The organism is Hydrogenophaga sp., assembly GCF_051860785.1.
In the GTDB taxonomy this organism is placed as follows: domain Bacteria; phylum Pseudomonadota; class Gammaproteobacteria; order Burkholderiales; family Burkholderiaceae_C; genus Hydrogenophaga.
In genome coordinates this window covers 1-50,419 of record NZ_JBIMLB010000029.1, presented here as the reverse complement: position 1 = coordinate 50,419, position 50,419 = coordinate 1, and the positions used below count along the sequence as shown (strand labels likewise).

The 50,419-nt window shown below is 63.3% G+C and carries 63 protein-coding genes, 1 tRNA gene and 1 pseudogene; 48 read left to right on the top strand and 17 right to left on the bottom strand.

Annotation, left to right across the window (positions count from 1 at the left end):
* From ACTIF6_RS24955 to ACTIF6_RS24895, 13 genes and pseudogenes are all read left to right on the top strand, one after another.
* Positions 1 to 79 (top strand): annotated as a pseudogene (locus tag ACTIF6_RS24955) (EF-Tu/IF-2/RF-3 family GTPase); the annotation flags it as partial.
* A 9-nt stretch (positions 80 to 88) separates the two neighbouring features.
* On the top strand, positions 89 to 403 hold the full coding sequence (gene rpsJ, locus ACTIF6_RS24950) for a 30S ribosomal protein S10 (protein WP_056266806.1): 315 nt from the start codon (positions 89 to 91) through the stop codon (positions 401 to 403).
* A 168-nt stretch (positions 404 to 571) separates the two neighbouring features.
* Entirely contained in the window at positions 572 to 1,246 is a 675-nt protein-coding gene (gene rplC, locus ACTIF6_RS24945; protein ID WP_439590443.1) for a 50S ribosomal protein L3, read from the top strand.
* Complete coding sequence (rplD, locus tag ACTIF6_RS24940) at positions 1,246 to 1,866, top strand: 50S ribosomal protein L4 (protein WP_439520993.1); 621 nt, start codon at positions 1,246 to 1,248, stop codon at positions 1,864 to 1,866. The genes rplC and rplD overlap by 1 nt, the downstream gene beginning before the upstream one ends.
* A complete protein-coding gene (rplW, locus tag ACTIF6_RS24935) occupies positions 1,863 to 2,177 on the top strand; it encodes a 50S ribosomal protein L23 (protein ID WP_439520992.1) in 315 nt (104 codons plus the stop codon). Before rplD ends, rplW begins: the two co-directional genes overlap by 4 nt.
* A 2-nt stretch (positions 2,178 to 2,179) precedes the next feature.
* Positions 2,180 to 3,004 carry a 50S ribosomal protein L2 gene (gene rplB / locus ACTIF6_RS24930; RefSeq protein ID WP_066272349.1) on the top strand — a complete coding sequence of 275 codons (825 nt, stop codon included), beginning with the start codon at positions 2,180 to 2,182 and terminating at the stop codon, positions 3,002 to 3,004.
* Positions 3,005 to 3,016: 12 nt separating this feature from the next.
* Entirely contained in the window at positions 3,017 to 3,292 is a 276-nt protein-coding gene (gene rpsS / locus ACTIF6_RS24925) for a 30S ribosomal protein S19 (protein ID WP_428291311.1), read from the top strand.
* A gap of 9 nt (positions 3,293 to 3,301) precedes the next feature.
* Positions 3,302 to 3,631, top strand: coding sequence for a 50S ribosomal protein L22 (gene rplV / locus ACTIF6_RS24920; protein ID WP_137918325.1), 330 nt, complete (start codon positions 3,302 to 3,304; stop codon positions 3,629 to 3,631).
* A 15-nt stretch (positions 3,632 to 3,646) separates the two neighbouring features.
* Positions 3,647 to 4,525 carry a 30S ribosomal protein S3 gene (gene rpsC / locus ACTIF6_RS24915; protein ID WP_159608379.1) on the top strand — a complete coding sequence of 293 codons (879 nt, stop codon included), beginning with the start codon at positions 3,647 to 3,649 and terminating at the stop codon, positions 4,523 to 4,525.
* A gap of 2 nt (positions 4,526 to 4,527) precedes the next feature.
* The gene (rplP, locus tag ACTIF6_RS24910; RefSeq protein WP_086126960.1) at positions 4,528 to 4,944 is read left to right on the top strand and encodes a 50S ribosomal protein L16; all 417 of its coding nucleotides are present in this window, start codon (positions 4,528 to 4,530) and stop codon (positions 4,942 to 4,944) included.
* A gap of 16 nt (positions 4,945 to 4,960) precedes the next feature.
* The gene (gene rpmC, locus ACTIF6_RS24905) at positions 4,961 to 5,167 is read left to right on the top strand and encodes a 50S ribosomal protein L29 (RefSeq protein ID WP_159589033.1); all 207 of its coding nucleotides are present in this window, start codon (positions 4,961 to 4,963) and stop codon (positions 5,165 to 5,167) included.
* 9 nt (positions 5,168 to 5,176) lie between these two features.
* Positions 5,177 to 5,446, top strand: a complete 270-nt coding sequence (rpsQ, locus tag ACTIF6_RS24900; RefSeq protein WP_439590442.1) for a 30S ribosomal protein S17 — start codon at positions 5,177 to 5,179, stop codon at positions 5,444 to 5,446.
* Positions 5,447 to 5,576: 130 nt separating this feature from the next.
* A complete protein-coding gene (locus ACTIF6_RS24895) occupies positions 5,577 to 6,089 on the top strand; it encodes a peroxiredoxin (RefSeq protein ID WP_086126968.1) in 513 nt (170 codons plus the stop codon).
* On the opposite strand, the gene ACTIF6_RS24890 is transcribed toward ACTIF6_RS24895, so the two are convergent.
* Entirely contained in the window at positions 6,090 to 6,587 is a 498-nt protein-coding gene (locus tag ACTIF6_RS24890) for a GNAT family N-acetyltransferase (RefSeq protein WP_439590441.1), read from the bottom strand.
* Positions 6,588 to 6,659: 72 nt separating this feature from the next.
* Positions 6,660 to 7,328, bottom strand: coding sequence for a cytochrome b/b6 domain-containing protein (locus tag ACTIF6_RS24885; RefSeq protein WP_439590440.1), 669 nt, complete (start codon positions 7,326 to 7,328; stop codon positions 6,660 to 6,662).
* A 143-nt stretch (positions 7,329 to 7,471) separates the two neighbouring features.
* Between ACTIF6_RS24885 and ACTIF6_RS24880 the strand changes: the two genes are divergently transcribed.
* On the top strand, positions 7,472 to 7,924 hold the full coding sequence (locus tag ACTIF6_RS24880) for a c-type cytochrome (protein WP_439590439.1): 453 nt from the start codon (positions 7,472 to 7,474) through the stop codon (positions 7,922 to 7,924).
* 10 nt (positions 7,925 to 7,934) lie between these two features.
* On the opposite strand, the gene ACTIF6_RS24875 is transcribed toward ACTIF6_RS24880, so the two are convergent.
* On the bottom strand, positions 7,935 to 8,459 hold the full coding sequence (locus tag ACTIF6_RS24875) for a TlpA family protein disulfide reductase (RefSeq protein ID WP_439590438.1): 525 nt from the start codon (positions 8,457 to 8,459) through the stop codon (positions 7,935 to 7,937).
* 70 nt (positions 8,460 to 8,529) lie between these two features.
* On the opposite strand from ACTIF6_RS24875, the gene ACTIF6_RS24870 reads away from it, so the two are divergent.
* Positions 8,530 to 9,234, top strand: coding sequence for a DUF4197 domain-containing protein (locus ACTIF6_RS24870; protein WP_439590437.1), 705 nt, complete (start codon positions 8,530 to 8,532; stop codon positions 9,232 to 9,234).
* Between the two features lie 27 nt (positions 9,235 to 9,261).
* Here the strand turns inward: ACTIF6_RS24870 and ACTIF6_RS24865 are convergent, their stop codons facing one another.
* Positions 9,262 to 9,660, bottom strand: coding sequence for a thioredoxin fold domain-containing protein (locus ACTIF6_RS24865; RefSeq protein WP_439590436.1), 399 nt, complete (start codon positions 9,658 to 9,660; stop codon positions 9,262 to 9,264).
* A gap of 16 nt (positions 9,661 to 9,676) precedes the next feature.
* Positions 9,677 to 10,942 carry a CaiB/BaiF CoA transferase family protein gene (locus ACTIF6_RS24860; protein WP_439590435.1) on the bottom strand — a complete coding sequence of 422 codons (1,266 nt, stop codon included), beginning with the start codon at positions 10,940 to 10,942 and terminating at the stop codon, positions 9,677 to 9,679.
* Between the two features lie 64 nt (positions 10,943 to 11,006).
* Between ACTIF6_RS24860 and ACTIF6_RS24855 the strand changes: the two genes are divergently transcribed.
* From ACTIF6_RS24855 to ptsP, 5 genes are all read left to right on the top strand, one after another.
* A complete protein-coding gene (locus tag ACTIF6_RS24855) occupies positions 11,007 to 11,570 on the top strand; it encodes a hypothetical protein (protein ID WP_439590434.1) in 564 nt (187 codons plus the stop codon).
* Complete coding sequence (locus ACTIF6_RS24850; RefSeq protein ID WP_439590433.1) at positions 11,567 to 12,820, top strand: MFS transporter; 1,254 nt, start codon at positions 11,567 to 11,569, stop codon at positions 12,818 to 12,820. Before ACTIF6_RS24855 ends, ACTIF6_RS24850 begins: the two co-directional genes overlap by 4 nt.
* 9 nt (positions 12,821 to 12,829) lie before the next feature.
* The gene (locus ACTIF6_RS24845; protein ID WP_439590432.1) at positions 12,830 to 13,276 is read left to right on the top strand and encodes a PTS sugar transporter subunit IIA; all 447 of its coding nucleotides are present in this window, start codon (positions 12,830 to 12,832) and stop codon (positions 13,274 to 13,276) included.
* Complete coding sequence (locus ACTIF6_RS24840) at positions 13,245 to 13,514, top strand: HPr family phosphocarrier protein (RefSeq protein ID WP_439590431.1); 270 nt, start codon at positions 13,245 to 13,247, stop codon at positions 13,512 to 13,514. Before ACTIF6_RS24845 ends, ACTIF6_RS24840 begins: the two co-directional genes overlap by 32 nt.
* 100 nt (positions 13,515 to 13,614) lie before the next feature.
* Positions 13,615 to 15,363, top strand: coding sequence for a phosphoenolpyruvate--protein phosphotransferase (ptsP, locus tag ACTIF6_RS24835; protein ID WP_439590430.1), 1,749 nt, complete (start codon positions 13,615 to 13,617; stop codon positions 15,361 to 15,363).
* On the opposite strand, the gene ACTIF6_RS24830 is transcribed toward ptsP, so the two are convergent.
* The 6 genes from ACTIF6_RS24830 to ACTIF6_RS24805 all read right to left on the bottom strand — a co-directional run bounded on the left by ACTIF6_RS24830 (position 15,360) and on the right by ACTIF6_RS24805 (position 19,891).
* The gene (locus tag ACTIF6_RS24830) at positions 15,360 to 16,208 is read right to left on the bottom strand and encodes a DMT family transporter (RefSeq protein WP_439590429.1); all 849 of its coding nucleotides are present in this window, start codon (positions 16,206 to 16,208) and stop codon (positions 15,360 to 15,362) included. The genes ptsP and ACTIF6_RS24830 overlap by 4 nt on opposite strands.
* Positions 16,209 to 16,269: 61 nt before the next feature.
* Complete coding sequence (locus ACTIF6_RS24825; protein WP_439590428.1) at positions 16,270 to 16,956, bottom strand: AraC family transcriptional regulator; 687 nt, start codon at positions 16,954 to 16,956, stop codon at positions 16,270 to 16,272.
* 1 nt (position 16,957) lies between these two features.
* Positions 16,958 to 17,974, bottom strand: a complete 1,017-nt coding sequence (gene lipA, locus ACTIF6_RS24820) for a lipoyl synthase (RefSeq protein WP_439590427.1) — start codon at positions 17,972 to 17,974, stop codon at positions 16,958 to 16,960.
* 28 nt (positions 17,975 to 18,002) lie between these two features.
* Positions 18,003 to 18,695, bottom strand: coding sequence for a lipoyl(octanoyl) transferase LipB (gene lipB / locus ACTIF6_RS24815; RefSeq protein WP_439590426.1), 693 nt, complete (start codon positions 18,693 to 18,695; stop codon positions 18,003 to 18,005).
* Positions 18,692 to 18,976, bottom strand: a complete 285-nt coding sequence (locus ACTIF6_RS24810; protein WP_439590425.1) for a DUF493 family protein — start codon at positions 18,974 to 18,976, stop codon at positions 18,692 to 18,694. Before ACTIF6_RS24810 ends, lipB begins: the two co-directional genes overlap by 4 nt.
* Positions 18,977 to 18,991: 15 nt before the next feature.
* The gene (locus ACTIF6_RS24805; RefSeq protein WP_439590424.1) at positions 18,992 to 19,891 is read right to left on the bottom strand and encodes a D-amino acid aminotransferase; all 900 of its coding nucleotides are present in this window, start codon (positions 19,889 to 19,891) and stop codon (positions 18,992 to 18,994) included.
* A 150-nt stretch (positions 19,892 to 20,041) separates the two neighbouring features.
* Between ACTIF6_RS24805 and ACTIF6_RS24800 the strand changes: the two genes are divergently transcribed.
* The 10 genes from ACTIF6_RS24800 (at position 20,042) to ACTIF6_RS24755 (ending at position 28,027) form a co-directional block, all read left to right on the top strand.
* Entirely contained in the window at positions 20,042 to 20,530 is a 489-nt protein-coding gene (locus ACTIF6_RS24800; RefSeq protein ID WP_439590423.1) for an ATP synthase subunit I, read from the top strand.
* Positions 20,531 to 20,554: 24 nt separating this feature from the next.
* Complete coding sequence (atpB, locus tag ACTIF6_RS24795) at positions 20,555 to 21,424, top strand: F0F1 ATP synthase subunit A (protein WP_439590422.1); 870 nt, start codon at positions 20,555 to 20,557, stop codon at positions 21,422 to 21,424.
* Between the two features lie 78 nt (positions 21,425 to 21,502).
* A complete protein-coding gene (gene atpE / locus ACTIF6_RS24790) occupies positions 21,503 to 21,751 on the top strand; it encodes a F0F1 ATP synthase subunit C (protein ID WP_077334647.1) in 249 nt (82 codons plus the stop codon).
* Between the two features lie 124 nt (positions 21,752 to 21,875).
* On the top strand, positions 21,876 to 22,346 hold the full coding sequence (locus ACTIF6_RS24785) for a F0F1 ATP synthase subunit B (RefSeq protein WP_439590421.1): 471 nt from the start codon (positions 21,876 to 21,878) through the stop codon (positions 22,344 to 22,346).
* 41 nt (positions 22,347 to 22,387) lie between these two features.
* Positions 22,388 to 22,918, top strand: a complete 531-nt coding sequence (locus ACTIF6_RS24780) for a F0F1 ATP synthase subunit delta (protein ID WP_439590420.1) — start codon at positions 22,388 to 22,390, stop codon at positions 22,916 to 22,918.
* A 54-nt stretch (positions 22,919 to 22,972) separates the two neighbouring features.
* Positions 22,973 to 24,535, top strand: coding sequence for a F0F1 ATP synthase subunit alpha (gene atpA / locus ACTIF6_RS24775; protein ID WP_439590419.1), 1,563 nt, complete (start codon positions 22,973 to 22,975; stop codon positions 24,533 to 24,535).
* 29 nt (positions 24,536 to 24,564) lie between these two features.
* Positions 24,565 to 25,431, top strand: a complete 867-nt coding sequence (gene atpG / locus ACTIF6_RS24770; protein ID WP_439590418.1) for a F0F1 ATP synthase subunit gamma — start codon at positions 24,565 to 24,567, stop codon at positions 25,429 to 25,431.
* 38 nt (positions 25,432 to 25,469) lie between these two features.
* Positions 25,470 to 26,876, top strand: a complete 1,407-nt coding sequence (gene atpD, locus ACTIF6_RS24765; RefSeq protein WP_439590417.1) for a F0F1 ATP synthase subunit beta — start codon at positions 25,470 to 25,472, stop codon at positions 26,874 to 26,876.
* 40 nt (positions 26,877 to 26,916) lie between these two features.
* Entirely contained in the window at positions 26,917 to 27,333 is a 417-nt protein-coding gene (locus ACTIF6_RS24760) for a F0F1 ATP synthase subunit epsilon (protein WP_439590416.1), read from the top strand.
* Positions 27,334 to 27,451: 118 nt separating this feature from the next.
* Positions 27,452 to 28,027, top strand: a complete 576-nt coding sequence (locus ACTIF6_RS24755; protein WP_439590415.1) for a cyclic nucleotide-binding domain-containing protein — start codon at positions 27,452 to 27,454, stop codon at positions 28,025 to 28,027.
* Positions 28,028 to 28,036: 9 nt separating this feature from the next.
* On the opposite strand, the gene ACTIF6_RS24750 is transcribed toward ACTIF6_RS24755, so the two are convergent.
* The 3 genes from ACTIF6_RS24750 to ACTIF6_RS24740 are packed head-to-tail and all read right to left on the bottom strand — an operon-like array spanning position 28,037 to position 30,086.
* The gene (locus tag ACTIF6_RS24750; protein WP_439590414.1) at positions 28,037 to 28,564 is read right to left on the bottom strand and encodes a TPM domain-containing protein; all 528 of its coding nucleotides are present in this window, start codon (positions 28,562 to 28,564) and stop codon (positions 28,037 to 28,039) included.
* 5 nt (positions 28,565 to 28,569) lie between these two features.
* Positions 28,570 to 29,493 carry a TPM domain-containing protein gene (locus ACTIF6_RS24745; protein WP_439590413.1) on the bottom strand — a complete coding sequence of 308 codons (924 nt, stop codon included), beginning with the start codon at positions 29,491 to 29,493 and terminating at the stop codon, positions 28,570 to 28,572.
* The gene (locus tag ACTIF6_RS24740; protein ID WP_439590412.1) at positions 29,490 to 30,086 is read right to left on the bottom strand and encodes a LemA family protein; all 597 of its coding nucleotides are present in this window, start codon (positions 30,084 to 30,086) and stop codon (positions 29,490 to 29,492) included. The genes ACTIF6_RS24745 and ACTIF6_RS24740 overlap by 4 nt, the downstream gene beginning before the upstream one ends.
* Positions 30,087 to 30,136: 50 nt before the next feature.
* On the opposite strand from ACTIF6_RS24740, the gene ACTIF6_RS24735 reads away from it, so the two are divergent.
* The 4 genes from ACTIF6_RS24735 to ACTIF6_RS24720 are packed head-to-tail and all read left to right on the top strand — an operon-like array spanning position 30,137 to position 32,921.
* Complete coding sequence (locus tag ACTIF6_RS24735; RefSeq protein WP_439590411.1) at positions 30,137 to 30,922, top strand: hypothetical protein; 786 nt, start codon at positions 30,137 to 30,139, stop codon at positions 30,920 to 30,922.
* Positions 30,923 to 30,945: 23 nt separating this feature from the next.
* The gene (locus ACTIF6_RS24730; protein ID WP_439590410.1) at positions 30,946 to 31,383 is read left to right on the top strand and encodes a YybH family protein; all 438 of its coding nucleotides are present in this window, start codon (positions 30,946 to 30,948) and stop codon (positions 31,381 to 31,383) included.
* Positions 31,380 to 32,378 carry a YheT family hydrolase gene (locus ACTIF6_RS24725; protein ID WP_439590409.1) on the top strand — a complete coding sequence of 333 codons (999 nt, stop codon included), beginning with the start codon at positions 31,380 to 31,382 and terminating at the stop codon, positions 32,376 to 32,378. The genes ACTIF6_RS24730 and ACTIF6_RS24725 overlap by 4 nt, the downstream gene beginning before the upstream one ends.
* Before the next feature lie 12 nt (positions 32,379 to 32,390).
* Entirely contained in the window at positions 32,391 to 32,921 is a 531-nt protein-coding gene (locus ACTIF6_RS24720) for a DUF2946 family protein (protein ID WP_439590408.1), read from the top strand.
* 46 nt (positions 32,922 to 32,967) lie between these two features.
* On the opposite strand, the gene ACTIF6_RS24715 is transcribed toward ACTIF6_RS24720, so the two are convergent.
* The gene (locus tag ACTIF6_RS24715; RefSeq protein ID WP_439590407.1) at positions 32,968 to 33,819 is read right to left on the bottom strand and encodes a c-type cytochrome; all 852 of its coding nucleotides are present in this window, start codon (positions 33,817 to 33,819) and stop codon (positions 32,968 to 32,970) included.
* A 136-nt stretch (positions 33,820 to 33,955) separates the two neighbouring features.
* On the opposite strand from ACTIF6_RS24715, the gene ACTIF6_RS24710 reads away from it, so the two are divergent.
* The 14 genes from ACTIF6_RS24710 (at position 33,956) to ACTIF6_RS24645 (ending at position 48,075) form a co-directional block, all read left to right on the top strand.
* Positions 33,956 to 34,031: transfer RNA gene (locus ACTIF6_RS24710), tRNA-Arg, on the top strand.
* A 232-nt stretch (positions 34,032 to 34,263) separates the two neighbouring features.
* Positions 34,264 to 35,031 (top strand): type II secretion system protein, encoded by a 768-nt coding sequence (locus ACTIF6_RS24705; RefSeq protein ID WP_439590406.1) that lies wholly within the window; start codon positions 34,264 to 34,266, stop codon positions 35,029 to 35,031.
* A 35-nt stretch (positions 35,032 to 35,066) separates the two neighbouring features.
* Positions 35,067 to 35,567, top strand: coding sequence for a hypothetical protein (locus ACTIF6_RS24700; protein ID WP_439590405.1), 501 nt, complete (start codon positions 35,067 to 35,069; stop codon positions 35,565 to 35,567).
* Entirely contained in the window at positions 35,564 to 36,943 is a 1,380-nt protein-coding gene (locus ACTIF6_RS24695; RefSeq protein WP_439590404.1) for a hypothetical protein, read from the top strand. Before ACTIF6_RS24700 ends, ACTIF6_RS24695 begins: the two co-directional genes overlap by 4 nt.
* Positions 36,940 to 37,476, top strand: a complete 537-nt coding sequence (locus ACTIF6_RS24690) for a hypothetical protein (protein ID WP_439590403.1) — start codon at positions 36,940 to 36,942, stop codon at positions 37,474 to 37,476. The genes ACTIF6_RS24695 and ACTIF6_RS24690 overlap by 4 nt, the downstream gene beginning before the upstream one ends.
* A 20-nt stretch (positions 37,477 to 37,496) precedes the next feature.
* Positions 37,497 to 38,126, top strand: coding sequence for a hypothetical protein (locus ACTIF6_RS24685; protein ID WP_439590402.1), 630 nt, complete (start codon positions 37,497 to 37,499; stop codon positions 38,124 to 38,126).
* The gene (locus ACTIF6_RS24680; protein WP_439590401.1) at positions 38,126 to 38,800 is read left to right on the top strand and encodes a type II secretion system protein; all 675 of its coding nucleotides are present in this window, start codon (positions 38,126 to 38,128) and stop codon (positions 38,798 to 38,800) included. The genes ACTIF6_RS24685 and ACTIF6_RS24680 overlap by 1 nt, the downstream gene beginning before the upstream one ends.
* Before the next feature lie 83 nt (positions 38,801 to 38,883).
* Positions 38,884 to 40,551 (top strand): pilus (MSHA type) biogenesis protein MshL, encoded by a 1,668-nt coding sequence (locus ACTIF6_RS24675; protein ID WP_439590446.1) that lies wholly within the window; start codon positions 38,884 to 38,886, stop codon positions 40,549 to 40,551.
* Positions 40,552 to 40,568: 17 nt separating this feature from the next.
* The gene (locus ACTIF6_RS24670; RefSeq protein ID WP_439590400.1) at positions 40,569 to 42,251 is read left to right on the top strand and encodes a GspE/PulE family protein; all 1,683 of its coding nucleotides are present in this window, start codon (positions 40,569 to 40,571) and stop codon (positions 42,249 to 42,251) included.
* Positions 42,248 to 43,504 (top strand): type II secretion system F family protein, encoded by a 1,257-nt coding sequence (locus ACTIF6_RS24665; protein ID WP_439590399.1) that lies wholly within the window; start codon positions 42,248 to 42,250, stop codon positions 43,502 to 43,504. Before ACTIF6_RS24670 ends, ACTIF6_RS24665 begins: the two co-directional genes overlap by 4 nt.
* A 35-nt stretch (positions 43,505 to 43,539) precedes the next feature.
* Complete coding sequence (locus tag ACTIF6_RS24660) at positions 43,540 to 44,856, top strand: hypothetical protein (protein WP_439590398.1); 1,317 nt, start codon at positions 43,540 to 43,542, stop codon at positions 44,854 to 44,856.
* 2 nt (positions 44,857 to 44,858) lie between these two features.
* Positions 44,859 to 45,956 (top strand): type II secretion system protein, encoded by a 1,098-nt coding sequence (locus ACTIF6_RS24655; RefSeq protein WP_439590397.1) that lies wholly within the window; start codon positions 44,859 to 44,861, stop codon positions 45,954 to 45,956.
* A complete protein-coding gene (locus ACTIF6_RS24650; protein WP_439590396.1) occupies positions 45,953 to 47,398 on the top strand; it encodes a type II secretion system protein in 1,446 nt (481 codons plus the stop codon). The genes ACTIF6_RS24655 and ACTIF6_RS24650 overlap by 4 nt, the downstream gene beginning before the upstream one ends.
* The gene (locus ACTIF6_RS24645; protein WP_439590445.1) at positions 47,398 to 48,075 is read left to right on the top strand and encodes a type II secretion system protein; all 678 of its coding nucleotides are present in this window, start codon (positions 47,398 to 47,400) and stop codon (positions 48,073 to 48,075) included. The genes ACTIF6_RS24650 and ACTIF6_RS24645 overlap by 1 nt, the downstream gene beginning before the upstream one ends.
* Before the next feature lie 292 nt (positions 48,076 to 48,367).
* Here the strand turns inward: ACTIF6_RS24645 and ACTIF6_RS24640 are convergent, their stop codons facing one another.
* Positions 48,368 to 48,940 (bottom strand): toxin-activating lysine-acyltransferase, encoded by a 573-nt coding sequence (locus ACTIF6_RS24640; RefSeq protein ID WP_439590395.1) that lies wholly within the window; start codon positions 48,938 to 48,940, stop codon positions 48,368 to 48,370.
* Complete coding sequence (locus ACTIF6_RS24635; protein ID WP_439590444.1) at positions 48,937 to 50,169, bottom strand: ATP-binding protein; 1,233 nt, start codon at positions 50,167 to 50,169, stop codon at positions 48,937 to 48,939. The genes ACTIF6_RS24640 and ACTIF6_RS24635 overlap by 4 nt, the downstream gene beginning before the upstream one ends.
* Positions 50,170 to 50,419: the final 250 nt, after the last annotated feature.

Sequence of the window (50,419 nt, the reverse complement as noted above, 5' to 3'; positions counted from 1 at the left end):
GGAAGAAGGCCTGCGCTTTGCCATCCGCGAAGGCGGCCGCACCGTCGGCGCCGGCGTGGTCGCCAAGATCATCGCTTAAGGAGCGGACATGTCCACCAAGCAGAAAATCCGCATTCGCCTCAAGGCGTTCGATTACAAGCTCATCGACAGTTCGGCCGCAGAGATCGTGGATACCGCCAAGCGTACCGGTGCGATCGTCAAGGGCCCCGTGCCCCTGCCGACCCGCATGAAGCGTTTTGACATCCTGCGTTCCCCGCACGTCAACAAGACCAGCCGTGATCAGCTGGAGATCCGCACCCACCAGCGTCTGATGGACATCGTGGACCCGACCGACAAGACGGTCGATGCTCTGATGAAGCTCGACCTGCCGGCTGGCGTGGACGTCGAGATCAAGCTGCAGTAAGTCACCGGCTTGCATAAACAAAGCCCGCCAGTTATACTGGCGGGCTTTCCTGCCTCTGGCCGGAAATTTCGTGGTGCCGGTTGATCTTGAATCTGACCGGCCCTTAGCGCGAAACCTCGGTTTTGCAACATCAGCCCCGGCCAATTGAAGTCGGGAACGGAGAAAACAATGAGTCTTAGCAACTCCCTCGGGTTGTTGGGTCGCAAGGTGGGCATGATGCGCCTGTTCACCGATGATGGGGACGCAGTTCCTGTCACGGTGGTCGACGTGTCCAACAACCGTGTGACACAGGTCAAAACCCTGGCCCATGATGGCTACGACGCACTGCAGGTCACCTTCGGTGCTCGCCGTGCCTCCCGCGTGACCAAGCCCGAAGCGGGCCACCTGGCCAAGGCCGGCGTCGAAGCGGGCGAGATCATCCAGGAATTCCGCGTCGCCTCCGACGTTGCTGCGCAGTACCAGCCCGGTGCCGTGGTCGCCCCCAACGCGATCTTCGCAGCGGGTCAGAAAGTGGACGTGCAAGGCACCTCGATCGGTAAAGGCTTCGCCGGCACCATCAAGCGCCACAACTTCAGCTCGCAGCGCGCGTCGCACGGCAACAGCCGTTCGCACAACGTGCCGGGCTCCATCTCCATGGCTCAGGATCCGGGCCGCGTGTTTCCGGGCAAGAAGATGACCGGTCACATGGGCGATGACACCAAGACCATCCAGAACCTCGACATCGTGCGCGTGGACGAAGCCCGTCAACTGCTCATGATCCGTGGTGCAGTGCCCGGCTCGAACGGCGGTTTCGTGACCGTGCGTCCTGCCATCAAGGCCAAATCCGGCAAGGGAGCAAACTGATGCAAGTTGAACTCCTGAACGACCAGGGCCAGGCATCGTCCAATGTGGACGTGCCGGAGACCGTGTTTGGTCGCGACTACAACGAAGCCTTGATCCACCAGTTGGTGGTGGCTTATCAGGCGAACGCCCGTCAAGGCACGCGTGCTCAAAAAGACCGTCAGATGGTCAAGCACTCGACCAAGAAGCCGTTCAAGCAAAAAGGCACCGGCCGCGCTCGCGCCGGTATGACGTCTTCCCCGCTGTGGCGCGGAGGCGGCCGCATTTTCCCGAACAGCCCGGACGAGAACTTCACCCAGAAGCTCAACAAGAAGATGTACCGCGCCGGCATGGCGTCCATCTTCTCGCAGTTGGTGCGTGAAGGTCGCCTGGCTGTGATCGATTCCATGAAAGTGGATTCGCCCAAGACCAAGCAACTGGCCGACAAGTTCAAGGCCATGAACCTGCAATCGGTTCTGGTGATCGCCGAGGAAGTCGACGAAAACCTGTACTTGGCCTCGCGCAACCTGCCCAACGTGCTGGTCGTCGAGCCCCGTTACGCCGATCCGCTGTCGCTGGTGCATTACAAGAAGGTGATCGTCACCAAGGCGGCGATCGACCAGCTCAAGGAGATGTTCGCATGAGCGCCGCACAATTCGACGAAGGCCGCCTGATGCAGGTCCTCGTGGCACCCATCGTGTCCGAGAAAGCCACTCAGGTCGCTGAACAAACCAACGCCGTGCTGTTCAAGGTGCTGCGCGACGCTTCCAAGCCCGAAATCAAGGCCGCCGTTGAACTGATGTTCAAGGTGCAGGTCAAGGGTGTTTCCGTGCTCAACCAGAAGGGCAAGTCCAAGCGCTTTGGCAAAACCGTGGGTCGTCGTGACCACGTGCGCAAAGCCTATGTGACGCTGATGCCGGGTGAAGAGCTGAACTTCGGCGGAGAGGGCGTTTAATCATGGCAGTCATCAAGATGAAACCCACTTCACCAGGCCGTCGCGGCATGGTGAAGGTCACGCGTGACCACCTGCACAAGGGTGAAGGTTTTGCGCCGCTGCTGGAACCCCAGTTCCAGAAGGCCGGCCGCAACAACAACGGTCACATCACCACCCGCCACAAGGGCGGTGGTCACAAGCACCACTACCGCGTGGTCGATTTCCGTCGCAACAAGGATGGCATCCCGGCCAAGGTCGAGCGCATCGAGTACGACCCGAACCGCACGGCGCACATCGCGCTGCTGTGCTACGCCGACGGCGAGCGCCGCTACATCATCGCCCCCCGTGGCGTTGAAGTGGGCGCGACCCTGCTGTCTGGCTCGGAATCGCCGATCCGCGTGGGCAACACCCTGCCGATCCGCAACATCCCGGTCGGTTCGACGATCCACTGCATCGAGCTGCAGGTCGGCAAGGGCGCGCAGATCGCCCGCTCCGCCGGCGCCTCGGCCGTGCTGCTGGCCCGCGAAGGCATCTACGCCCAGGTGCGCATGCGCTCCGGCGAAGTGCGCAAGGTCCACGTGGACTGCCGCGCCACCATCGGCGAAGTGTCCAACCAGGAACACAGCCTGCGCCAGTTGGGCAAGGCCGGTGTGAAGCGCCACATGGGCATCCGTCCGACCGTTCGCGGTACCGCGATGAACCCGATCGACCACCCGCACGGTGGTGGTGAAGGGAAGACCGGCGAAGGCCGCGCTCCGGTGGATCCGTGGGGCAACCTGACCAAGGGCTATCGCACCCGCAACAACCGCCGCACGCAGTCGATGATCGTCTCGCGTCGCAAGAAGTAAAGGGTTGACAACATGACTCGCTCACTCAAAAAAGGTCCGTTTGTCGACCACCACCTGATGGCCAAGGTTGAAAAAGCCCAAGCCACCAAGGACAAGAAGCCCGTCAAGACCTGGTCGCGCCGCTCGATGATCCTGCCCGATTTCATCGGCCTGACCATCGCCGTGCACAACGGCAAGCAGCACGTGCCTGTGTACATCACCGACCAGATGGTGGGACACAAGCTCGGCGAGTTCTCGCTGACGCGCACGTTCAAAGGCCACCCGGCCGATAAAAAAGCGAAGAAGTAAGGACTAACCATGGAAACCCGTTCAATCGTTCGAGGCGTTCGCCTCTCGGTCGACAAAGGCCGACTGGTTGCCGACCTGATTCGCGGCAAGAAGGTCGACCAGGCGCTCAACATCCTGGCGTTCACGCAGAAAAAAGCTGCCGGTATCGTCAAGAAGGCTCTCGAGTCCGCGATCGCCAACGCCGAGCACAACGACGGTGCCGACATTGACGAACTGAAGGTCAAGACCATCTACGTCGAGCAAGGCACTACGCTCAAGCGCTTCTCGGCCCGCGCCAAAGGTCGCGGCAACCGCATCAGCAAACCCACGTGTCACATCTACGTGACGGTTGGCAACTGAAGAGGTCACAGGAATATGGGACAGAAAATCAACCCTACCGGGTTCCGCCTCGCAGTTTCCCGCAACTGGGCCAGCCGCTGGTACGCGAGCAACCGTGACTTCGCCGGCATGCTGGCCGAAGACATCAAGGTACGTGAGTACCTCAAGGGCAAGCTGAAGAACGCCGCCGTTTCGCGCGTCGTGATCGAGCGCCCCGCCAAGAACGCGCGCATCACCATTTACTCGGCGCGTCCGGGCGTGGTGATCGGCAAGAAAGGCGAAGACATCGAGAAGCTGAAGAAAGAACTGGCTGCCAAGCTGGGCGTGCCGGTTGCGGTCAACATCGAAGAAGTGCGCAAGCCCGAAATCGATGCCAAGCTGATCGCCGACAGCATCACGCAGCAGCTCGAGAAGCGCATCATGTTCCGCCGCGCCATGAAACGCGCGATGCAGAACGCGATGCGCCTGGGCGCACAGGGCATCAAGATCATGTCGTCGGGTCGTCTCAACGGCATCGAAATCGCCCGCTGCGAGTGGTACCGCGAAGGTCGCGTGCCGCTTCACACCCTGCGCGCCGACATCGACTACGGCACGTCCGAAGCCAAGACCACTTACGGCATCATCGGTGTCAAGGTCTGGGTCTACAAGGGCGATACCCTGGGCCGCAATGATGCGCCTGTGGCTGCCGAGCCGCGAGTCGAAGAAGAGCGTCGCCCGCGTGGTCCGCGCCGTGAGCGTCCGGCTGGTCCTCCTGCCCGCGCTGCGGTTCGCCGCCCTGGCGCCAATGCCGCACCGGCCGATGGCAGTGACAAACCTGCCGAAGCCACCACCGGCACCGAAACCAAACCCGCCGTTAAGCGCGTTCGCAAAGACGCCGCGCCCGCATCTGCAGCTGCGGACGGCAAAGGAGAATAAATATGTTGCAACCTGCTCGCCGCAAGTTTCGTAAGGAACAAAAAGGCCGCAATACCGGCGTCGCCACGAGCGGCGCCACCGTCGCGTTCGGCGACTTCGGCCTGAAGTCGACCGACCGCGGTCGTCTGACGGCGCGCCAGATCGAGGCCGCACGCCGTGCGATCTCCCGTCACGTCAAGCGTGGCGGCCGCATCTGGATCCGCGTGTTCCCGGACAAGCCGATCTCCCAGAAGCCTGCCGAAGTCCGCATGGGCAACGGCAAGGGTTCGGTGGAGTACTACGTGGCCGAGATCCAGCCTGGCAAGGTGCTCTACGAGATCGTGGGTGTGCCCGAACAGCTGGCTCGCGAAGCTTTCCAGCTGGCTGCCGCCAAACTTCCCCTGCGCACCACGTTCGTGACGCGCATGCTGGGCCAGTGATTCAGGAGAACACAAGATGAAAACTGCTGAACTGCGCCAGAAAGATGTGGCCGGCCTGGAAGCCGAAGTGAAGTCGCTGCAAAAGGCCCATTTCGGTCTGCGCATGCAAAAAGCCACGCAACAACTCAACAACAACGCCACGCTGGGTGACACCCGCCGTGCGATCGCTCGTGCCAAGACCATCCTGGCCGAGAAGCAGCGCGCTGCCGCCGCTGCCAAATAAGGAGTGACCATGACGGAAGCTAAAACATCCCTCAAGCGCACCTTGGTTGGCAAGGTGGTCAGCGACAAGCGCACCAAGACCGTGACGGTCCTGGTCGAACGCCGTGTGAAGCACGAGCTCTACGACAAGATCGTGGCGAAGTCCAGCAAGTACCACGCCCACGATGAAAAGGGCGAGTACAAGATGGGCGATGTGATCGAGATCACCGAGAGCCGCCCACTGTCCAAGACCAAGAACTGGGTCGCCACCCGTCTGGTGCAAAAAGCCGCACTGGTGTAAGCCCCAAGACGCTGGCCTCGGCGCACAATGAAAAAGCGACCGACAATTCGGTCGCTTTTTCTTTTTTCGGGCCCGGGTGACCCGGGTCTTCCAGCCACGGCCTTAGGGCCATCACGATGAGGAGCACAACATGATCAAGGTGGGCGACAAGATTCCGGCGGCAACGCTGATGGAGTACAGCGAAGTCGAGGGCAATGGCTGCAGCATTGGCCCCAATCCGGTGGATGTGGCGAAAACCTCGGCTGGCAAGACGATCGCCGTGTTCGCCCTGCCGGGTGCCTTCACGCCCACCTGCTCGGCCAAGCATGTACCGGGCTTCGTGCAGCACGCTGCAGACTTCAAGGCCGCTGGTGTCGACGAAATCTGGTGCCTGAGCGTGAACGACGCTTTCGTGATGGGTGCGTGGGCACGCGACCAGAAGACCGGCGACAAGGTGCGCATGCTGGCCGACGGCAGCGCCGACTTCGCCAAGGCCACGGGCCTTACGCTGGACCTGACGGGCCGCGGCATGGGCTTGCGCAGCAACCGCTATTCCATGCTCATCAAGGACGGGGTGGTCAAGACGCTCAACGTCGAAGCCCCCGGCAAGTTCGAGGTCAGCGATGCGGACACGCTGCTGGCCCAGGCCAAGGCCGGCGTCTGATCAAAGATCCACCTTGAGGTAGTGCGCCCCTGCAATGGGGTTGTGATAGTAGGGCGCCACCTCGACGAAGCCCGCCTCCTGATACAGGGCGCGGGCGGTTTCCATGTCACTCAGGGTGTCGAGCAGCATGGTGGTGTAGCCGGCCAGCTGGCCTTCGGAGAGCACGCGTTCCACCAGCAGCCTTCCCAGGCCGAAGCCTCGAAATGCGGGGCGCACGAACAGGCGCTTCATTTCGCAGGCATTGAGGTGATCGGTGTTGTGCAGGGGGCGCAGTGCGCAGCAGCCCGCAGGCTCTCCGTCCACCAGCGCCAACAGCAGGGCGCCCGACGGTGCGCCATAGTCGCCTGGCAGGCCGGCCAGTTCGGCATTGAAACCCTGGAAGCACAGATCGATGCCGAGTCCGGCTTGATAGTCCAGGAACAGGTCACGGACTGTCTGCAGGTCGTCAGGAAACTGGGCCGGTCTCAGTGAAACGGCGGCGGCTCCGTGGTCTTTCATGGTGGCGGGATCGGCGGACGGGGGGGCTGGCGGTGGCGTGGCAGCCACTATACGACAGCCCGCCGCGGCGGTTCAGAAGGCATTGCCAAAGCTCACCAGCCAGTTGACCGCCGCGCCGCACAAGAGCAGGACCACCAGAGCGAGCAGCCGCGTGCCAGTCGTGTCACGTGCCGGTCGCACCGGTGTGGCGAGTTGTTTGTCCCCCACCACCATGGGTCGCACCAGGCTTTGCTTCCTCACGAGCTTGTAGAAGAGGATGGCGAGCACATGCAACACCACCAACGCGATCACGATGAATTTGCCCACTTCCGTGTGATATCCCGTGGCCAGCGATACGGTGTCGCCGGAGACGAATCGGGTCAACGGACCGGACACTGCGATTTCGTCATCGCTCATCAGCCCGCTGGCGACCTGGATGGCCAGGATCAGCAGCAACCCGAACACCGATAGCGCACCCAGGGGACTGTGGCCCGCCTCGTGCTCGGGCCTGCTCTGGCCGCGCAAATAGGCCACGAGCGAAGAAGGCGAATACAGAAAGCTGGCGAAGCGCGACCAGTGACCACCCACGAAACCCCACACCAGGCGAAACAGCAGGAGGGTGAGCACTGCGTAGCCGAGGCGCAAGTGCCAGTTCATCCAGTTGCCACCGACGCTGCCTGTGATCACGAGGCCGATCACGCAGGCCGCCAGCAGCCAGTGAAACAGACGGGTGGGCAGGTCCCAGACGCGGATGGTGTGCATGGTGGTCGTCCGAAGAGAGAGGGAAATGAGTGAAGACGATACACGCAGACGGTTCAAGCGGAACTTCGTGCTCACCCCTACACTCTGGCGCGGGTGGCCGCAGAGCCACCGTGTCTCCCTCCACAACCCGTTTAGGAGTTCCCATGAGAATCGTCGCCCCACTGGCTTTCTCTATCGCCTTCGCCTCTTTCTCGGCGCCCGCCATGGCGCAGTTCCAGAAGCCCGAAGACGCGGTGAAGTATCGAAAGGCGGTCATGACCATCATGGGCAACCATGCTGGGCGTCTCGGCGCCATGGCCAATGGCCGCGTGCCGTTCAACGCCACAGCGGCCGCAGACAGTGCAGCGCTGCTGGAGAGCCTGAGCAAGCTGCCGTGGGAAGCGTTCGTGGCGGGCACCGACAAGGGAGACACCCGGGCCAAGCCGGAAATCTGGGCCGAGCAGGCCAAGTTCAAGGAAAACTCGGACAAGCTGCAGGCTGAGACCGCAAAGCTCGCCGCCGCCGCCAAGACGGGCAACCTCGACAGCGTGAGGACAGCATTCGGCTCGGTCGGCCAGACCTGTAAGGCCTGCCACGACGCCTACCAGAAGAACTGAAGACGATGGATCAGGTCTGCGCGAGCAGTTTCTCGATCAAGGCGTGCAGCGCCGGAAAATCGGGTTCGCCGACGTAGCGCTTGACGATCTGGCCTTTTTTGTCGACCAGGTAGGTGGTGGGGGTGAGCTTCACGTCCCCCCACTGCCGAGCGATTTCGCCCGTGTTGTCCAGCGCCACCTTGAAGGGCAACTGCCGGCTCTGGGAAAAATTCAGCACCCACGCCGGGGGGTCGTATTCCATGGCCACGGCCACGGTCTCGAAACCCTGGCCCTGGTACTTGTGCCAAGTGGCCACGATCTGTGGCATTTCCTTCACGCAGGTCACGCAGGTGGTAGCCCAGAAATTCACCAGGGTGACCTTGCCTTTGAGGTCGGCCGTGGTGGCCTTCGAGCCGTCCAGCAGCACAAAAGTGGATTCCGGGGCAGCGTCACGGCCACTGCAACCCGCCAGGCCAAGTGCAGCGGCAGTGCCCAGCGCGGCCGTGGCCAAGAGGGCTCGCCGGCGGTGAAAGCCGTCAGGGCTCAGATCGGTCATTGTCTTTTCACTTCCCGAGGGCTACATTGCCCCACGTCATACATTGATCAGCCATCCAGGAGGATTCGCCATGCAACGCCGCCAGTTTACCCAGTCCACCTCAGCCTTCATTGGCCTCCTGGTGTTGGCCGTCCATGAGCACGCCAGGGCGCTGTCGCTGAGTGATCTCACCAACCAGGATGCCAGCCAGGGCATCAAGGTGGCGCTGGAGAAAGGGGCGCTGGCAGCGGTCGCCTTGCTCGGCAAGACCGATGGATTCCTGGGCAATCCGAAAGTTCGGATTCCTTTGCCCGGATTTCTCGAAGATGCCTCCAAGCTGCTCAAGCTGACTGGTCAGGGCAAGCGGGTAGACGAACTCGTGACCAGCATGAACCGGGCCGCAGAGGCTGCTGTCCCCATGGGGAAAGATTTGCTGGTAGGGGCGGTGAAGTCCATGAGCGTCACCGATGCGAAGAACATTCTCAGCGGAGGCGAGAACTCCGTGACCCAATTCTTTGCCGAGAAGACGCGCAGCCCATTGGGTGAAAAATTCCTGCCCATCGTCACCAAGGCCACTGAGAAAGTGGGCCTGGCCAACCAGTACAACCGGGTGGCAGGGAAAGCGGCTGGGGTCGGCCTGGTCAAAAGCGAAGATGCCAACATCCAGCGCTACGTCACCGGCAAGTCGCTCGATGGCCTCTACACCATCATCGGTGAGGAAGAGCGCAAGATCCGGCAGGACCCTGTGGGCACGGGCAGCGCGATTCTCAAGAAGGTGTTTGGTGCCTTGAAGTGAGCGCCTGCCTCCGACCAATGAGCCTGTCTACTTGAGTTTGCCGCGGGCCTCGCTGAGCCGCGCTTCCAGATACTCGCCGTAGAAATCGGGCACCGCGATGCCCACCAGGCGCTCGGCCAGCTCTCGCCCGTCCGAGCCAAAGAACAGCACGGTCGGGGTGAAGCGGGCCTTCCACGCCGTGGCCAGTGCGGCGGGTGTGGTCATCTGGCCATCGAAGCCCTGCAGGTTGCCGGTGCGGTCGAGCACATCGAGCTGAACAGCGTGCACCAGGCCTTCGCGCCGCATCGGCAGCAGGTAGTGCTTGCGCACGATTTCGCAGTACGGGCAACCCGCCAGCGTGATCATGACCACCAGCGGCTGGCTGCGCGCGGCCGCAGCCTGGGCGGCGCCGCGCAGCGAGGCGGGGGTGGGCAGTTGATCGGTCACGGCGCCGGGTTCTCGGTCAGATGGCACTACTTCGTCGCAGTTCGGCCAGCCGCTCGGGCGGGCAGGCCAACCAGTCTTTCAGCACCTCGGCCGTGTGCTGCCCCAGCAGCGGCGGGGGCAGATCGTTGCGCACGGGCGTGACACCGAGCTTGAGCGGGCTGGCCACCAAGTCCACCGCGTCGGCCAGCGGGTGGGCCCAGGCGTGCACCATGCCGCGCGATTGCACGTGTTCATCCGCAAACACCTCGGCCAGGCTGTTGATCGGACCGCAGGGCACCTTGGCCGCCTCCAGCGCGGCAAGCCAGTCGGCCTTGCCACGCAGTTTCAGGATGGATTCCAGCAAGGGCACGAGCACGTCGCGGTGGCGCACGCGGTTCTGATTCTGTGCAAAGCGCGGGTCGGTCGCGAGCTCCGGGTGGCCCGCCACGGCGCAGAACTTGGCGAACTGACCATCGTTGCCCACGGCAAGGATGATGTGTTGCGATTGACCTTGAGCGTCCGGGGCGACCTCGAACACCTGGTAGGGCACGATGTTGGCGTGGGCGTTGCCTGCGCGGCCCGGCACCTTTCCGTCTTCGCGGCCGCGCACCAGGTAGTTGGCGCCGAGGTTGGCGAGCATGGCCACCTGCGTGTCGAGCAGCGCCATGTCGATGTGCTGGCCCTCACCGGTACGCTCGGCATGGCGCAGCGCCGCCTGGATGGCGACCGTAGCGTAGAGGCCGGTGAAAAGATCGGCCACGGCCACACCCACCTTCTGCGGGCCGCCACCCGGCAGCGCGTCGCGCTCGCCGGTCACGCTCATGAGCCCGCCCATGGCCTGGATCGCGAAGTCGTAGCCAGCGCGATCCTTGTAGGGCCCGCTCTGGCCGAAGCCGGTGATGGAGCAGTACACCAACCGCGGGTTGATCTTGCGCAGGCTGTCGAAGTCCAGGCCGTAGCGAGCCATGTCACCCACTTTGTAGTTCTCCACGAACACATGGGCTTGCTTCACCAGTTCCCGGATCAGGCTCTGGCCTTCGGGCCGGGCGATGTCGCAAGTGATGGAGCGTTTGTTGCGGTTGGTACCCAGGTAGTAAGCGGCTTCGGCGGTGTCGGTGCCGTCGCGTCCCCGCAGGAAGGGCGGGCCCCAGCCGCGCGTGTCGTCACCGCCCGGGTGTTGTGCGCTGGGTGGGCGCTCCACCTTCACCACGTCCGCGCCCAGGTCCGCCAGGGTCTGCGTGCACCACGGGCCAGCCAGCACGCGTGACAAGTCCAGGATACGGATACCATCCAGAGCATTCATGTCGCCATTGTGCGCGAGGCCGTCTGAGCTTCGGTGTCACGGTCGCGGCCCAGTTGGAATTCCCATGTCTCTGATCTCTGCGGGTCGCGCGCCCGGCCGCCGCCAGCTGACCGCGGCAATTGTCCTGATCGCCCTGCTTGCTCTGTTCGCCTGCAGTCCCACGTTCAATTGGCGCGAGTTGCGTCCCCAGGGCACCCCCCTTCTGGCACTCATGCCCTGCAAGCCAGAACGCGTCACCCGCACGGTTCCCTTGATGGGCACGGGCACCGAAATGCACCTGCACAGCTGCGACACCGGTGGTCTGAGTTTTGCGGTGGCCTGGGCCGAACTGGGTGACGCGACGCGGGTGGAAGCTGCGCTGGGCGAATGGTCCCGCGCCTCGCTGGCCAGCTTGCGCCTGGCGCCAGAAGTGGCCGACTCACCCGAGGCACACTGGGCTTTTCGACTGCCCGGCGCTCCCAAGGCGCGTGGCCTGATGGCGCAAGGCACGGGTCCGCAAGGCCAGGCCGTGCAGATGCGGGCGGCGTACTTTGCCCGAGGCTCGCAGGTTTTTCAGGCCGCCGTCTATGGCTCAAGCCTTCCCAGCGAAGTGACCACCACGTTCTTTGAAGCCCTGAAATTGCCATGAGTACCGGGACCCATTCTGATCTGCTGCCCGCGCGTGCCGCGGTCATCGTCTTCCTGGCGTTCGTGCTCGCCTACTTTCTCTCGGCCTTGCTGCGCGCCATCACCGCCACGCTCTCGCCCGTCCTGAGTGCGGAAATGGCGCTGAGCGCCGGTGACCTGGGCCTGCTGGCGGGCGGTTACTTCTTCGGCTTTGCCCTCACGCAACTGCCGCTGGGCAGCTGGCTGGACCGGTACGGCCCGCGCGTCGTGGTGCTCGGTTTTCTGAGCGTGGCGGTGGCGGGTTGCGCAGCGTTTGCCATGGCCACCAGCTTCTCGGGCCTGCTGGCCGCGCGGGTGCTCATCGGCATGGGCGTGAGTGCCTGCCTCATGGCTCCGCTCACCGGCTATCGGCGCTGGCTCACGCCTGCCCAGCAGATGCGTGCCAATTCCTGGATGCTGATGTCGGGCTCGCTGGGCATGGTGGCGTCGACATTGCCGGTGCAATGGCTGATGCCGCTGACCGGCTGGCGTGGGATCTTCTGGGGGCTGACGGTGCTGCTGCTGCTGTCCATGGTCGCGCTGGCCATGACGGTGCCACGGTGGCAGCAGACCCAGGCTCGCACGGCCGCGGCCCATCCTGCCATGCAGGGCTACGGATTCATCTGGCGCCATCCCTACTTTCGTCAGATGCTGCCGGTTGGCATCGTCAACTACGGCGGCATGATTGCCGTGCAGACCCTCTGGGCTGGGCCCTGGATGGTCAAGGTGGCCGGTTACACGCCGCAAGCGGCGGCGGCCGGGCTCTTCGGCATCAACCTGTCCATGCTTTGCACCTTCTGGGTCTGGGGCATGGTCAACCCGCACCTGTCGCGCCGCGGCTTCTCACCCGAGGGTCTGATTGCCTGGGGCATGCCCCTGAGCCTCGCCGTGCTGGCGGCCATCGTCCTGCTGGGCGCCGATGCGGGCTGGGCGCTGTGGGCGCTGTTCTGCGTCAGCAGCACCTTTGCCTCGCTCTCGCAGCCGGCGGTGGCGCTGGCCCTTCCGGCGGAAGCCGCCGGGCGCGCACTCTCGGCTTACAACCTGGCCATCTTCGTTGGCGTGTTCGCGGTGCAATGGAGCATTGGCCTTCTGATCGAGGCGCTGGGGCTGCTCGGCTGGAGTGAATCCGCGCGCTACCGTGGTGCCTTCGCGATCTTCGGCGTGTGTTGCGTGTTCGCCTACGCGGGCTTCTGGCGCGCCTGGCGTGGCCTTGCCAAGGGGCGGGCCGGCTAAACTTGCCCCATGAACGGCATCTTCATCATTGCGCACGCTCCCCTGGCCGCGGCGTTGCGCCAATGCGTGCTGCATGTGTTTCCCGATGCGGCCGAGGCGGTGGTCGCGCTGGACATCCAGCCCAACGTGCCGCCCGAGGAATCGCTGGCGCAGGCGCGCGCGCTGTTGCGCCAGATGCACCTGCCTCAGACCCTGGTGGTGACCGATGTGTTCGGCGCCACGCCCTGCAACGTGGCGCAGAAACTCATCGACGGCGTGAACTCCAAGCTCATCACTGGCGTGAACCTGCCCATGCTGCTGCGCACCGTGTCGTACCGGCACGAGTCGCTCGACGCCCTGATCTCCCGCGCCATGATCGGTGCCACGCAGGGAGTCATCCAGGTCGCGGTGACCGCTCCCCAGAACCAGGCCCGACGAACCACCCATGATCAAGACCACCGTGACCATCAGCAATAAGCTCGGGCTGCATGCACGCGCCTCGGCCAAACTCACCAAACTCGCGGGCAGCTTCGCCAGCGACGTCTGGATGACGCGCGCGGACCGCCGCGTCAATGCCAAGAGCATCATGGGGGTGATGATGCTGGCGGCGGGCCTGGGCAGCACCGTCGAGATCGAGACCTCGGGCAGCGACGAGCAGGCAGCTCTCAATGCGATCGTCGCACTCATCGACGACAAATTCGGCGAAGGCGAATGATGGCGCCCCCACGCTCCGCCGCTGCGCGGGTCGCTGCCCCCCAGTGGGGCTGGTTTGCCTTGGGACGGCCCGGCGGCAAAACCTCCGGTACGGGCTTCGCATGACTTTCAGCGTCCACGGCCTGGCCGTCTCCCGGGGCATTGCCATCGGGCGGGCCGTGATCGTGGCGTCCAGCCGTGTCGATGTGGCGCACTATTTCGTGCAGGCCGGGGAGGTGCAGAGCGAAATCGATCGCCTGCGGCATGCACGCAATGCGGTGGCCGAGGAAATCCTGAAAGTCCAGCAGAGTCTGAGCGATCTGGAATCCACCGACGCACACCCCGAACTCACCGCGCTGCTCGACGTGCATTTGATGCTGCTGCAGGACGAACAGCTCACCAGTGGCGTCAAGCACTGGATCGTGGACCGCCACTACAACGCCGAATGGGCGCTGACCACCCAGCTCGAGGTGATTGCACGCCAGTTCGACGAGATGGAAGACCTCTACCTGCGCGAGCGAAAGGCCGATCTGGAGCAGGTGGTTGAACGCATGTTGCGTGTCATGCGCGGTGTGTCGTCCCCCGTGGCGGGCGGCGCACGGCCTGTGCATGACCACACCACGGAAGTGCCGCTGGTGTTGATCGCGCACGACCTGTCACCCGCCGACATGCTGCAGTTCAAGCAAAGCGTGTTTGCCGGCTTCGTCACCGATGTGGGCGGCAAGACCAGCCACACCGCCATCGTCGCCCGCAGCATGGACATCCCGGCGGTGGTCGGTGCGCGTTCGGCCAGCCACCTGGTCAAGCAGGACGACTGGGTCATCATCGACGGCGATGCGGGCGTGGTGCTGGTCGACCCCTCGCCCATCCTGCTGGCCGAGTACGGGTTCAAGCAGCGCCAGGGCGAGGTCGAGCGCGAGCGCCTTTCACGCCTGAAGAACACGCCCGCCGTCACGCTCGATGGGCAGAAGATCGAGCTGCTGGCCAACATCGAACAGCCCGAAGACGCCGCCGCCGCACTCAAGGCCGGCGCTGTGGGTGTGGGGCTGTTCCGCAGCGAATTCCTTTTCATGGGCCGCAACGGCAAGCTGCCCGATGAGGAGGAGCAGTACCAGGCCTACCGCCGCGCGGTCGACGGCATGCAGGGCTTGCCGGTAACGATCCGCACTGTGGATGTGGGGGCCGACAAGCCGCTGGACCGCGGTGCCTCGCGCGCGGGCGACGACCACCTCAACCCGGCGCTGGGTTTGCGCGCGATCCGCTGGAGCCTGTCCGAGCCTTCGATGTTTCTGGCCCAGCTGCGCGCCATCCTGCGCGCCGCAGCGCACGGGCCCGTGAACCTGTTGATTCCCATGCTGGCGCACGCCAGCGAGATTCGCCAGAGCCTGGCGCTCGTCAACCGGGCGCGAGAGCAACTCACCACGGCCGGCGTCCCGCAAGGCGTGGTCAAGCTCGGCGCGATGATCGAGGTGCCTGCCGCGGCGCTGACCATTCCGCTTTTCTTGCGCCACTTCGATTTCCTCTCGGTCGGCACCAACGATCTGATCCAGTACACCCTGGCCATCGATCGCGCCGACGAAGCCGTGTCCCATCTCTACGACCCGGTGCACCCGGCGGTGCTGCACCTGCTGGCCGGCACCATCGAACAGTGCCGCGCGCAGGGCAAGGGTGTGAGCGTGTGCGGAGAGATGGCCGGCGACGTGACGCTCACACGCCTGCTGCTCGGGCTGGGTTTGCGCAGCTTCTCGATGCATCCTTCGCAGATCCTGGCGGTGAAGCAGCAGATCCTCCGTTGCGACACGGGGCGTCTGCAGACCTGGGCGCAGAGCGTGCTGGCGGCCGAAGACCCGGCCGCACTGATGGTCGACTAAGCCTTGTATTGGCGCGTGGCCAGCACGGCCGCGCCGATGATCATGGCAGCCGCAACGCCCACAGCCACGCTCGGCGTCTCGCCGCGCATCACCAACAGCGTCAGGGTGGAGAGCAAGGGCGTGAGGAAACTGAGCACGCCGATCTGCCGTGCGTCGCCTCGCTTCAAGGCTGCATCCCACAGAAAGAACGCGCCCCCCAGCGGACCGAGCCCCAGCACGGCGATCAACGCCAGATCCCCCGTTGAAAGTACCACTGCGGGCTCCAGCAATGCATGGCACAGCAACGCGAGCAGGCCCGAAATGAGCGCGAAGCTGCCGATGGCGGCGGTGGGAAAGGCGCGAACGCGCTGTGTGAGCAAAGAGTAGCTGGCCCAGATGAAGGCCGAGCCCAGCGCGGGGATGTAGCCCCAGGCCCAGCGCGCCTCGCCGGTTTCTCCCGCGCCGCCCAGGATGGCCAGCGCTGCGCCAGCAAAGCCGAGCAGGGCCGCCAGCACATGGCGTCGGGTGAGGGACACGCCGGACAGGAACAGGGGCGCCATGACCACGATGCCCAGCGGCCAGAGGTAGTTCACCAGATTGGCCTGCACCGGTGGCGCGTGTCGCAGCGCGATGAACAACAGGAAGTGAAAACCGAACAGGCCGTACACGCCCACCGCCAGCGTGGACAGCGGCACGCGCCATTGCCGCAGGTCGAAACGCGAGAGCGGCAACGCAATCAGGCTGCCCACCAGCAGCGAAAGGCCTGTGAGCAGGAACGGCGGCACGTGCGAGAGCGTCACGCCCAGCGCGGCCAGCGAAGCCCAGAGCGCGATGGCGCCCAGGGCGAGCAGATTGGCGGTGTTCATAGGTCCGAGCGTACCGGCCCCATCGTCGCGAAACGCGGGTCTGCCGTCGCGCGGCGCGGGTTCAGATGCCGGCGCGGCGCCGCGCAGCGGTGAGCGCAGAAGGTGAGCGGTAGCCGCTGCGGCGCGCAACCTCGGCGACGCTCAGCCCTTGTTCACGCCAGGCGCGCGCCTGTGCCAGGCGCAGTTCGCGCAGCCACTGCTGGGTGCTCTGGCCGCGCTCGTCGCGGCAGCGCGCGGCCAACTGCGCCGCACTCAGGTGCACGCGCGCCGCCAGCTCGGCAACGGTGGGGCCCACGCCCGATCGAGTGAGTGCCCAGCGGGCGAGTGCGTCCCAATCGATGGCCCGACGGGGGCGAAGTGGCGAAGCATCCGTGGGAGGCAACCAGGCTTCGAGCAACAGCGAAGGACCCTGCTGTTGCGCGCGAGGCAGGCGATCGGTGCAAGCGCGGGCCAGGTAAGTCGCCAGCGCGAGCGTGGCCGGCGGCGGTGCGAATGAACGCGCGCGCGCCCAGTCGCTGGTATGGCTGTCGAGCACCAGGCAGCGCGCACCGAAGCGCGCTTCGAAGTCGTGCCGTTCGCCCGGCGGCACCACGCAGCCATCCCCTGCGGCGATGCGCCTGCCACGCCCGGCCACCTCAAGCTCCAGCTCGCCCTGCAGGCCCAGGAGGATCTGGAAATGATCGTGGTCGTGGCTGCCGTGCGAGGCGCTGTAGTCGCGCACGCTCAGGTGGTCGTGCGCGGCGGGCATGTCATTTCGCCAAGGGGTTGAGGACCCCGTGCGCCTGCTGGTCGGCGTGGTAGCTGCTGCGCACCATGGCGCCGACGGCGGCATGGGTGAAGCCCATCTTGTAGGCCTCGGCTTCGAACATCTTGAACGTGTCAGGGTGCACATAGCGGCGCACCGGCAGGTGGTGGCCGCTGGGCGCCAGGTACTGGCCGATGGTCAGCATGTCGATGTGGTGCGCGCGCATGTCGCGCATCACGTCCAGGATTTCCTCGTCCGTTTCACCCAGGCCGACCATGAGACCGCTCTTGGTGGGTACGTGGGGGAACAAGGCCTTGAACTTCTTCAGCAGGTTCAGGCTGAACTGGTAATCCGAACCCGGGCGTGCTTCCTTGTAGAGGCGCGGCACGGTTTCCAGGTTGTGGTTCATCACGTCGGGCGGCGCGGCCTTGAGGATGTCCAGGGCCCGGTCGTCGCGACCGCGGAAGTCGGGCACCAGCACTTCGATCTGCGTTTGCGGCGAGAGCGCCCGGGTCTTCTCGATGCAGGCCACGAAATGGCCGGCGCCGCCATCGCGCAGGTCGTCGCGGTCCACGCTGGTGATCACCACATATTTCAGCTTGAGTTGCGCGATGGTCCTGGCGAGGTTGTCGGGCTCATCCACATCCAGCGGATCGGGGCGACCATGCCCCACATCGCAGAACGGGCAGCGACGCGTGCACTTGTCGCCCATGATCATGAACGTGGCCGTGCCCTTACCAAAGCATTCGCCGATGTTGGGGCAGCTTGCCTCTTCGCACACCGTGACCAGCTTGTTGGTGCGCAGGATGTCCTTGATCTCGTAGAAACGCGTGGTGGGGCTGCCGGCCTTGACGCGGATCCACTCGGGCTTCTTCAGCACCTCGGCCGGCACGATCTTGATCGGGATGCGTGCGGTCTTGGCCTGGCTCTTCTGCTTGGCCGTGGCGTCGTAGCTGGCGGCGGGCTGGGCGTCGCGGACGGTACTGCTGGCGAGGGCCGTGGTGGTTTCGGGGCTGGTCATGTCGGGGGCGCGTTGGACGCAGTTGGGTTCAGGGGGCGAGGAGGGCGGCGAGCTTCTGGCTCAGGGCCTGTGCAACTTCGTCCCAGGAAGCCGCAACCCCGATTGTAGAAAGATCGACTGTGCGCAGGCCCTGGTAGCCGCAAGGGTTGATGCGTTCGAAGGGTTGCAGGTCCATGCCCACATTCAGCGCCACACCGTGGTAGGTGCAGTGGCGGCTGACCTTGATGCCCAGCGCGGCGATCTTCCCCAGGCCGGTGAAGTCGGGTTCAGCCTTGCCTTGCCCGACCACTTTGCGCTGCGGCCTCTGGGGCAGGAGTGCGTGGCTGCCGGGGTCGTCCAGTCGCACGTAGATGCCCGGCGCACCCGCCACACGGTGGCCGATCACGTTGAAGGGCGCAAGCGTGCGGATAACGGCTTCCTCGACCCGATAGACATACTCTTTGATGAAGTAGCCCGCGCGCTGCAGGTCGACCAGCGGATAGGCCACCACCTGGCCCGGGCCGTGGTAGGTCACCTGGCCGCCGCGGTTGGTCTGCACGACGGGAATCTCGCCCGGGGCCAGCAGGTGATCCAGTCGACCCGCCAGGCCTTGGGTGAACACAGGCGGGTGCTCGCAGACCCAAAGCTCGTCCGGCGTTTCGGCGGCGCGACCCGCTGTGAAGGCCTGCATCGCTTCATAGGTGGGTGCGTAGGCCGCCCGCCCAAGGGATCGGATGTTCACAGGACGATCTTGACCAACGGGTGCGTGGTCAGGGTTCGATAGAGTTCATCGAGCTGTTCCCGGCTGGTCACCCGCACGGTGAGTGTCAGGCCCAGGTAATTGCCGGCCTTGCTCGGGCGGTGCTCGATGGTCCGGTGGTCGAAGTTCTCATCGAAAGCGCGCACCACGTGCGCCATCGCTTCGGCAAAGCCTTCCACGTTGGCGCCCATCACCTTGATGGGGAAGTCGCTGGGGTACTCGATCAGCGATTGTTCCGGAGGAATCTCAGGGGGGAATTCCATGACGCCGAAGCCCTTTCAAACAGATTGCGCCGCCACGGCCTGCTGGTAGCCGGCGTAGAGGCGGGCATACACAGGACCTGGGCGGCCGTTGCCCACGGGGCGGCCGTCCAGCTCGGTGATGGGCAGCACCTCCTTGGTGGCCGAGGACAGCAGCAATTCGTCCGCCTCCAGCACTTCGTCGCGGGTGATGCGGCGCAACTCGAAGCGAATACCTTGCTCGCGGCAGATGTCCTCGATCAGGCCGAACCGGATGCCTTCGAGCACCAGGTTGTCCTTGGGCGGGCCCATGACCACACCATGCTTGACCACCCACACGTTGCTGGAGGCGGCTTCGCTGAGAAAGCCGTCTCTGTACATCACCGTTTCCACGGCACCTGCATCGGCGCTGATCTGCCGCGCGAGCACCGCGCCCAGCAGGCTGGTGGTCTTGATGTGCGCCTTTTCCCAGCGGAAATCGTCGGCACTGACGCAGGCCACGCCTTTTTCCCGCTGTGCTGGTGTGGCCAGCTTCATCTCGCCGGCCGTCACGAGCACCGTGGGTTGCAGGCCGGGAGGCATGACGTGGTCGCGCACCGCCACGCCGCGCGTCACCTGGATGTAGATCAACTGGTTGATGGAAGCCGTGTTGGCGCGCAAATCTTCGATCAGGTGCCGCGCCACGCCCAGCCATTGTTCTCGTGTCAGCGGATTGGGGATGCGAAGCTCGCCCAGCGAGCGGTCCAGTCGCGCCATGTGCTGCTCGAACCGGAACACCTTGCCGCCGTAGGCGGGCAGCACTTCGTACACACCGTCGCCGAAAATGAACCCTCGGTCCAGCACGCTGATGCGCGCCTCACGCAGAGGTGTGAACTCACCGTTGAGATAGCACAGCGACGTGGGGAGCGAGGGCCCTTGACCCAGCGGGGAGAGGTTCATGAACGGATTATCGGCGGCGAGAATCGTGCAGGGTGCAAGATGCCAGGCGGCCTTGACGGACGCATGGGGTTTCTACGTATAATCAACGGCTGTGCCTAATCGCCCGCGTCTGTAACCCATCCGTAATCTGCCATGTCGACAATGCCCCCGGTGACGTCGAAGGCACCTGCCCCAGGCAACTGGGAAGATGGAGACAAGGAACCCGAATTCAAGCCACTGAACCACGACGAAGCGTCGCAGTGGCGAGCCTCCCAGCCGAAGTTGTCGGCCTGGCGGGTGGTCGGGGTCCAGATGCTGGTGGGACTGGTGGCTGGTGCGCTGGGGTGGCTGTTCACCCGGAGCGAGTCGGTGGCCTGGTCCGTCCTGTACGGCGCAGCATCGGTTGTGATCCCGACGGCCCTGATGGCCTGGGGCGTGACGTCGAGTGCCTTGTCCCGCAAAGCGTCGGGGCATGTGATCTCGGCGTTCATGGGGTTCGTGTTGTGGGAGGGGATCAAACTTCTGCTGGCAGTGGCCATGTTGTGGTCCGCGCCCAGAATCGTCCCCGACCTGAACTGGCTGGCCTTGTTGGCTGGCCTGGTGGTGGTACTCAAGGTGTACTGGTTTGGATTCTGGATCCAGACCCGTCGTCCAAACTGAAACGGTTGATGGAACTGAACGAACATGGCTGCTGAAGGACAAGCACTGACGCCGGGTGAATACATCCGCCACCACCTGGTTCACCTGACGAACAAGAAGCAGGAGTCGATCGTCGATTTCTCCGTGATCAACATCGACTCGATGGTGATCAACGTTCTGATGGGTGCCCTGGTCTGTTTCGTTCTCTGGCTGGCGGCGCGCAAGGCCACTTCCGGCACGCCAGGCCGCTTCCAGGCGGCTGTCGAGATCCTGGTGGAGATGGTCGACAACCAGGCCAAGTCGGTCATCCACAACGCCAACAGCCGCAAGCTCGTGGCCCCATTGGCGCTCACGGTGTTCTGCTGGATCTTCATGCTGAACTTCATGGACCTGTTGCCGGTGGACCTGTTGCCTGCCGCCTGGCACGTCGCCGGCCCTGCCATGGGTTACCCCGACTACCTGCGCGTGGTGCCCACGGCCGACCTGTCGACGACGCTGGGCCTGTCCATCTCCGTCTTCCTGCTCTGCCTGTATTACAACGTCAAGATCAAAGGTCTGGGCGGCTGGGCGCACGAACTCGTGAGCGCGCCTTTCGGCACCAGCAAGAACCCCGTGTTCGCATTGCTGCTGGGCGTGGTGAACTTCGCCATGCAGATCATCGAATTCGTTGCCAAAACCGTTTCGCACGGCATGCGACTGTTCGGCAACATGTTCGCCGGCGAACTCGTGTTCATGCTGATCGCACTGCTCGGTGGCTTCGCGGCCCTGTCGCTGGGTGGTGGCCTGTTCTTCATCGGCCACATCATTGCTGGCTCGATCTGGGCCATCTTCCACATCCTGATCATCACGCTGCAAGCGTTCATCTTCATGATGCTGGCCCTGATTTACTTCGGGCAGGCGCATGACGCTCACTGACGTGCGCTGAACAGGCGCATCCGGTTTCTTTCGTTTCTTTTCCCTCTCTCAACTTCCGTTTCTTTCTAAGGAGTCATCATGGAAAACGTTCTGGGTCTCGTCGCACTGGCTTGCGGTCTTATCGTCGGTCTGGGTGCGCTGGGCGCCTCTGTCGGCATCGGCATGATGGGCGGCAAGTTCCTCGAATCCGGTGCACGTCAGCCTGAACTGATGAACGACCTGCAGACCAAGATGTTCCTGCTGGCCGGTCTGATCGACGCGGCCTTCCTGATCGGTGTGGCCATCGCGCTGCTGTTCGCCTTCGCCAACCCCTTCACGCTGGCTTGATCGGTCTGCTGCCTCGCGCAGCAGCGGTGCCAGGCGGATCGGTTCAGCCGATTTGCCCTGGGTTTTCCGCTGATGCCGCAGCAGGTGCATCCCACCTCTTGTCCATACACAGAAAGGCGTTGCGATGAACATCAATGCAACCCTCTTCGCGCAGATCGTCGTCTTTGCGATCCTGGTGCTGTTCACGATGAAGTTCGTGTGGCCCCCGATCGCCAAGGCACTGGATGAGCGTGCGCTGAAGATCACCGAAGGCCTGGCTTCTGCCGAGAAGGCCAAGTCCGAACTGGCCGTGGCCAACAAGCGGGTCGAGGAAGAGTTGAGCAAGTCGCGCAACGAGTCGGCCACCCGTCTGGCAGACGCCGAGCGTCGCGCTCAGGCCGTGATCGAGGAAGCCAAGGCCCGCGCTTCTGACGAAGCCGCCAAGATCGTGGCAGCCGCCCACCAGGAAGCCGAGCAGCAGGTCATCAAGGCCCGCGAAGCCCTGCGTGAGCAGGTCGCAGCGCTGGCCGTGAAGGGTGCCGAGCAGATCCTCAAGCGCGAAGTCAACGCCGGCGTTCACGCCGAGTTGCTGGGCCGCCTGAAGACCGAGCTTTGATCCAGGCCCGACGCCTCCGAACCGGCAATCAAAGGTAAACCATGGCCGAAATCGCCACCATCGCACGTCCCTATGCGGAAGCGCTGTTCAAGTCCGCAGGGCCTGACGCCGCCGGCACAGCGGCCTGGCTCGACGAGCTGGCCACCGTGGCCGCCAACGAGCAGTTGCGCCAGTTCGCCGACAGCCCCAAGACCACGCCCGAACAGGTGTTCACGCTGATTTCCGGGGTGCTGAAAACCAGCTTGCCGGCAAAAGCACAGAACTTCCTGCGCACCGTGATCGAGAATGGTCGCATCGCTGCTTTGCCCGAGATTGCCAGTCAGTTCCGCGCGTTGAAGAACGCGCAACTCGGTGCCTTCGATGCGATCGTCTACAGCGCCTTTGCGGTCGACAGCGCAGCGCTGGCCGACCTCTCCGGGGTGCTCGAAAAGCGCTTTGGCCGCAAGCTGAGCCTGCAGGTTGAACTGCAGCCCGACCTGATCGGGGGCATCCGCGTGGTGGTGGGCGACGAGGTGCTCGACACTTCGGTCAAAGCCCGCCTGGAACAAATGAAAGTTGCCCTGACGGCCTGACGGCTGTCATCCCGGGCGCGCCTGCACACCATTTAACGAAAGAAGGAAAGAGTCATGCAACTCAATCCCGCCGAAATCTCTGAACTGATCAAGTCCCGCATCGAGGGGCTGGGCGCATCGAGCGATGTGCGCAACCAGGGCACCGTGGTGTCGGTCACCGACGGTATCGTCCGTGTCCATGGCCTGTCCGACGTGATGCAGGGCGAAATGCTGGAATTCCCGGCCAACAAGGACGGCGTGCCCTCCTTCGGCCTGGCGCTGAACCTGGAGCGCGACTCCGTGGGCGCCGTGATTCTGGGTGAGTACGAGCACATCTCCGAAGGCGAAACCGTCAAGTGCACCGGCCGCATTCTGGAAGTGCCGGTGGGCCCCGAGCTCATCGGCCGCGTGGTCAATGCCCTGGGCGCACCCATCGACGGCAAGGGCCCTGTCAATGCCAAGATGACCGACGTGATCGAGAAGGTCGCACCGGGCGTGATCGCCCGCAAGTCGGTGGACCAGCCGGTGCAGACCGGTCTGAAGTCGATCGACTCGATGGTGCCCGTCGGCCGTGGCCAGCGCGAGCTGATCATCGGCGACCGCCAGACCGGCAAGACCGCTGTGGCGATCGACGCGATCATCAACCAGAAGGGTCAGAACATGACCTGCGTCTACGTTGCGATCGGCCAGAAGGCCTCGTCGATCAAGAACGTGGTGCGCGCCCTGGAGCAGGCCGGCGCGATGGACTACACCATCGTCGTGGCCGCCTCGGCTTCCGAATCCGCCGCCATGCAGTACCTGTCTGCCTACTCTGGCTGCACCATGGGCGAATACTTCCGCGACCGTGGCCAGGACGCCCTGATCGTGTACGACGACTTGTCCAAGCAAGCCGTGGCCTATCGCCAGGTTTCGCTGCTGCTGCGTCGCCCGCCAGGCCGCGAAGCCTATCCCGGCGACGTGTTCTACCTCCACAGCCGTCTGCTCGAGCGCGCAGCCCGCGTGAACGCCGACTACGTCGAAGCCTTCACCAAGGGTGAAGTCAAGGGCCAGACCGGTTCGCTGACCGCCCTGCCCATCATCGAAACGCAGGCCGGCGACGTGTCGGCTTTCGTTCCGACCAACGTGATCTCGATCACCGACGGCCAGATCTTCCTGGAAACCAGCCTGTTCAACGCCGGTATCCGCCCCGCCATCAACGCCGGTATCTCGGTGTCGCGCGTCGGTGGTGCTGCACAGACGGATCTGATCAAGAAGCAGTCCGGCGGTATCCGTACCGACCTGGCCCAGTACCGTGAACTGGCTGCGTTCGCGCAGTTCGCTTCCGATCTGGACGAAGCCACCCGCAAGCAGCTCGACCGTGGCGCCCGCGTGACGGAACTGCTGAAGCAGGCCCAATACGCGCCACTGTCGATCAGCCTGATGGCCGCCTCACTGTTCGCCGTGAACAAGGGCTACCTGGACGACATCGACGTCAAGAAGGTGCTGCCGTTCGAAGCTGGCCTGCACGCCTTCCTGAAGGATAAGCACGCGGCCCTGCTGCAGAAGATGGAAGGCGGCAAGGCGCTGGACAAGGACAAGGAAGCCGAAGCCCAGCTCGCAGCAGCCGTCGCCGATTTCAAGAAGACCGGCACGTACTGAACGCCCCGTTGACCAGCTAAGGAGCCCCAATGGCAGCAGGCAAGGAAATACGCGGCAAGATCAAATCGGTGGAGAACACCAAGAAGATCACCAAAGCCATGGAGATGGTCGCCGCCTCCAAGATGCGCAAGGCACAGGAACGCATGCGTTCGGCCCGGCCTTACGCCGAGAAGGTGCGCCAGATCGCTGGCAACCTGAGCCGGGCCAATCCGGAGTACACGCACCCCTTCATGCAGACGAACGCCGCCAAGACCGCCGGTTTTGTCGTCGTCACGACCGACAAGGGTCTGTGCGGTGGCCTCAACACCAACGTGTTGCGTGCGGTGACCACCGAGCTCAAGGCACTGCAGGCCAAGGGGCAGGACGCACAGGTTGTTGCCATCGGCAACAAGGGCCTGGGCTTCATGAACCGCATCGGCGCCAAGGTGGTTTCCAGCGTGACCGGTCTGGGTGACACCCCGCACCTGGAAAAGCTGATCGGGCCGGTCAAGGTGCTGCTCGACGCGTACACCGAAGGTCGCGTCAATGCGGTCTATGTGTCGTACACCAAGTTCATCAACACGATGAAGCAGGAGTCGGTGATCGAGCAATTGCTGCCGCTGAACGCCGGCACGTTGCAGGACAACGCCGGTGGCCGCGACTGGGACTACATCTACGAACCCGACGCCGCTGCCGTGATCGACGAACTGCTGTTGCGCTACGTGGAGGCCCAGGTGTACCAGGCGGTGGCCGAGAACATGGCTTCCGAGCAGTCCGCCCGCATGGTGGCCATGAAGGCCGCCACCGACAACGCTGGCAGCGTCATCGGCGAACTCAAGCTCGTCTACAACAAGACCCGTCAGGCCGCGATCACGAAAGAACTTTCGGAAATCGTCGCCGGCGCCGCAGCGGTTTAACGCTCAACTGAATCCAGAGAAAACAGAAGGTACCCATCATGTCTCAAGTACAAGGCAAGATCGTCCAGTGCATCGGCGCCGTCGTGGACGTGGAATTCCCGCGCAACCAGATGCCGCGCGTCTATGACGCCCTGAAAATGGAAGGCTCCGCGCTGACGCTGGAAGTCCAGCAGCAGCTGGGCGACGGCGTGGTGCGCACCATTGCGCTGGGTTCTTCCGACGGCCTGCGCCGCGGCATGGTGGTGTCCAACACCGCCAACCCCATCATGGTTCCCGTGGGCAAGGCCACGCTGGGCCGCATCATGGACGTGCTGGGCACGCCCATCGACGAACGCGGTCCTGTCGACCAGGCACTGACTGCCTCGATCCACCGCAAGGCTCCGGCTTACGATGAGCTCTCGCCGTCGCAGGAACTGCTCGAAACCGGTATCAAGGTGATCGACCTGGTGTGCCCGTTCGCCAAGGGCGGCAAGGTGGGTCTGTTCGGTGGTGCCGGTGTGGGCAAGACCGTGAACATGATGGAGCTCATCAACAACATCGCGAAGGCCCACTCGGGTTTGTCGGTGTTCGCTGGCGTGGGTGAGCGCACCCGCGAAGGCAACGACTTCTACCACGAGATGGCCGACTCAGGCGTCGTGAATCTGGAGAACCTGGGCGAGTCGAAAGTGGCCATGGTTTACGGCCAGATGAACGAGCCCCCGGGCAACCGTCTGCGCGTGGCCCTGACCGGCCTGACCATCGCCGAGTCGTTCCGCGACGAAGGCCGTGACGTGCTGTTCTTCGTGGACAACATCTACCGCTACACGCTGGCCGGTACCGAAGTGTCCGCCCTGCTGGGTCGCATGCCTTCCGCCGTGGGTTACCAGCCGACGCTGGCCGAAGAAATGGGTCGCCTGCAGGAGCGCATCACCTCCACCAAGGTCGGCTCGATCACCTCCATCCAGGCCGTGTACGTGCCAGCCGATGACTTGACCGATCCGTCGCCTGCCACCACCTTCGCCCACCTGGACTCCACCGTGGTGCTGAGCCGTGACATCGCCGCGCTGGGCATCTATCCCGCTGTGGATCCGCTGGACTCCACCAGCCGCCAGCTCGACCCGTTGGTCGTGGGTCAGGAACACTACGAAACCGCCCGCGCCGTGCAGGGCACGCTGCAGCGCTACAAGGAATTGCGCGACATCATCGCCATTCTGGGCATGGATGAACTGGCGCCCGAAGACAAGCTGGCCGTGGCCCGCGCCCGCAAGATCCAGCGTTTCCTGTCGCAGCCGTTCCACGTTGCCGAGGTGTTCACCGGTTCGCCCGGCAAGTACGTGCCCCTGTCCGAAACCATCCGTGGCTTCAAGATGATTGCCAACGGCGAGTGTGATCACCTGCCGGAGCAGGCCTTCTACATGGTCGGCACCATCGACGAAGCCTTCGAAAAAGCCAAGAAGGTCGCCTGATCCGAGGCCTGGCCTTCAGCGCCCCATCCAAGGAAATTCCATGAGTACCATCCGCGTCGATGTGGTCAGCGCCGAAGAATCCATCTTCTCCGGCGATGCCAAGTTCGTGGCGCTGCCGGGCGAAGCCGGTGAACTGGGCATCCTGCCCGGCCACATTCCGTTGATCACCCGCATCAAGCCTGGTGCCGTGCGCATCGAGAAGGCCGACGGCGGCGAAGAGTTCGTGTTTGTGGCCGGCGGCATTCTCGAAGTGCAGCCGCACCACATCACCGTGTTGTCCGACACGGCCATCCGTGGTCACGACCTCGATGAGGCCAAGGCCACCGAGGCCCGTCGCCAGGCTGAAGAAGCGGTGAAGAATGCCCAGAGCGACATCGATCTCGCCAAGGCCACGTCGGAACTTGCCGTGATGGCCGCGCAGATTGCTGCGTTGCGCAAATACCGCCAGAAAAAGTAAGCGCGCAACCGGCGCTTCTTTCAGGGACCGGCCAAGTGCCGGTCTTTTTGTTGGTCAATACCGCAAAGGTTGTAACAGGCCGATATCATCGACAGCACCATGAAGCTGGAAGCGTGCGATGTCATCGATTTTTGAAAGCCCGGACATGGCGCCCGAAGAGGTCGCTGCGCGCATGCTGGTCACCTCTTCGGCCCTGGCCGATCTGAACCTGGGAGACGCGCTCAAGATTGTGGGCTACATGCGCCCCAAGTTGATCAAGGCGGGCACCGTCATCATTCAGGAAGGTGAGGTCAAGCACAACGACTACATGCTGCTGGTGCTGGAGGGTGACATTGCGGTGGAAAACGAATTGCCCGGCCTGCAAGAGAGCATGGTGGTCAACATCATGGGTCCGGGCCACCTGATCGGCGAGATGGGTGTGCTCGATGGCGCGCCGCGCTCTGCCACCTGCACCGCCAACACCGACATCGCTGCGGCGGTGCTGTCGCGAACCGCCCTCACACGCCTGTTGAAAGAAGATCCCCGGCTGGGTTCGCGCTTGCTGCTGGCCATTTCCAAGCGGATGGCCGATCGGCTGCGCGAGACCACACGCAAACTCAGAACCTTCGCTCAGATGAATCGCGCGTTGCAGCAGGAACTGAACGTGGCGCTCAACAGCAACCGGACCGGCCTGTACAAGCGCACGCGCTCCTGAACCGGGCAATCAGCAACGCACGATCGCGTCGGGCAGTTCGTTGAGGCTGTTCGACGCAGCCTCAACAGGGAAGTGGGTCACCAGCAACGCAGACACCTCTTCCAGCGCCTGGGTCAGGCCGTCTTCAAACGCACCTTCTCGCAGCCGTGAACCAAGCCGATCCACGATGGCTTGCCACGCCGGTGCATCCACATGGCGCGCCAGTCCCCGGTCGGCCACGAACTCGATGGCATGCTCGGCGAGCAACACGTAGATGAGCACGCCGTTGTTGTGCTCGGTGTCCCAGATGCGCAGCCGACCGAACCACGTCAAGGCGCGTTCGCGCACCACCACGGACAAGGGACTGCGGGCGCCCACACGCCAGAGATAGCTGGTGGGCAGCGAGGCTTCCACACAAAGCCGCACTTCCCCGCTGTGTCGCACTTCGCTCGCCGCCACCCGGCGCGCCAGGCGTTCGGCCATGTCGTCGGGAATGGCGCGCACGGTGTCCGATCGATCCAGCCACCGGTGCTTGAGGATGCGAAGCAGGTTCACCATGTTGCTCACCATCCGCCAGAGGCGCCACCGCCTCCAAAGTTGCCGCCGCCCCCTGAACTGAAGCCACCCCCACCGCCGAAGCCGCCACCGCGTCCGCCGCCGCCCCAGCCGCCGCCGGGCGAGCCCCAGTGGCCACCGCCTCGTCCACCACGGCCTCCACCAGACGACGACGCGGGCATGAATTGCATGAACAGCGCCGCCAGCAAGCCGATGAGGCCCGCGCCAATGGCGATCCAGACCACATAGGTGAGGGCCCACGCGAGGCCCCCGGCACCCACACCCGTGAGCAAGGTGCCCAGTTTGTTGCCGAAGATGCTTCGCAAGGCCAACGAAATGAACGGCACGGCGAACACCATGAAGATCACCAGATCCATCCACTCGAAGCCGGAGCTGCCGGCGTTCGAGCCTCGAGCGTCGCCGGGCAAAGGCAGTTCTTCACCACGGATGCGCGCCAGGATCTGGTCCACTCCGGCCTGAATGCCACCTGCATAGTCGCCTTGGCGGAAGGCTGGCGTCACGGCCTGGTCGAGGATGCGTCGGGCCAGCAGATCGGGAATCGCTCCTTCGAGCGTCTTGGCGGTGGCGATGCGCAAGCGCCGGTCGTCCTTGGCGATGACGAAGAGCACGCCGTCGCCCACGTCGCGGCGGCCGATCTTCCAGGCGTCGCCCAGTCGCTGCGTGTAGTCGGTGATGTCTTCTGGTGCGGTGGTGGCCACCATCACCACCACCACTTGAGAACCCCTGGTTTGCTCGAAGGCCGCCAGCTTGGCTTCAATGGCCGCGAGCGATGCCGCGTCGAGCGTGCCGGTCTGATCGATCACCCGCGCAGTGAGCGCAGGAATCGGTTGCAGCGCCTGAGCCCAGGCGATGAGCGGCAGCAAGGCGAGCAGGCAGAGCAACCAGCCCCGCCGTGCCAGGCGAGCGGTCATTTCTTCTCGAAATCCACCGTGGGCGGTGCCGAAATGGCCGCCTCGTTGGCCACGGTGAAGTTGGCCTTGGGCGAGTAGCCGAACACCATGGCGGTGAGGTTGGTGGGGAAACTGCGTGCGAGCACGTTGTACTCCTGCACGGTCTGGATGTAGCGGTTGCGCGCTACGGCGATGCGGTTCTCGGTGCCTTCCAGTTGCACGCGCAGGTCGCTGAAGCCCTGGTTGGCTTTGAGGTTGGGGTACTGCTCTACGACCACCATCAGGCGGCTCAGCGCGCTGCCCAGTTCGCCCTGGGCCGCCTGGAACTGCTGCATCGCGGCGGGGTTGTTCAGCATCTCCGGCGTCATCTGGATCGAGGTGGCCTTGGAACGTGCCTCGATCACCCGTGTGAGCGTCTCTTGCTCGAAATTGGCCTCGCCCTTGACGGTGGCCACGATGTTGGGGATGAGGTCTGCGCGGCGCTGGTACTGATTGAGCACTTCCGACCAGGCTGATCGGCTCTGCTCGTCCAGTCGCTGGAAGTCGTTGTAGCCGCAACCGGTGAGCAGGCTGGCACACAGCAGAAGCAGGGCAGCAAGGTGGCGTCGTGTCATCGGTTCCTCCATTCATTCAGGTGCAGATCGGTATCCGGTAGCATTTTGGCATGCGCCTCGAACCCACAGATGTCCTGCAAGCTGCGAACCGGCCTGGCGCCTTGCCGCCGGCTCGTGGCTCCCATGTGCTTCTGGCGGGTGCCACCGGCGCCCTGGGCGAAGCCATGGTGACGCGACTGGCCTCGAGCAACGCCGTGCGTTTGCTGAGCGTGCTGGTGTGCGAACCCATGGTCATGGGCCTGCGCCGCGTGGAAGAGCTGCGCGTCAAAGGTGAGGATTCCGCCCACTGGCCGATCAAGTCGGCCGATGATGGATGGATCCTGATGGATCCACCCCGCCTCTTTCATGGTCGTGAGAGGGCGATGCTGGCGGTGGAGCCTGCCGCACTGCGGCCCATCGCTGCATGGATGCGGCGCTGCGGGGTTCGCCGGTTGGTTGTGGTGTTGCCCCATCAACAAGGGCGTCTGCCCGAAGCCATCAAGCGCGGCCTGGCCACGCTGGACGAGCAGGCCGTGGCGGCCATGGGGTTCGACACGGTGGTGCTTCTGCGCTCGGCCCAGCCTGGCCCACGAGCGGCCGCAGCGGGCAGCTTTCTGGCCCGGCTGGCTGCTGGCATGCTGGGCGTGCTGCACTATCTGGTGCCGAGCAACCAGAAGCCGGTGCGTGCGGATGGCGTGGCGAAGGTGGCCGTGTGTGCGCTGGAGCTGGCGCCACCGGGCATCCACGTGGCAGCGCCGGAACTGGTGTGGGCGGCAGCGTCCGCGCCCGAGCCTGCGCCACTGCTGAGCCACTGGCTGCAGCGGATGGGTGAGCCCGGTGACAATCGCATGTCCTGAAGATCGACGAACGCCCGGCCCACATGCCCAAGACCAAGCTGCCTCCCGGCAACCCCGACGATACCGAGCACGCTTTTTACGAAGCGCTGCAACACGCCGACATCGAGCGCCTCATGGCCTGCTGGGCCGATGAGGAGGACATCGTCTGCGTGCACCCCGGTGGCCCGCGGCTGGTGGGGCACGCGGCGGTGCGGGCAGCGTTCGAGGCACTGTTTGCCAACGGAAGCGTGCAGGCGCAGCCCGAAAAGGTTCGCCGACTCGATGCCGGTTCCTGCAGCGTGCACAGCGTGGTCGAGCGTGTGCAGGTGATGACCGACGACGGACCCCAGCAAGCCTGGGTGGTGGCGACCAACGTGTACGCCAAGACGGCGCAAGGCTGGCGCCTGGTGGCTCATCACGCCAGCCCGGGATCGCGCACCGAGCCTCCCGAGGTGCTGAACGTCAAACCGGTGCTGCATTGAGTTCGAACGGCTTCGCCTACCGTGCGCCGTGGTGGCTGCCCGGCGGCAACGCCCAGACCATCTGGGCGGCGCTGGTCAGCCGTCGCCATTTTGGCGTGGCGCCAAGCTGGCGGCGCGAGCGCTGGGCCACGTCCGATGGCGATTTCATCGATGTCGACCAGGCCTTGCACGCGACCCCGGTCGATGCGCCGCTGCTGGTGCTGTTCCATGGTCTGGAGGGCTCGTCGGCCAGCCAGTATGCGGTGGCCTTTGCCGACTTTGCAGCAGCGCACGGCATCGCGTTCGCGGTGCCCCACTTTCGCGGCTGCTCTGGCGAACTGAACCACGCGCCACGCGCCTACCACTCGGGCGACTTCGCCGAAGTCGACTGGATCCTGCAGCGGTTCGCGGATGAAAACCCCGCGCGTCCGCTGCTGGCCGTGGGCGTCTCGCTCGGTGGCAACGCGCTGATGCGCTGGGCCGGTGAAATGGGCGATGCGGCCGCGCTGCGCGTGCGCGCCGTGGCTGCGGTGTGCTCGCCGCTCGACCTCGCTGCGGGTGGACACGCCATCGGGCGCGGCTTCAACCGCCTCATCTACACCCGCATGTTCCTGCGCTCCATGGTGCCCAAGGCCTTGAAGAAACTGGAGCAGCACCCCGGCTTGTTCGACCGCGCATCGCTGCTGGCCGCGCGCGACCTCTACGAGTTCGACAACCTCTTCACTGCGCCACTGCACGGGTTTCAAGGTACCGAGGACTACTGGAGCCGGGCATCCGCGAAGCCCGTGCTGCACCGCATTCGTGTGCCTGCGCTGGCGCTCAATGCGCGCAACGACCCTTTTGTGCCCGCCAGCTCCTTGCCCACGGCCCGCGAGGTCGGCCCGAACGTGACCTTGTGGCAACCGGCCCAGGGTGGGCATGTGGGATTTCCGGTTTCGCACGGACCCCTCGGCCTGCCAGGCCATGTGTGCGCGATGCCCGCTGCCGTGGGAAACTGGCTGCTGTCTCACGTCTGAGTGCATCTATCCATGGATGACATCGTCAAGGCCGCCATGGCCAAATGGCCCAACGTGCCGCATTGCTTCGGCTGGCTCGGCCTGGATGCACGCGGCCAGTGGTTCATGCGAGATGACCGCGTGCAGGCGGCGGGCCCGTTTCAAGAAGCCAGGGGCTCGCTGCTTCGGCACGACAAGCTCATCGACTTCATCCACCGCAATTACGCCGCCGATGAGTTTGGGCAGTGGTATTTCCAGAACGGTCCGCAGCGCGTGTACGTCGAACTTGAACGGACGCCCTGGGTGTGGCGGCTTCAGCCCGATGGGCGAGTGCTCAGTCACACGGGTCTGACCACGCAGGTGCAGGAAAGCCTGCTCGATGAGCACGGGCATCTCTATCTGGTGACCGATCTGGGCTTCGGGCTGGTGCACAGTGCCGACATGACCCTGGCTGCCGATGCGGTGGAAGCCGGCCGGTGGTCGCCGCGCGAGGTCCAGGCAAGCGACCTGCCCGGGCGCTTTGGCTACGTGGTCAGTCCGCAGGCGCTGCAGGCGCAGGCGTAAAAAAACCGGTCGACGACCGGTTTTTTTATCTGTGATCAGGGCAGGCTTACTTGGCCGCGTCCACCATGAACTGCACCGCAGCGCGGATGTCGGCATCCGAGGCGGCTGAACCGCCCTTCGGTGGCATGGCGCCTTTGCCCTTGATCACGCTCGCGGTCAGGGCATCGATGCCCAGTGCGATGCGAGGTGCCCAGGCGGCCTTGTCGCCGGACTTGGGTGCACCTGCCACGCCCGCCGCGTGACAGACCGTGCAGGACTGCTTGTAAAGCGCCTCGCCAGTGCCCGCCGCCACGGTGGCGCTGGGGGCGGCCGCGGGGGTCGCAGGCGCTGCAGCCACAGCAACCGGGGCGGGTGCTGCAGCAGCCGGCGCGGCAGGCGCCGCTTGAGCCGCCGGTGCCGCAGCAGCGGGTGCCTGAGGCTCTGCGAACTTGCCACCTGCGGAATTGGCCAGGTGCACCACCGCACGACCAATCTCCACGTCGGTGAACGCGCCACCTGCTTGTGCGCCCATGGCGCCCTTGCCCTTGAGCGCCGAGTTCAGCAAGGCTTCGTAGCCGGTGGCAATGCGCGCCGCCCAGGCACCCGCATCACCGAACTTGGGCGCACCCGCCAGACCGGCACCGTGGCAGGCCACGCACTGCGCGGCGTACACGGCATCACCCGATTGCAGTGGGCGGTTGGCGTCGCGCAGTTCCACCGTGCCCACGCGCTGGATGCGTTGCGCCGTGGCCAGTTCCTGGTCCACCGCGCCCGCCGCAGGCTTGTCGCCAGAGGTCACGTAGTACACCAGGCCGATGATGATGAAGACGGGGGCGACAAACGCAAAAAAGGACGTCCACAGCAGTTGGGCGGGCGTCTTGATCGGGCCGGTGTGATGTTCGTGCGCGTGGTCGCTCATGGTGTCCTCAGGGGGTGGCGAATCAATGCCGGGGCAGGCTGTATCGTGGCGGCTGGAAAGCAGCCCATGATTATAGCCAAGGGCCCTTGACCCCCGGCACCCGCAAGACCCCGCCTGATAGAATGCCAGCCTCTGTGCGGCTGTAGCTCAGTGGATAGAGTATTGGCCTCCGAAGCCAAGGGTCGTGGGTTCGATCCCCGCCAGCCGCACCAACACTTCATCGCCCCCGGCCCCGTCGCGTGGTCAGGCGCTGGCGAAACCCACCCCCTGTTTCCTGAATGCATGGCCCGCAACTGCGGGCCGCTTGTCGTGAGCTTGGCCGAGGTTCAGGCTGCAAAACCGGTGGACGGTTCTCATGGCGACGCAATTCGTCAAGTCGTTCTCCGGGCGTGAGGCCGACGGAAAGAATGCTGCAAAACAAAGGCACTTCTTTCCTTCAACCTCATGCCAGGAGTCAACATGGACAGGTCGGGTCAACCCAGATTCACGCAACGGGGACGTGGCGCCAGCAGCCCATTCCCCGCGCGCCAGGGTGGTTTCACACTGGTGGAAATGGCGGTGGTGCTGGTCATCATCGGCGTCATCCTCGGCGCCGTGATGATCGGGCGTGATGCGCAACGCAATGCGGATTATCTAAAGATTCGGCAGACCTTTATCAACCAGTGGGCCATGGCCTACAACGCCTACATCCAGCGATCCGGTGTCCCACCGGGAGACAACGTCGCGGCGCCCACGCTGATGGTTGGCGGCGCCACGGCGGGTGCTCAGGCTGGCGCTGTACTTTGTCAAGGTGCAGCACCAGTGGGGGCGGGGGCGGCTGCCATCGTCGACCAGACCATGCTTCAGACCTTTCGCGACATGGGTGTCCAGTTGCCCAATGGTCGAGGCGCAGGTGCTGAGGATCGGTATGTGTATCTGGACACCAACGGCAACCCGGTGCAACTGCAGGTATGTTTCCAGTTCAATCCGGCAGGGACCGCCTCTGGAACTGGCAACGTGATGGTGATTTTCGGCTTGGTGCCTGATCTGGCGCGGTCGCTCGATTCCGCTATTGATGGCGTTGTGTTGGCCAACGCGGGACGTTTCCGGGAGGCGATTGCTGGCCCAGCAGCGGCTTGGAGCGTGAACAGCGACCAAACGGCAGTGGGCGTTGCGGCAAATGACAACAGCGCGATTGCTCTGATGAATGCCCATTACAAGATGAACCAGTGATGGGTGCGAGCATGAGTCCATTGAACGTGCCCCCCATGGTCAAGACGGGCAGCAAGGTCTTCAGCGGCAAAAAGCGCTGGTTGTGGGCAGCTGTCGGACTCTCGCTACTTGCGATGGCAGCCGGCTTCTTCCGCTGGAGCAGTGCAGATCTGGCCGCAGCCCGTCAAGAGCTTGCGGTAGCACGGCAATCGCTCTCAGAAGCTCGGCAGACCGAGGTGCAAACCATTGATCAGGCCAAGCGTGCACAACTCGCACTGGGGCTCATGCGCGATGCTGCTGCGGTCGGCCTGAGGCACTCAAGCTGGGCCGAGCGCCGGTTCAACATCAAGCAGGCCAACATGAGCCGCGCAGCGGCCAATGCCTTGCTTTCGGAAATGGTGCGCTCACCCGATCGCCTGTTCGGTGCGGAGGAGTTCGAGCTGTCGGTGCGTGATTCGAAGGAGGGGCTTTTCTCCAATGTCCTGGACCCAGGCTCGACAGTTCAAGTTTCTGTGCGGGGTAGCCTGTTTTTCCGGACCACAGGGGATGGCGTATGACAGTTCTTGCGCTGGGTTCCGAGTGGCTCGTAACGGGTGGCGATCACGCGGGCGCTCATGGTGTCGGAATGGTGGCGCACTACCCCGCCATGCAACGATCCTGCACCGTGGTGTGGCACCCCGAGCAATGCAGCATTGGGGTGGCCACTTTTGAGGGAGATCCTCGCCATGCCACGACGTTGCTGGAACGCAAGCTGCGTTCACAGGGAGAAATCTCGGCCGACGTCAAGATCCTGATTCTGCAATCTCTGAAGGTCGGTCGCGGTTACCAGGTGCTTTATGTCACTGTGCCGCTCGACGAATGGCAGCACATGCTGTCGTGGTCCGCGTCGCAGCGCCACATCTGCCGCCTGACCCTGGCCGCCGGCATGGCATTCAAGCAGGTCGACGCCGGGCGCGCGGTCGTGCTGCAGATGGGCAGGCATTTCCACTTCTTCGCCCGCCATGACGGACAACTCGTGCACTTGCAGGCAGTTTCAGTAGACGATGCCCTGGCAGATCTGCAGGCCGTCGCTGCCATGCTCGGTGCCCAGGCTCGTGAAGACATGACGGCCAGAGGCTGCGACCAGCTCTCCGTGATCTGGTTGCCAGCGGCGTTCAAAGGCGAAGGTGCTGAGTTGGATTCCATCTCCTCGGCCTTTGCCGACGCGGCGAACGTGCCGGTTGAGCAGCGTGGTGAGCGGCTGGGCAATCTGGCCTCATTGGCGGTGCCTGTGTACTCTGCATTGCCAGGGGTGATTCAGCGCATCGCACCCAAAGATCTGCTCAACCAGAGCGACGACAGAATGCATGTGCTGGCACGGGAATACCTGCCCATTGGCGCGATGGTGGCGATGGCGCTGGCGGCGGCTCTGTCCTATGTCGGGTATGGCTGGGTCGCGGAGGCATCCGCAGTGAGGCAGCAGGCACTGCTTCTGCAGGCCGACGAATCGGGGGTGCGGAACTCCATTGCTGTTGTTGCGCGCGACACGGCAGTGGAACGGCCGGCCGTCAACCGACAGGTTGAGACACTCGCGTCGTTCAGTAAGGTCCAACGGGATCATGACCCTGTGCATCTGCTGGACGCACTGAAGCAAGGGTCACAGGGTGGCATCCGCATTCTGTCTGTGACTTCGGAGCTTCCGGTGGCGACTTCCGGCGCATCGAAACAGCCTCCACCCCCCTCCGTGGTGGTCGATGGCACTCTGCCAGACAACGTGATCAATTCGGACCTGGACACGCGGTCCTTGTCCACGTTCGTCAAGACCCTCGAGAACCATGGCTACACAGCCGAGCCGATTGATGTGCGCTCGGCGAGCGCGGGTCATGGCGCTTCGACCCGCCTGTTTTCCTACCGGGTGACCCGCATCGAGTCCGTGGAAGGGCGCAAATCATGAAGCAGCTCTTCAAACCGCGCTTGCTGCCTTTGATGGTGTGGGTAGCGTTGATTCTTCTTGCGCTGTCCTGCGTCCAGGTTCTGTATTTCAGGAACTCAGGCTTTTTCGGTGGAACAACCCCAGCAGCAACTCCACCAGGTCAAGGCGACTCGGTCGAGCAAGCGCTGAAACATCTCGCGGATCTCAAGGCCTCGAGCTGGTTGCAAGGCATTGCCAATGGTCTTGCGGGGGGGCGGAGTGAGCAAGCCATAGCGCCTGCGCCAGACAAGGCGGCGGTAGATGAGGTGCGCGGCAATACAGATGTGGCAGCTGTGGACCCTTCACTCAAGGGTGCCGTGGTCGTGCGTTCTGGCAGGCACCCCTATCTTGTGATGGGTTCGAAGCGATTTCGCATCGGGGAACGCATCGCAACGGGTGAAACGATCCAGGCCATCAACCTGCAAACCATCAAGCTGGTGTCACCCGATGGCAGAAGCAGGGCCATCGAAATCGGCCGAGGCATTGGCGCTGAAGCGGAACAGACCAGCTGGTGATCTGTGCGCAAGGAGCTGACATGAAAATATCGAACAAGAGACTTCTGGTCGTGGTGGTGGTTGGCATTTTGCTGGCGGCATTTGCCTTCCGAGACTGGTGGGTGCACCCGTCCGCTGGCGCCGTGGTGGAAAAGGAGCCACTTTCGCCTACGGCGCAAGGGGGGGGCGAGCAGTCGAAGTCGACTCCTGGTACCGCGGCGGGTAACAGCGAACAAGCGTTGCCGGCTTGGCTGGGCAGCGCTACAGGCAATCCGGATCATGCGGTGGAGTTGTCTGTTGCGTCCTCCAAGGAACGTGCGGCGCGTGCGGCCCAGATGCAGGCGTCGCTGCGCAAGCTTGAAAAACTGCAGCGGCAGAGCAATCCGGATCCCGCCGAAGTAGATGCAGCACTTGCAGATGTGGAGAAGGCCAACGGATCGAGCGTGTTGCAGGGCGTGCGGCTGGAGGTGCTGCGCGAAAACCTCAAGGTGGCTGCTCGCATGCAGAAAGCCGCAGCTGAACTGCAATCGCTTCAGCAGCGCAACGTTTCGGGCGAGCGGTCCGTCGCACGACAGGCTGAACTCAACCAGAAGCTCGCCGAGATCCAGGCCATGCAGCGCGAACTGCGGATGGACTTTCTTGTCGACAACAACAAGCCCGCGAGGCCGTGATGTTTTCAAGACGCGGCGCAGTCAGAGTGTTCCCGGCGAAACATCGCCAGATGGGCGGCTTCCTGCTGGAAGCGGCTCTGGTCCTCCTCATTACCGGTGTGCTCACGGTTTCCGCATTCGAAATTCATTCGGCCATGCGCAAGCGCCAGGACAGTGCGGCAGCCAAGAATCTGTTGCGGGCGGTTGATGCTGCCATCAGGGCATTTGTCATGCGGGAGAACCGCCTGCCTTGCCCGTCGGCTCCGGGGTCCCCTGTTGAAACTTGGGTAAGTCGTGCTGCTGGATGCAGCGCTCTCGTGGGCGATGTGCCCTTTGTCACGCTGGGCCTGGATATGCCTCAATTTGCTGGATGGAGTTTCAAGTACGGCATTTCACCTGCGCTGGGCAGTGGTGGAGATTCTTCGTTGGTTCAGAAAGCCATGCAGGCCAGCACAGCTGCCGGTAGCACCGCGCAGATTTACGTGGCGGGTCGGGATGCCCAGCAAATATTCACCAACTGTGGCGCAGTGGCCCTGAACCCTGCTTATGGGCTCATGTGGCAGCCACAGCTGGGTCCAGGGCTAACCCCCGTGCCTGACCTCTGTTTGCGCGAGAACGCCGAGGAAACCATGGGAATGCTGGCCGTGGGGAGTCTGGAATTTCTTGGTTGGCTTCACGCGGGTCAGGGACGTTAGTCGAGTGACAACCCCGGGGCCTTGCCTAGTGACTTTGTTTGTATTTGGAGAGAAAGATGAAACATGAGATTGCCTTGCTGGGCATGGTTCTGGGTCTCAGCGGATGCGCCCATTTGAAGGGCAACGCCGAAATACAGGCTGCACAGCGAGAGACCGAGGCGGACGAGCTGACCCAGAGCACGGCACAGCTTGGCACCGAGTCGGAACGGCTGCGCGCTGCGCAGGAGGCAATCATTCGTGACATGGAAGTGCGCTCCGTTGCCACGGTTCCCTCTCCGCAGGAAGCTGACCATCCCCAGATTCCAAGCGAAGGCGTGCTGGTTTCCAAGAAATTTGGCATGAGCATGCAGGACGCCCGCATTGGCCAACTGCTGTGGATCCTGGCGCAGGAGTTCAACCTGGGTCTCTCGATTGAACCGACCGTGCTGGAATCGACCAAGACTGTCAATCTGTTCCTGAAAGACGTCACGGGTCGCCAGGCACTTGTTCATATTCTCAAGGCCTTCGACGTGCACGGCAGTGTCGACAACGATGGCGTGTTGCGCGTGAATTCCCTGCAGGAGCGCATCTTCCCGGTGGATGCTCTGGCTATTCGGGGTGCCCTGGGCGTCAATGTCGGCGGTGATGCCCTCGGATCCGGTGGCGGGCAGGCATCAGGAGGGCTGAGGGACAGCGTGGTGCTGACGGGTGGCGTCGGTGATGAAAAGTCTGATGTATGGGCCTCACTGGGCAAGACGCTGGACGCGCTGCTCTCCAGTGAAAACGAGGGTAAGGTAAGCGCTGGTGCTGGGGCTGCTCCCGCCAAATCGGCCGATGCGCCGCGCTACTCCATGGACCGCAACAGTGGCAGCTTGTATGTGAGGGCAAGCCCATCCAAGGTCAGAACCGTGGCGCAGATACTCGCGCAAGGTCGCAGCTATCGCAGTCGGCAGGTGCAGATCGATGCGCAGTTGCTGGATGTATCTCTCAACAACGAATCGAGTCTGGGCATCAACTGGACGGCGCTCGGCAATCGGGTCATGGCCTCGGTCGGCACAACACCGATCAATATCGGGCAGGCCCTGGGCACGGTGGGCGCAACGCCGAACCTGTTGGGTCGTTCAGTCATCATCCCGTCTCAATCCATGGGAGGATCCGGCGCCACGGGTGGCGGCATCACGCTGTCCAACCGCGTGTTCTCCGCCACGCTGAACGCACTTCAGACTTACGGCAAGGTCAAAGTGCTTTCGAACCCGTCCATCCGGGTGAACAACGGCGTGCCCGCCTTCATGACCGTGGGCACCAACTACCGCTACGTAAAGGAAATCACCAGTGTGGCGGCCACGACCAGCGGAGGCGGCGGTGCGGGTGGCATCACGCCCATCACCATGGAAGTCAAGACCGATTCGGTGTTTTCCGGCGTGATGCTGGCCCTTGGTGCCGTGGTCAAAGACGGGGGTGAGATCGAGCTCTTTGTGCGTCCTTCGCAGACCGTGGTGGACCGCGACAGCCTCTCCCTCGTGGACGTGGGCGATGGCGCACGCCTGACGCTGCCGATTGTCAATACCAAGAGCATGACCACCATGCTCAACATGAAGGATGGCGATGTGGTCCTGCTTGGAGGCCTGATCGCGCAGGAATCGACGAACAGTCGGGACGGGATCCCCGGTCTTTCAGAGGCGCCCGGGATAGGCGCCCTGTTCCGATCCACGGCGGAGTACGGTGCGACGCGTGAGCTGGTCATGGTCATTCGCGCACGCATCATCCAGTAGAGGTTGCCGAGGTCAACATGTCCACCCAACCCCGGCTCTCCGCTGAACAGCAGTCTGAACTGCTGGGGCAGATGCTCATCCAGAAGCGGATGCTGGACGCCGTGGAGCTGGAGTACGTGCGGCAAAAGCAGGCAGCGGGAGGGGGTCTGCTGCGAACGATTCTGGTCCAGGAGGGGCTCGTCGGTGAACAGGACGTCGTCCGCGAACTCAGCGAGCTTCAGGGCTTGGCGTATGTGGATGTGGCCTCGCTCGACGCGCCCGACAACGCACTGCTGTCCATGTTTCCGCGCGAGCTGTGCCTCACGTCGCAGTTCCTGCCACTGAAGAAGCAGGATCAATCCTTGACGGTGCTGTTGGGCGACAACGAGCCTGATGCCGTGGCGCAGCTGGTATTGCGGCGAACGGGCATGCGCTCGAATTTCGTGCGAGGTCAGTTCTCCGAGGTGATGCGGTTCATTCGTCACTGTTATCACTTCTCGCGTCACCCACCGGAAGAAGATGTCAAGAAGGAAACCGATCGGCTGGCCAACGACACCGAGCACGCACATTCGCCAGAGTCTTTCGTCGACAGCCTGATGCATTGGGCCGTGCGGGAACGCGCCACCGACATCCACATCACCCCCAGTCCCAGGGGCTTTCATGTGCTTTGCCGAATCGACGGCGTGCTCCAGCCGATGATTGCCCTGCCACCCTCCCTCGGGCGTCTGACCAGCTACATCAAGCTCCGCTCTGAAATGGACATTTCGGAGCAGCGTCGACCGCAAGACGGTAGCTTTCGCGTGGTGGTGTTTGAAGTGCCCATCACTATTCGGGTGTCGACCATCGTGACCGAATACGGGGAACGCATGGTGCTTCGACTGTTGCCCGAGGCGCACGACATTCAGGACCTGGACAGCCTGGGGTTTTTCGAGGAAGACGTAGCCGTCATCGCCCGCGTGATGGAAAACCCGGTTGGCATGGTGCTCATCACGGGTCCGACGGGGTCGGGCAAGAGCAGCACCCTGCACGCAGGCTTGCGCATGCAGCACCTGATCGAGCGCAACGTGCTCACGGTGGAAGACCCGCTGGAATACCGAGTGCCCGCTGCCGGGCAGACCGAGGTGAACCGACGCGCTGGCTACGACTTCGGCACGGCATTGCGCCACTTCCTGCGCCACGACCCCGATGTGATCCTCGTGGGTGAGATGCGCGATGCCGAAACCGCCCAGGCAGCTTTCGACGCGGCCGCCACGGGTCACCTCGTGTTGACCACTCTGCACGTCACAACTGTGTTCGGTGTGGTGCCTCGCCTGCGTCCCATGGGGCTGTCTCCCCAAGTGATCGCAGAAAACCTCAAGCTTGTGATCAACCAGCGGCTGGTGCGAAAACTCTGCTCAACCTGCCGTGCCGAGGCCCCTTTCTCAGGCGCCGAATGCGACTGGCTGGGCGCGCCACACGGCACCCTGGGATACAGCGCCATGGGTTGTGCTCGCTGTCGAGGCACCGGCTTTCATGGTCGCCTGCCGCTCTACGAACTCCTTCGTGTCGACGAGGCTATGGCCAACGCCATCGCCGATGACGCAGGCCGGGAAGCCATTCGCACACTGGCCTTCGAACATCGATTCAAGCCGATGACCGAGGTTTCCAAACGAAGGGTGCTTCTGGGACAGACGACGACCGCCGAGATATTCCGGGTCACCGGTGAAGGGCCAGAACGATGAGCGGAGTTTTCTATTACGAGGTGATGTTCTCGGGGGGCAACACCTCCAGAGGTGTCATGGTCACGCCCTACGAACGGGTCGAAGCCGCATCCGTCTGGATCGAGAAGCGGACCGATGGCATCGTGGTGAGTCTGCGCCGGGTGCCCGCTGGCCTGTCTCAGGTCTACCGCTGGGGGCGCTCCATCACCCGCGCCACACCAGGACCGAAAGACGTGGCGGGCATGATGCGCGACGTGGCGGTGATGGTATCCAGCGGCATTCCCATGCTGGAAGCCGTGCGCACGCTGGCAGAAGACGATTCGGCGGAAGCCAACAAGGCCATCACCAGCCTCAGCCGGCTCATGATGGAGGATCTCGGTGCCGGTGCTTCGGTCACCGAGGCGTTCGCCCGGCAGTCTGAGATCTTTCCGGAGTCGGTGCGCAGCCTTGTCGCCATTGGCGATGCCTCGGGCACCATGGCCCAGATGCTGCAGGAAGCTGCAGACCATCTGGACCGCGTGATCAACATGAAAGCCGATGCCAAGCAGGCCATGATCTATCCGGCCTTCTCCTTCCTCGCCATCTTCGGCGCGGCGGCGTTCTGGATCGTCTACGTCATGCCCAGCATGGTCGATCTGTTCAAGCAGATGAACGCCAAGTTGCCCCCGCTGACGGTGGCGGTTCTGGCGGGTGCTGAATGGCTCAACAAGCACTGGATTCTGGTGGTTGGCCTGATGGTCTCCACACTGGTGGCGCTGGTGTGGTTCTGGAAAGCCAGCCGCAGTTTCAGGCGCATCGGCTACATCGTGCTGCACAAGTTGCCCATCTCCCGTGTGCTGGTCACCTCCTCCGGCCTCGCCTTTCTGGCCGAATACCTCGCCATCCTCACCCGTTCCGGGCTCGACGTGGTGAGCAGCCTGCGCATCCTCGAGCGCAGCACACCCGACATCTACTACGAAGAACGCCTCACCGCCATTCGCCTGTTCGTCGAGCGTGGCGATCGCATCTCATCGGCGATGCGGCTGATCGGAGGCTTCCCCAACCTCATGGTTCGCATGATCGCGGTGGGCGAGGACTCCGGCACGCTGGACAACCAGTTGTCCTACCTGGCGGCCGAGTACGGCAAGCGACTCAAGCAGACCGTGGCCGTGATCGCAGAAATCATCAAGCCATTGGTGGTGGTGATCGCGGGTGGCGTGTTTCTGGTGCTGATCATCGCCCTGCTGCTGCCGGTGTACGACCTCGTTCGGCAGGCCATGGCCCGGCCGATGTAGGTTCATCCCGATTCAGTCCTGAAGGAGAAATCGCCATGACAATTCCGCTTGCATCCTGGGCCAGTCGACGCTCGCGAGCATCGATGCAGCGCGGCGTGGCCGCCATCGCCATGGCCGTTCTCACGGTCGGTGTGGCTGGTGTGGCGTTGGGTGGCTTCCTGGTGAAGCGGTCTCAGGACGCCCAAAGCGATGCGCATGCGCAGCGGGAGATGCTGCAATGGGCCGACCGGGCCGTGCGCGGCTTCCTGTCGATTCATGGCCGCCTGCCTTGCCCTGCGAGCCAGCCAAGAGGGCCCGAGAACTGTGGATTCGGACCCAAGGGCTGGTTGCCAGTCGAGACCTTGATGGACTTGGATGGCAACACAGCACCATCGGCCGAAGCCACCATGGCCACGCGCTATGTGGCCAACAAAGGATTGGGGGGAGGGCCCGCAGCGAGGGACATGACCTTGAATGAGGCGTTCTTCAGACCCTCCCTTGTCTCGGGTGCTCCCGATCCGACCTATCCCACCAACATCGTGAGCAGCCTCGATCTGTGCGCCAAGCTTTTGGGTCTCGGCGGTCTGGCGCTGGGTGAGCAAGTGACATTCGAGAACGCCGAAGAGTCCACCTCGATAGGCCCTATCCGATGGCGCATCGGGGGATCGGATCGCCTGCCCGAGGGCGAGTTGGTCAACGCCGGCGCGATGCTGTTCGGCGTGGCCGTCTCAGCGCCTCGAGCGCCAGACAACAACTCCGGCGTCAATGCGAATTTCGGCGATCTCCGTCTTGAGGCGCCCGACCGCCGCACCGACGCAGGCTACACCGATGTCGTGAGCGTGACCACGCCAAAGGCCTACTTCGAGGCATCCGGTTGCCCAACGGCCATGGCCTCCATGGATGTCATGCACATGGCCAACGCCTGGGTGGGCGATGCCCAGGGCTACCAGGCGGGCAACATCGTGGCTGGCAACGCGTTTGGCGAGATCGTGCAGCTCGGCGCGTTGGCCGATGGCTTTTTCCTCATAGGCCAGGTGGCCGATATGGCCAATGGAGGTTTCAACTTTGGGGACAACCTCGCGAAAGAGTTGGCCGCAATCGCTTCCTTGCAGTTCTATCAAGTCCCCACCTATGTGGCAGGCCAGGTGGCCGCCAATGCGGGCATGCTGCTATCGGCAGTCGACCTAGTGCGAACAGGCTTGTGTCTCGCGATTGATGCCAGACTGGCCGCCGAGTACTTCAGTCTGGCCGAAGAAGCCGCTGCTATCACCGTGTGGAATGGGGGGCAGCAGATCCTCATCAACGCTCACGAATCGGGCATCGCTCCCGTGATGCCTGCATTGACCCCCCCGCTGCCCGCACCAGGAACCTGACCATGAACCATCGCATGCACAGAAGGGGACGCACGCAGCGCGGCTGGAGCCTGCTGGAGGCGGTGGTGGTGGTGGCTTTGATGGGCACCATGGCCGCCGGTATGTGGAAGTCGATGGAACTGGTTGAGCAGAATCGCAGAACCGAAGTGTCCCGCGACGTGGTTCAGCAAGCCGAAGATGCCCTGCACGGCATGTTGCTGCGAGACAACCGGCTCCCACAGCCAGATGACTTTTCCAGTTCCACCGCGCTTCCGGGCCACTTGGAGGGCTGGTTGCCACAAGGAGTGCTCGGCATCGAAGCGCCCCGAAGCATTCGATACACGGTCGACAGCGCTCTGGTACAGACCCCGACAGCGTTCTACCGATCAGACCCTCTGGAGCTGCTTGAAGACGGTGAATTGCTCCCCCGCACCAGCTTCAACGGTCTGGATTTCTGCCTGCAGGTGATCCAGCGGGAAAAGCAGGCCGCCGCGGGCGCTGGTGGCCTGCGGTTCGCCTTTGGTGTTCAGCAGATCGATGCAGCCGACAGGGCCGACGCCAACACCCAGAGATTCCGCCTGGGAACCCTGAGCGTGGCGAACGGGCAGCTCGGCCGGGCGAACACCCGCGCCGTGGGGCTGACGGAGGTGGTCCATCGGCTGGGGTGCATCAAGGCCTTTGCCCGGCTCGCCCACGAAGTCCGTTCCACTGCGCTGGCCCGTGATCTGAGCGACATGGGCGAGATCAATGCAAAGTTCCGGCATCTTGGGGTGCTGTCCACCGAAGAGTCGATCATCAATCACACTTGGCGGATCGCGAATGCTTCGGTGCGCTTGGCGGTGTCCACTTGGAGCCTGGCCGTGACGACGGTCACCCTGAACACCACCCCGGTGGCGTTGCTGACGGTCACCCCGACCCTTGCGGGCTTCGCGCTCGAGTTTGCGATGTGGGGACTGCTCCTGGAAATGTCGGCTGAAAGATTGGCAGCTGCACAGGAGGGCCTTCCATTGGCCAGGCAGGCTTACGACGAAGCCTTGAATTTTTCAGAGGCCTTGAAAGCGCAATACGCGTGGCACCTGGGGCGCGCCGCCAGTTTCCAGGGAAAGGGGTTGATGCCATGAAAGCTGAACGCAACGCGCGCCGTGCCCAGCGGGGACTCTCACTGATTGAGGTCTCGTTGGCAATGATCGTGATGGGCCTGGGGGCCATGGTGCTCTGGCAGTCCGCCGGTGGCGCTCTGATTCGGGAGGGACATGATGAAGCTCGATTCAACCTGGACCGCGCCAAGACCGCAGTGCTTTCGTTCGTCGCCATTCACGGCCGCTTCCCCTGCCCGGCGGCACAGCAAAACGGTCAGGAAAACTGTGGCGCGGCGGGATCGTTCTTTCCCCACCTGACGGTGGGTGTGCCTGAGGCCGACGCGGCGCGCTTGAGCTATCAGGTGAATGGCGCGGTAGCGCCGGCTGGCGCGGGAGACTTTCGTGTGTTGATGAACAACATGCCCATCAATCTGGAGAGTGCTCCGTTGGCGGTGTCCACGTCTTTAAGTGCGATTCAAACGGGTGTGAACGACGGCATGCTCGACCTGTGTGAGGCACTGGGACAGATTTCTGACCCGGCGAATGCCAGCGGCGGCGGAGTGGCCTTCAGCATCAACATCAATCCAGGCGATCGCTTGATTTCAGATGCATGGAATCCGCCCGAGCGCACCCGCACAGGGAGCGCCGCCGAGGTGTCCGACTACCTGGCCTGCGGCCCGCTGGTGGCGGTGGCCGGGCGCGCTCAGTTCAACGCCCACCTGTCCGCTGGGATCATGAACCGGGCCTTGCAGGACTACCGCCTCCAGCACCAGATTGGTTACGGCACCTACGTGTGGGATCTGGCCGAGGGCGTCTGGAGCCTCGCCAATGGCATGTACGCCTCACTGGTGGGATGGGCCAAGGTGCCGCAGGCGGCCTCTGCGCTGGCAGCCAACCTCTACACCAATCCGACGCCGCACGTCGCCAATCTCGCGCAGGGTGTCGCCTCGCAGATCGTCGCACTTGCGTCGATCGCCGCCAAGATTTCCAACGTCATGCGTTTTGTGAACAACCTTGGGAACTTTCATGAACATCTCAAGTACACCAACTTTCTGGTGAATGAAGCCCAAGCAATTTACAGCCGCGCCACCGAACACGCCATTCGTGGCAGTTCCAGCGCGTATTTCCTGAACGCGCAGGGCACCGCAGCGGCGGACTATCCAAGACCTGCGCCAGCCCCTGTCGAAAGTCCCATTGCCGAAGGTCTATTGCTTGGAGCACAGCAGAGGGCCAGCGGATTTGACTATGGAGGTATGTTCGGAGACTTGGCAACCTTGACCACCGAAGTTGAGGATCTGTCTTTGCGGAGCGGCGGGCCTCGCGACACTCAAACCGCACTCGACGGAAACGAGGCCATGCGCCGTGTACTCGACCAAGAAAGACTCGACTTTGCCCGGGAGGTCGCAAAGGCGGAGGCCAAAGCGAATTTGACCGTGGAGCAACGACCTCAGGCACAGCAGGGGCCCCAGGAGCCCACTCCGTGATGCGCCTGCGAGGCCGTGAAGCGGGGTTCAGCCTGCTGGAAATGGCGATGGTGCTGGTCATCATCGGCGTGGTGATGAGTGCGGTCATGGTCGGCACGGACGTGCTGCGCCACGCCAAGGGTCAGAAGGCCTTTTCGGTATTCATCTCCGGCTGGCATGGGGCTTTCTCGGAGTTCACGCGTGTGACCAGGTCTCTGCCCCGCGATGCCACTCCACCGGTAAACCGGATTCTAGGAAACATGCCTGCGGGGACACCTTTGTGCGGAGCCAACTTGACCACTGCGTTCATGGAAGCAAGCGTGTCCTTTCCTCAAGGGCAAGGCGTTGGGCAACAAACCAGCTATATCTACCAGGATTCGAGTGGATCGCCACAGGTCCTTCAAGTCTGCTTTGTGACATTGGACTGGTCTGTTCAGATAGCTCCTCCACCGGGTGTTCCTGTGGAAACGGCGTTCTTCGAGACGAGGGCGCGCCACGCCATGCGAATTCAAGGACTGACCGTCGAACTGGCTATGCAAATGGACGTGCTGATTGACGGTAGTCTGAATGCACGTATGGGCCAATTTCGCTTGGAGGGCTCTCAGGCCTCACTAGCGGAATGGAATCCAGGTTGGGGAATACCTGCTGCAGACGGCAACGTTCAGCCCGTTGTGACCGCCTACTTCGAGATGTTCTGATTCGTCGGTGTTCGCAGAGCAGCCTGCAGGGCTCCAAGGCCTTCGATCATCGACTTGGATCGGCCAGAAGGGACCGTCCTTGAGCATCGGTTCGCCCTACCACTTAGACAGTGGACGCGCGACGACTGGTGGTGCTTCCGTGTCAAGCCATTGAAAGGCCACGACGATTCGTTCCTCCCGCATCCAGCATCTCGGGGGGAGACTCACAATACCCCTGCAACTGGTGATCGACCCGTTGTCTCCAAGGTGGGTTCGGGGCACAACCTCAACTTGCTCTTCGGCCCGCCCCCTGTCACAAGTGGGCGGGCTCTTTTCTTTTGGCGGCAGTTTCGTGGCTAAGCTTGGCTTGGCTGGCCTTGACGCCTGGTGGAAGGGACCCACTTTGGTCCAGCGGCCTTTGCCACAAACGCACACGGGAGCCTGTGCCTCGCCCGCTTCGGCAGATGCTTCTGGCGCCGCATCCGGCCAGCAGAGCCATCACCGGCTCACGAAGACTGCTTGTATGACCGAATGGTGCTGTCCAGTCGATCAACCAGAGCCGACTACCACTTTGCCAGTCCCGCATGGCAATCTTCTGTGAGGGATCGGCCAGGTAGCGAGACTCTGCCTTTTCGTCAAAGCGCGCGAACAGCAGCAGAGCCTGTGGGCGTTGGGGCGGATGCATGGACGTGGAGGCCTGGCGCGCGATCACGTACTGACCCGCCTCGATGGGGGCCAGCAGCCGGTGCTCCATGTCTTGAAGCGCTTCGCTTCTGTGCCTGAAGTCGTGCATCCAGAGCCAGATTGCCGCGCCCAGCGCGGCCTCTGGGTTGCCTGGTGTGCTTTGGAGCCACGGCGCCTCGAATTGCCAAGGGTTTGTTGTCATGGTTGTTGCACTGCGTGCGCGGACACGGTGTCGTAGATCAGCAAGGCCAGTTTTTCACGGGAGAGGGGCTTGTAGGCAATCACCACCGCAGTGGCCGTGCTCTCGGGGCCATGACGTATCTCCACGTCGCCGGTCAGCAGAATGGCGGGAATCTGCAAGCGGTGCTTTTTTCGCAACCTTTTGATCAATTCGTAGCCAGAAAAACCCGCATCCAGATGAAAGTCCGTGAGGATCAGATCAATCGGACTGACCGTCATGCCCAGCTTGACGTCCAGCTCTTCCCAGCAATTGGCTGCGATCACCCGGCATCCCCATTCCTCCAGGGTGCGTGCCATGCTTTCGAGTACGGTTTCGTCGTTGTCGATCACCACGATGCGCAAACCTCGAAGGTAGGTGTTGGGCATGGGCGTTCCTGACAGTTGGGTTTGCTGCCCCAGCGGTAGATCGATGGCAAACGTGGTGCCGCAGCCCACCACGGATTCAACCCGGATCGGCGTCTTGATGAGATCTGCGGTTTGCTTGACGATGGCCAGGCCCAGACCGATGCCATCCACCGATGCCTTGCGGAAATGAAGCCGGACGAAGGGATCGAAAATGCGCGTGAGTTCGCTTGCCGGGATACCGATACCGCTGTCCGTGATCTCGATGCTCACCGTGTTGGGCGTAGCGGCCAGTTTTGCGACCACCTTGACCCCCCCCTGTGGGGTGTACTTGATGGCATTGGAAATGAGGTTGACCAGGATGGTGCGCAGATGATTGGGATCCGTCGTGACACTCAGGTCGTTGGATCTGAAATGCAGTTGCAGTCGGCTGGCTGCGGCTGTTTCTTCGAATTCATTGGCCAGTGACATGAACAGACGTTCCAGGGACACCGATTCGGGCAGTGCAATGACCTGCCCCGAGTTCAGGCGAGTGACTGCCATCAACATCGTCAACGACTTTGACAGGGAATTGACCACGTCGTTGACGGCTTCGATGTCGATGCGAAGCGATGACGAGGACGCGTCTTGTCGGAAGCGGCCCAGCATGAGGCCCAATGCATGAACGGGCTGGCGCAGGTCGTGGCTCACCATGGCCAGCAATCGGGATTTTGAGGAGTGGGCTTCTTGCAGGTGAGAAATCTGCTGCATCAGGCAACTGCGCTCTTCCAGTCGATCACCCACGCTGCGCCGTGCCTCCGCATGCTCGCGCTCGCGCAACGATGCGATGCTGTAGGCGAGCATGAGCACGGTGATCAAGGCAATGGCTTCCAGGAGGGCTTGCTGTGATTCGGAGAGAAAGAGCCAAGCGCCTGCCAGGCAGATGCACTGAAGCGATAGCAATGCCCACACGGGTTGGCGCAAAGACCCATATGCGTGGTAATGGGACGACAGCAGAATCGAAATCAGCATCGCCCAGGTGAGGTGGGTATTCCGGACGACCGTGAACGGTGATTCCGGCAGATCGTGAACACCGATTCCGATTTATCGTGAACAGGGA

What these genes read in the sequence shown, in the direction of transcription:
- ACTIF6_RS24830 (WP_439590429.1), bottom strand. Translation starts at nt 16,208, where the DNA reads ATGAACACCGCCAATCTGCTCGCCCTGGGCGCCATCGCGCTCTGGGCT.
- ACTIF6_RS24860 (WP_439590435.1), bottom strand. Translation starts at nt 10,942, where the DNA reads ATGAATGCTCTGGATGGTATCCGTATCCTGGACTTGTCACGCGTGCTG.
- rpmC (WP_159589033.1), top strand. Translation starts at nt 4,961, where the DNA reads ATGAAAACTGCTGAACTGCGCCAGAAAGATGTGGCCGGCCTGGAAGCC.
- atpE (WP_077334647.1), top strand. Translation starts at nt 21,503, where the DNA reads ATGGAAAACGTTCTGGGTCTCGTCGCACTGGCTTGCGGTCTTATCGTC.
- ACTIF6_RS24885 (WP_439590440.1), bottom strand. Translation starts at nt 7,328, where the DNA reads ATGCACACCATCCGCGTCTGGGACCTGCCCACCCGTCTGTTTCACTGG.
- rplC (WP_439590443.1), top strand. Translation starts at nt 572, where the DNA reads ATGAGTCTTAGCAACTCCCTCGGGTTGTTGGGTCGCAAGGTGGGCATG.
- rpsS (WP_428291311.1), top strand. Translation starts at nt 3,017, where the DNA reads ATGACTCGCTCACTCAAAAAAGGTCCGTTTGTCGACCACCACCTGATG.
- ACTIF6_RS24665 (WP_439590399.1), top strand. Translation starts at nt 42,248, where the DNA reads ATGAGCGGAGTTTTCTATTACGAGGTGATGTTCTCGGGGGGCAACACC.
- ACTIF6_RS24740 (WP_439590412.1), bottom strand. Translation starts at nt 30,086, where the DNA reads ATGACACGACGCCACCTTGCTGCCCTGCTTCTGCTGTGTGCCAGCCTG.
- atpB (WP_439590422.1), top strand. Translation starts at nt 20,555, where the DNA reads ATGGCTGCTGAAGGACAAGCACTGACGCCGGGTGAATACATCCGCCAC.
- atpA (WP_439590419.1), top strand. Translation starts at nt 22,973, where the DNA reads ATGCAACTCAATCCCGCCGAAATCTCTGAACTGATCAAGTCCCGCATC.
- ACTIF6_RS24805 (WP_439590424.1), bottom strand. Translation starts at nt 19,891, where the DNA reads ATGAACCTCTCCCCGCTGGGTCAAGGGCCCTCGCTCCCCACGTCGCTG.
- ACTIF6_RS24660 (WP_439590398.1), top strand. Translation starts at nt 43,540, where the DNA reads ATGACAATTCCGCTTGCATCCTGGGCCAGTCGACGCTCGCGAGCATCG.
- ACTIF6_RS24650 (WP_439590396.1), top strand. Translation starts at nt 45,953, where the DNA reads ATGAAAGCTGAACGCAACGCGCGCCGTGCCCAGCGGGGACTCTCACTG.
- ACTIF6_RS24670 (WP_439590400.1), top strand. Translation starts at nt 40,569, where the DNA reads ATGTCCACCCAACCCCGGCTCTCCGCTGAACAGCAGTCTGAACTGCTG.
- ACTIF6_RS24810 (WP_439590425.1), bottom strand. Translation starts at nt 18,976, where the DNA reads ATGGAATTCCCCCCTGAGATTCCTCCGGAACAATCGCTGATCGAGTAC.
- ACTIF6_RS24645 (WP_439590445.1), top strand. Translation starts at nt 47,398, where the DNA reads ATGCGCCTGCGAGGCCGTGAAGCGGGGTTCAGCCTGCTGGAAATGGCG.
- ACTIF6_RS24715 (WP_439590407.1), bottom strand. Translation starts at nt 33,819, where the DNA reads ATGAGCGACCACGCGCACGAACATCACACCGGCCCGATCAAGACGCCC.
- ACTIF6_RS24685 (WP_439590402.1), top strand. Translation starts at nt 37,497, where the DNA reads ATGAAAATATCGAACAAGAGACTTCTGGTCGTGGTGGTGGTTGGCATT.
- ACTIF6_RS24855 (WP_439590434.1), top strand. Translation starts at nt 11,007, where the DNA reads ATGTCTCTGATCTCTGCGGGTCGCGCGCCCGGCCGCCGCCAGCTGACC.
- ACTIF6_RS24720 (WP_439590408.1), top strand. Translation starts at nt 32,391, where the DNA reads ATGGATGACATCGTCAAGGCCGCCATGGCCAAATGGCCCAACGTGCCG.
- ACTIF6_RS24700 (WP_439590405.1), top strand. Translation starts at nt 35,067, where the DNA reads ATGGTCAAGACGGGCAGCAAGGTCTTCAGCGGCAAAAAGCGCTGGTTG.
- ACTIF6_RS24870 (WP_439590437.1), top strand. Translation starts at nt 8,530, where the DNA reads ATGCAACGCCGCCAGTTTACCCAGTCCACCTCAGCCTTCATTGGCCTC.
- ptsP (WP_439590430.1), top strand. Translation starts at nt 13,615, where the DNA reads ATGACTTTCAGCGTCCACGGCCTGGCCGTCTCCCGGGGCATTGCCATC.
- ACTIF6_RS24890 (WP_439590441.1), bottom strand. Translation starts at nt 6,587, where the DNA reads ATGAAAGACCACGGAGCCGCCGCCGTTTCACTGAGACCGGCCCAGTTT.
- rpsC (WP_159608379.1), top strand. Translation starts at nt 3,647, where the DNA reads ATGGGACAGAAAATCAACCCTACCGGGTTCCGCCTCGCAGTTTCCCGC.
- ACTIF6_RS24690 (WP_439590403.1), top strand. Translation starts at nt 36,940, where the DNA reads ATGAAGCAGCTCTTCAAACCGCGCTTGCTGCCTTTGATGGTGTGGGTA.
- ACTIF6_RS24875 (WP_439590438.1), bottom strand. Translation starts at nt 8,459, where the DNA reads ATGACCGATCTGAGCCCTGACGGCTTTCACCGCCGGCGAGCCCTCTTG.
- ACTIF6_RS24735 (WP_439590411.1), top strand. Translation starts at nt 30,137, where the DNA reads ATGCGCCTCGAACCCACAGATGTCCTGCAAGCTGCGAACCGGCCTGGC.
- ACTIF6_RS24750 (WP_439590414.1), bottom strand. Translation starts at nt 28,564, where the DNA reads ATGGTGAACCTGCTTCGCATCCTCAAGCACCGGTGGCTGGATCGATCG.
- ACTIF6_RS24745 (WP_439590413.1), bottom strand. Translation starts at nt 29,493, where the DNA reads ATGACCGCTCGCCTGGCACGGCGGGGCTGGTTGCTCTGCCTGCTCGCC.
- atpG (WP_439590418.1), top strand. Translation starts at nt 24,565, where the DNA reads ATGGCAGCAGGCAAGGAAATACGCGGCAAGATCAAATCGGTGGAGAAC.
- rplB (WP_066272349.1), top strand. Translation starts at nt 2,180, where the DNA reads ATGGCAGTCATCAAGATGAAACCCACTTCACCAGGCCGTCGCGGCATG.
- ACTIF6_RS24780 (WP_439590420.1), top strand. Translation starts at nt 22,388, where the DNA reads ATGGCCGAAATCGCCACCATCGCACGTCCCTATGCGGAAGCGCTGTTC.
- rplD (WP_439520993.1), top strand. Translation starts at nt 1,246, where the DNA reads ATGCAAGTTGAACTCCTGAACGACCAGGGCCAGGCATCGTCCAATGTG.
- ACTIF6_RS24850 (WP_439590433.1), top strand. Translation starts at nt 11,567, where the DNA reads ATGAGTACCGGGACCCATTCTGATCTGCTGCCCGCGCGTGCCGCGGTC.
- ACTIF6_RS24680 (WP_439590401.1), top strand. Translation starts at nt 38,126, where the DNA reads ATGTTTTCAAGACGCGGCGCAGTCAGAGTGTTCCCGGCGAAACATCGC.
- ACTIF6_RS24840 (WP_439590431.1), top strand. Translation starts at nt 13,245, where the DNA reads ATGATCAAGACCACCGTGACCATCAGCAATAAGCTCGGGCTGCATGCA.
- rplV (WP_137918325.1), top strand. Translation starts at nt 3,302, where the DNA reads ATGGAAACCCGTTCAATCGTTCGAGGCGTTCGCCTCTCGGTCGACAAA.
- ACTIF6_RS24730 (WP_439590410.1), top strand. Translation starts at nt 30,946, where the DNA reads ATGCCCAAGACCAAGCTGCCTCCCGGCAACCCCGACGATACCGAGCAC.
- ACTIF6_RS24785 (WP_439590421.1), top strand. Translation starts at nt 21,876, where the DNA reads ATGAACATCAATGCAACCCTCTTCGCGCAGATCGTCGTCTTTGCGATC.
- ACTIF6_RS24640 (WP_439590395.1), bottom strand. Translation starts at nt 48,940, where the DNA reads ATGACAACAAACCCTTGGCAATTCGAGGCGCCGTGGCTCCAAAGCACA.
- ACTIF6_RS24695 (WP_439590404.1), top strand. Translation starts at nt 35,564, where the DNA reads ATGACAGTTCTTGCGCTGGGTTCCGAGTGGCTCGTAACGGGTGGCGAT.
- ACTIF6_RS24760 (WP_439590416.1), top strand. Translation starts at nt 26,917, where the DNA reads ATGAGTACCATCCGCGTCGATGTGGTCAGCGCCGAAGAATCCATCTTC.
- ACTIF6_RS24755 (WP_439590415.1), top strand. Translation starts at nt 27,452, where the DNA reads ATGTCATCGATTTTTGAAAGCCCGGACATGGCGCCCGAAGAGGTCGCT.
- ACTIF6_RS24675 (WP_439590446.1), top strand. Translation starts at nt 38,884, where the DNA reads ATGGTTCTGGGTCTCAGCGGATGCGCCCATTTGAAGGGCAACGCCGAA.
- rplP (WP_086126960.1), top strand. Translation starts at nt 4,528, where the DNA reads ATGTTGCAACCTGCTCGCCGCAAGTTTCGTAAGGAACAAAAAGGCCGC.
- ACTIF6_RS24705 (WP_439590406.1), top strand. Translation starts at nt 34,264, where the DNA reads ATGCCAGGAGTCAACATGGACAGGTCGGGTCAACCCAGATTCACGCAA.
- lipA (WP_439590427.1), bottom strand. Translation starts at nt 17,974, where the DNA reads ATGACCAGCCCCGAAACCACCACGGCCCTCGCCAGCAGTACCGTCCGC.
- ACTIF6_RS24655 (WP_439590397.1), top strand. Translation starts at nt 44,859, where the DNA reads ATGAACCATCGCATGCACAGAAGGGGACGCACGCAGCGCGGCTGGAGC.
- rplW (WP_439520992.1), top strand. Translation starts at nt 1,863, where the DNA reads ATGAGCGCCGCACAATTCGACGAAGGCCGCCTGATGCAGGTCCTCGTG.
- ACTIF6_RS24825 (WP_439590428.1), bottom strand. Translation starts at nt 16,956, where the DNA reads ATGCCCGCCGCGCACGACCACCTGAGCGTGCGCGACTACAGCGCCTCG.
- rpsQ (WP_439590442.1), top strand. Translation starts at nt 5,177, where the DNA reads ATGACGGAAGCTAAAACATCCCTCAAGCGCACCTTGGTTGGCAAGGTG.
- atpD (WP_439590417.1), top strand. Translation starts at nt 25,470, where the DNA reads ATGTCTCAAGTACAAGGCAAGATCGTCCAGTGCATCGGCGCCGTCGTG.
- ACTIF6_RS24895 (WP_086126968.1), top strand. Translation starts at nt 5,577, where the DNA reads ATGATCAAGGTGGGCGACAAGATTCCGGCGGCAACGCTGATGGAGTAC.
- rpsJ (WP_056266806.1), top strand. Translation starts at nt 89, where the DNA reads ATGTCCACCAAGCAGAAAATCCGCATTCGCCTCAAGGCGTTCGATTAC.
- ACTIF6_RS24880 (WP_439590439.1), top strand. Translation starts at nt 7,472, where the DNA reads ATGAGAATCGTCGCCCCACTGGCTTTCTCTATCGCCTTCGCCTCTTTC.
- ACTIF6_RS24845 (WP_439590432.1), top strand. Translation starts at nt 12,830, where the DNA reads ATGAACGGCATCTTCATCATTGCGCACGCTCCCCTGGCCGCGGCGTTG.